This window comes from Herbaspirillum sp. SJZ106, from assembly GCF_006715495.1.
Classification (GTDB): Bacteria; Pseudomonadota; Gammaproteobacteria; order Burkholderiales; family Burkholderiaceae_D; genus Herbaspirillum.
On sequence record NZ_VFNI01000004.1, the window covers coordinates 466,131 to 523,801 of the forward strand.

Sequence of the window (57,671 nt, forward strand, 5' to 3'; positions counted from 1 at the left end):
CCGTCTTCGGGGGAGAAAAAGCCCATGCCAGTGCAGTTTGTCCAAATCAATAAAGAATTTGTCTATTTTTATGTAGATGGACGACGCACGCAAGCCTAATAATATTCCCCGTCACTCAATCTTCCGGGTTCATTCCACGCATGTCCGCATTCACTCTTTCGCAACGGCTACTACCGCTGGCTCCCGGTCGGGGTCCGCGCGCGTCCGTTGGCGCCATGACCCACCCTGATTTCCCCTGACCCCGACCGTCGTCAGCTTGTTGCAGGCTAGGGGAATCGGGTGTCAACGATCCCCCTGGAGTTTTTCATGCTGACCGATCCTTCCCAGAAATACCGTCCCGTCTCCCCGGTCGATCTCGCCGACCGCCAATGGCCCTCACGCGTCCTGACGCAAGCCCCGGTCTGGTTGTCCACCGACTTGCGCGACGGCAACCAGGCGCTGTTCGAGCCGATGAACCGCGAGCGCAAGCTGCGCTTGTTCCATGAACTGGTGCGCATCGGTTTCAAGGAAATCGAAGTCGGTTTTCCCGCCGCCTCGCGCACCGATTTCGAGATCGTGCGCCACCTCATCGACGCCGGTCAGATCCCCGAAGATGTCACGCCCATGGTCATGACGCAATTGCGCGATGACCTGATTACCGAAACCGTGCGCAGCGTGGCCGGCGCGCGGCGCGTGATCGTGCATTTTTATAACGCCATCGCGCCGGCCTGGCGCGAGATCGTCTTCGGCATGAGCGTGCCGCAGATCATCGAGATGGTTGAACGCCATATCGCGCTCTTTAAACGGCTGACGGCGGCGCACCCGGAAACCGAGTGGATCTTGCAATACTCGCCCGAGACTTTCTGCATGGCCGAGCTGGAGGTCTCGCTGGCGGTGTGCAATGCCGCCATTCGCGCCTGGGATGCCGGGCCGCGGCGGCCGATGATCATCAACCTGCCGACCACGGTCGAAGTCTCCACGCCCAACGTTTTCGCCGACCAGATCGAATGGATGGACCGGCGGCTGGAGCGGCGCGAGCACATCGTGCTGTCAGTGCATCCGCATAACGACCGGGGCACCGGCGTGGCCTGCGCCGAGCAAGCCATGCTGGCCGGCGCGCAGCGTGTCGAAGGCTGCCTGTTCGGCAATGGCGAGCGCAGCGGCAACGTCGATGTGGTGACGCTGGCGCTGAACCTGTACACCCAGGGCATCGCGCCGGGGCTGGATTTCTCCGACATCGCGGCGGTCGCGCGCGTGGCCGAGGAGTGTACCGCCTTGCCCATTCATCCGCGCCACCCGTATGTGGGCGACCTCGTCTTCACGGCATTTTCCGGTTCGCACCAGGATGCCATCGCCAAGGGCTTCGCCGCGCAAAAGGCGAATACCCCTTGGCGCGTGCCTTACCTGCCGATCGACCCGAAAGACCTGGGCCGGACTTACGACAGCATCGTGCGCGTCAACAGCCAGTCGGGCAAGGGCGGCATTGCGTATCTGCTGCAACGCGACCACGGCATCGTCATGCCGCGCCGCATGCAGGTGGAGTTCAGCGCCATTGTCCAGGCGCTGGCCGACGCCAGCGAAACGGAACTGAGCAGCGAGCAAATCTGGGACGCGTTCGAGCGCACCTACCTGGCCCCGGTGCGGGAGCGGCCGGGCGTCATTTATCGCAGCCACCGCCTGTTCGAGCACGCCGACGGGCAAGGCATCGCGCTGGAACTGGCGCATGCGGATGGCAGCCTCAAGACCTGCCAGGGAACCGGCAACGGCCCGATCGCCGCGACGGTGGCGGCGCTGGGCCTGCCGCTGCGCATCGACAGTTATGAAGAGCGCAGCCTGGGCGCAGGCTCCGATGCCATGGCGCTGGCCATCGTAGAGGCGGCCATGCCCGGTGTGCCCGGTTCGCGCTTTGGCGTGGGCCGGCATGCGAACATCGTTACCGCGTCGATTCTGGCGGTATTGAGCGCAGCGGCCCGGTTCGCTGCGCAGGCGAGCGCAGATGAGCCAGCCATGGCGCAATGAAAAAACGGCGGCTCCCGAAAGAGCCGCCGTTTTCGCGTATGCCGCAACAGGGCAGCGTATTACTTGTTCACCAGCCTGGCCGGCAGGGCCAGGGTCAACAGGCCGCCGACCACCAGCGAGGCCGCCAGCACATACATGCCGGCATTGGTGCTCTGGGTGGTGTCCTTGAGCCAGCCCACCAGGAACGGGCTGACGAAACCGGCCAGGTTGCCCAGCGAGTTGATCAGCGCGATGCCGGCCGCCGCCGCGGTGCCCGACAGGAAGGCCGTCGGCAGGCTCCAGAACAGCGGCAGGGTGGTCAGGATGCCGACGCTGGCCAGCGTCAGCGAAGCCATCGCCATCGCGGTGTTGTGGTCGTACACGGTCGAGGCCAGCAGGCCCACGCAGCCCAGGAAGGCCGGGATCGCGACGTGCCAGCGGCGCTCGCGGCGGGCATCGGCGCTGCGGCCGATCAGCACCATGGCGACGGCGGCGAAGGCGTAGGGAATCGCCGTCAGCAAGCCGACATTGAGCGGATCGGTGACGCCGGTGGTCTTGATGATGGTCGGCAGCCAGAAGCTCACGCCATACAGACCCATGACGAAGCAGAAGTAGATCAGCGCGCCCAGCCAGACACGGCCGTTGGCGAACATCTCCGACAGCGAGAGATGTTCTTTCTGGCTGTCTTCCTTGCGGATGTTGGTTTCCAGCAGGGTCTTTTCCTGCTCGTTGAGCCAATGCGCGTCGCGGATGCGGTCTTTCATGTAGACAATGACCAGCACGCCCAGGACCAGCGAAGGAATGGCTTCCAGGATGAACATCCATTGCCAGCCGGTATGGCCCCAGATGCCCGGCATGGAATGCATGATCCAGCCCGACAGCGGGCCGCCGATCACGCCCGACAAGGCGATGCCGGTCATGAACAGCGCGGTGATCTTGCCGCGCCGCTCGGCCGGATACCAGTAGGTCAGGTACAGGATCACGCCGGGGAAGAAGCCGGCTTCGGCCACGCCCAGCAGGAAGCGCATGATGTAGAACATGGTCGGCGTGGTGACATACGCCATCGCGCCCGAGATGATGCCCCAGGTGATCATGATGCGGGCGATCCACAGGCGGGCGCCCACCTTGTGCAGGATCATGTTGCTGGGGACTTCGAAGATGAAATAGCCGATGAAGAAGATGCCGGCGCCCAGGCCGTAGACGGTTTCGCTGAACTTGAGGTCGGACAGCATCTGCAGCTTGGCGAAGCCGACGTTGACGCGGTCCAGATAAGAGGCCACATAGCACAGGAACAGCAGCGGCAGCAGCCGCCAGGTGACTTTGGCATAGGTGGCATCTTCAAAGGTGCTGCCGGACGAGGCGCTCAGGCCTGCGTTGTAGGTCATGTCTCACTCCAAAAGGTGTGCGCGGAATATTTATAGTTGTCTGTCTGCGCCATCCAGCCACATCCGGCCATATGACTTGCGCAGCATCGCTTGGGTCAGCGGGTGCCCAGCATTGTAGTGGCGGCGGTGCGGTTGTCAATATAGATCGCCAGGTAGCCGCGATATAGAGAGATGATGCGCCAGAGCCTGATAATAATTAATATATTATTATCAGGATGCGTTGCCAATCGTTCGATGTTTTCTGAGCGGCAGCGGCGAGATGAGGGGGCTCGGATCGCTTGAATTCAAAAATGTACGAAGACACATACGAGTCAAATACAAGAGTTCGGAGATCCTTTGCGTCAGATCGTCAAAAAATACAAAGATGGGGCATTCTTTCGGCGGCAAGCATTTACGGGGAAATGACGCTGCCGCAAATAGTCGGCTTTTTCCTGTAGCGCTCAAATCCCGTTCGATTCTTTTGGAAAAGGGGCACGGCCAGTGCCTGGTCATCGGCGCCGGCCGATAAGTAGTCGCGCCGCCGATCCGGAATCGAACGCACAGGCCCAAAAACATTAACTGATGAAATATCAAAAAGACGGAGGCATACATTGATAACCCTATTAGGGCTGCTCACAATTTTCTCTGTTGTGATCTTCTTGCTGACGGGGAAAGGGGCGCCGATCATCGGCTTGATTCTTTTCCCGTTGCTGGGCGCCATATTGGCGGGTTTCGGCCCGGCCGAACTCGGGGTCTTTTTCACCCAGGGCCTGAGCAAAGTGATCCAGGTTGCGGCGATGTTCATCTTCGCGATCACTTTTTTCGGAATCATGCAGGACGTCGGCCTGTTCAGGCCGCTCATCAAATGGATGCTGACCATCACCAAGGGCAACGTGATCGCGGTGACGGTGGGCACGGCATTATTGGGCATGCTGGCGCATCTCGATGGCGCCGGTGCAACGACATTCTTGTTAACGATCCCGGCGCTGTTGCCGCTGTACAAAAAACTGAGGATGAGCCCCTATCTCATGTTGATGGTGCTGGCCCTTGGGGCCGGCATACTCAATATGCTGCCGTGGGCCGGGCCATTGGGGCGGGCGGCAGCGGTAACGGGAATCGATGTCAGTATGTTATGGCGCCCGATAATCGCCGTGCAGCTTACGGGCGTGGTTCTCCTGGTATTGCTGGCGGTTGTCCTGGGAATCAGGGAGAAACGCCGTATTTCGGCCCAGGGGCTGTCTGCCGGCCATGCAGGCAGCGAGCATATCGAGGAGCATGACCGGCTTTCCAGCGCGGAAGAAGCGCTGTTGCGTCCTAAACTCCTTTGGCTCAATGCCTTGATCTTCTTGAGCGTATTGGGTGCGCTGGTGGTAGGGATTTTGCCGTCCGCGTATATATTCATGATCGGGTTGTCGGTGGCGCTGCTGGTCAATTACCCATCGCTTCCCATGCAAATGGAGCGTTTCAAGGCGCATGCCCCCAATGCGTTGATGATGGGCGCCATTATTCTTGCCGCCGGCTCGTTCCTTGGCATGATGGATGGCACCGGCATGCTGAAATCGATTGCGGCCGATCTGGTGACGATCTTGCCAGCCAGCATGGTTCCCCATCTGCATATCATCCTCGGCATCTTCGGTCTTCCGATGGAGTTGGTGCTCAGTACCGATGCCTATTATTTCGGCTTGCTTCCGATTGTCATGCAGATTGTTTCCATGCACGGGGTTGAACCGGCCGTCACCGTCTATGCGTTAGTGATCGGCAATGTGGTCGGAACCTTCATCAGTCCATTCTCTCCCGCGCTTTGGTTAGCCCTCGGGTTGGCCAATCTGGAAATGGGCAAACATATCCGCTATTCGCTGTTTTGGATGTGGGGGCTCTCGCTCTGCCTGCTCGGCGTCGCCGTACTGCTTGGGGTGATTCCCCTGTAGCCTTATCGCGCGTCTAGTCCTCAATGGCTGGACAGGCTTTATCGCAACAAAACAAAACGCCCGATACACCGTATCGGGCGTTTTTTCGCTTGCGGTGCAGAGATGCCCTTCGATTGTCGAAGGGCGCGGGCAGGCGCTTACACGCAACGGCCGCCGTCGACTTCCACGCACACGCCGGTGACGAACGCTGCCTCGTCCGAGCCCAGGTAGAGGCAGGCATTGGCGATGTCCTGCGGGGTCGAGAAACGGCCCATCGGGATCGTGGCCACGAACTTCTTGCGGTTTTCCGGGGTGTCGGGCACGCCCATGAACTCCGACAGCAGGCCGGTGGCCGAGATCACCGGGTTGACGCAATTCACGCGGATGTTGTCCGGCCCCAGTTCGGCGGCCATCGACTTGCTGGTGGTAATGACCGCACCCTTGCTGCCGTTGTACCAAGTCAGGCCCGGGCGCGGACGGATGCCGGCGGTAGAAGCGATGTTGATGAACACGCCGCCGCCGACCTTGCGGAAATGCGGCACGAAGGTCTTGGCCGACAGGAAGATGCTCTTGACGTTGACCGCGTAGACGCGGTCGAACTCGGCTTCCTCCACTTCCAGCATGGGCCGGTTGCGGTGCGTGGTGCCGGCATTGTTGACCATGATGTGCATGGCGCCGTAGTGCTCCAGCGCGGCGGCCAGCAGGCGGTCCATGTCGGCCGCCTTCGACACGTCGGCCTTGACGAAGACGGCGCGCCCGCCGGCTTGCCTGATTTCCTCCACCACGCGCAGGCCGCCGGCCTCGCCGATGTCGGCCACCACCACCGATGCGCCTTCGCGGGCGTAAGCCTTGGCGATGCCTTCGCCGAATCCCGAACCGCCGCCGGTCACGATGGCCACTTTGTCTTGCAAACGCATGTTGTCTCCTTGTGGGTGATTCTGTTCAATGATGAGTGATTGGCGCATCAGCCGCGGCATCAACCGTGGCGGATCGCGATGGTTTTCAGGACGGTGAAGCCGTACAGGGCTTCGAAACCTTTCTCGCGCCCGTGGCCGCTGGCCTTGACGCCGCCGAAGGGCAGCTCGACGCCGCCGCCGGCGCCGTAGTTGTTGATGAATACCTGGCCGCTGCGGATGGCGCGCGCCATGCGCAACTGGCGCGCGCCGTCATTGGTCCAGACGCTGGCCACCAGGCCGTAGTCGGTGCCGTTGGCCAGGCGGATCGCCTCGACTTCGTCGTCGAAAGGCATCGCGGCCAATACCGGCCCGAACACTTCCTCCTGCGCCAGGCGGTGCTGCGGCGGCACGTCGCGCAACAGCGTGGGCGCCTGGTAGAAGCCGGAAGCGGGCGACTTGGAATCGATGCTGCCCTGGGCGACGATGGCGATCTTGTCGCTGCGGGCGTCGGACAGGAAGCCGGCCACGCGTTCCTGCTGCGTCTTGCGGATCAGCGGGCCGCAATCCAGGTCCATCTGCGAGGAACCCACGCGCAATTTGGAAAACAGCTGGCCCAGGCGATCCAGCACTTTTTCATAAGCGCCGCGCTGCACCAGCAAGCGGCTGCCGGCGGAACAGGTCTGTCCGGCATTTTGCACGATGGCGTTGACCACCACCGGCAGCATGGCGTCGATATCGGCGTCGTCGAACACCACCTGCGGCGACTTGCCGCCCAGTTCCAGCGTCACCGGCGTATGGTGCTCGGCGGCGGCGCGCACCACCACCTTGCCGATGCTGGGCGAACCGGTGAAGGAAACGTGGTCGATGTCGGGATGCTTGACCAGCAGGTCGCCGGCCTCATGGCCATAGCCGGTGACGATGTTGAGCGCGCCTTCGGGGAAACCGACCTCGGCCGCCAGCTCGGCCACGCGCAGGATGGACAGGCAGGCGTCTTCGGCCGGCTTGACCACGCAGGTGTTGCCCGCGGCCAGCGCGCCGCCCACGCAGCGGCCGAAGATCTGCATCGGATAGTTCCAGGGCACGATATGCGCGGTCACGCCATGCGGTTCGCGCAGCGTCAGCACGGTGTAGCCGGCCTGGTAGGGGATGGTGTCGCCATGCAGCTTGTCGGCCGCGCCGGCGTAGAACTCGAAGTAGCGCACGATGGCGGCCGCATCGGCGCGCGCCTGCTTCATCGGCTTGCCGCAGTCGCGGCCTTCCAGCTGGGCCAGTTCTTCCTGGTGTTCCTGCAGCCTGATCGACAATTTCATCAGCAGGCGGCCGCGTTCGGCGGCCGACAGCTTGCCCCAGGCACCTTCGTAGGCGCGGCGCGCGGCCTTGACGGCGCGTTCGACGTCGGTCTCGTTGCCGCGCGCGATGGCCTCGAAGGCCTGGCCATCGGAGGGATCGATGACCGGAATGCTTTCGCCGGAAGCGGGAGCGACCCAGCGGTTGTCGATGAAGTGCTGTTTCATGGGCGATGCGTCCTTTCGGTTGAGTCCTGGGCAGGTGCTGAGGCAAGGCGAAACGGCAGGGCGGGCCGGCGCGATATGCTGGATATGCGCGAACCCGATGGGACGTGGTCTCCTGTCGTTCTGTGGCGTCCGCTGCAAGGCTTGGTGATGCTGGGCGATGGCGGCGCGGTTTATGGGTGCTCAATCTAAGGCAGCCCTTAAAAGCTGTCAATTTATTTTACTTATTTAATGCGCGCCAGCTTTGGCAAAAACTATCTGCATCCGCGGCAAATCCGCTACCATGCCCCTCGTGCGACAGATGAAGAAGCCGTTTCATTGTGAAACGGTTTCCAAGCGGGGAGGGACGATATGTCGAAGTCCAGCCAGCCGCGCCGCCCCGATGCGGCCAGCGGCGAGGTATCGGCCAAAGTTGTCAATTTGAAGAACGTGGCGCGCGGCGCCGGCGGTTCGCCGGAAATCCTGACGCTGGCCGCGGCCGGCCTGGGGCCGGTGCGTCCGGAGCGTTTTGCCGAACGCATCTACGAGACGCTGTTCCACGCCATCGTCGAAGGCCGTATCGCGGTCGGCAGCAAGCTGCCGGCGGAAAATGACCTGGCCACGCTGTTTGACGTGTCGCGGCCGGTGGTGCGGCAGGCGCTGGACCGCCTGCGCGAAGACCAGCTGGTCGAGTCGATCCGCGGTTCCGGCACCTACGTGAAGGAAAAGCCGGGCCTGGCGACGACGCCGCAGGATGCCGAGCCCGAGACCCGCATCGGCCACATCATGAACGGCCTGGAGCTGCGCCTGGTGATCGAGCCGGAATGCGCCTACATGGCTGCGCTGCGCCGCAATGCGCAGGACCTGGAGAAGATGGAGCGCCTGCTGGAAGGCTTCGAACAGGCCAATGCCGTGGGCGGTATCGCCCATCATTTCGATTTCGCTTTCCATGAGGCGATCGCCATGGCCACCGCCAATGTGCGTTTCGTGCAGGTGATGAAGACGCTGGAATACGATGTCAGCCACGCCGTCAACATGCTGCGCCACCTGATGCATATCCCGCCATGGAAGCGTTCGCAGGATGCGATGGACGAGCACCGCCATATCTTCAACCTGATCCGCGAGCAGGATGCCGAAGGGGCGCGGCGCGCCATGCGGGGCCATATCGAGAACGCCCGCACGCGCATGTTCAACAGCCGGCCGGGGATGTAGCGCCAGAGACTGCATTGGCCCATGTTGTCAAACAAATTGACAAATGATGCGCCGGCCGGCACAAGACAATCAATCACGAACCACTGGAATCTGCCCGAATGGAATTGCGTCAACTGCGGTATTTCGTCGCCATCGTCGACCACGGCTCCCTCTCACGCGCCGCGCGCGTGCTGCATATCGCGCAGCCGGCCCTGACCCAGCAGATCCGCCAGCTGGAAGACGAGATGGAGGCGCAATTGCTGCACCGCTCGGCCCAGGGGGTGATCGCCACCGACGCCGGCAAGGTGTTTTATGAACATGCGCTGGCGATCCTGAAGCAGATCCAGGACGCCAAGCAGGCCGTGGCGCAATCGACCGACAAGCCCTCCGGCACGGTGGCGCTGGGAATTCCGCAAAGCGTTTCCAACGCGCTGGCGCTGCCGCTGCTCAATGCAGTGCGCTCCACCTATCCCGAGATCACGTTGCAGCTGACCGAGGAGCTGACCGGCAACCTGATCACCCAGTTGAAGTCCGGCCGCATCAACCTGGCGGTGCTGTTCGACGACGGCCAGCTGTCTTCCTTCGCCACCACCCCGATGATCGAGGAAGAGATGATGTACATCACCCGCGCCAAGTCGCGTTATGGCGTTTCCGGGCGCCGCGGGGTGCAACTGGCCAAGGCGATCGAGGCGCCGCTGATCCTGCCGGGGCTGGCGCATGGCGTGCGGCCGCGCATCGAGAACCTGGTGCGCTCCAGGGGCATGGCGCTGGAGAACGTGATCGAGATCAATTCGGTGGCGATCCTGAAATCGGCCATCCTGGCCGATATCGGCGCCACCATCCTGCCGGTGGCGCCGCTGCTGGCGGACATCGAGCGCGGGGAAATGGTCGCGCATTCCATCGCCGGGGAAAAGATTTCGCGCACGCTGGCCTTGTGCGCCTCCAAGAACATCCCCCTGACCAATGCCGCCGCCGCGGTCGAGCAACTGGTGCTCGATGTGACCGACGAATTGTGCCGCTCCGGCAAATGGGGGCATACCGAGCTGCTCAAACGGGAATAAGCGCCGGCGTCGGGGCGGCCCAAAGCCTCATCGCTGCTTGTCCGGGTTTTTCCTCAACATCTCTTAAATCGCCTGCAAATCGCATCAACAGGCGTACATCGATCCCGCAACGGGCGTCAATGCTGGCTGCAACCGGCAAGCTCATCTTCATGCTTTCCTTCATCTCCTACAGCCAATGCCTACATGGCCTGATGGACTCTTCTGATAGTGGTTGCCGTGGATGCTTTTTACACTGCTGACGTGGACAGACGGTTTGCCCCATCGGCGATATCCGGCAACCGGCCTGACATCGCTGTGAGACAGGATTGCATCTCCGGCTGCCCTCTGTTTACCTCCCACTTCACTTTTGACTATTCCAGACAAAGGAGTCAGACATGGCAAATGTACAAAACCCCGGCAGCAGCCGCGGCTTTGCAGCGATGGATCCGAACAAGCAGCGCCAGATCGCCAGCATGGGCGGCAAGGCGGCCCATGCCAAAGGCGCCGCCCATGAGTTCACCTCGGCCGAGGCGCGCGAAGCGGGCCGCAAGGGCGGACTGAACAGCCATGGCCGCAAGAATGGCGCCAATGCCGCTTCCGCTGCCGCCAATTCAGGCGATGCCGGCGACGGCATGGCTGTTGCGATGCCGCAGATGGCCCAAAGTGCGTCGCAATCGCTTCAGCCGCAACAATCGGACATCAACCCGCCCCAGCAAGGCTGAGGGCGGCCCGCCGACGGCAAGCGAAAGAAAAGGCGCTGCGGCGCCTTTTCTTTTTTCCGTTTCTCTTTTGGGGCGCCGACCGTCCTAGTGCCGCGCCAGGTCATCGATCAACGGCACCAGCGCCAGCAAGAACAATGAGGCCGCCAGCGGGATGGTCGCCAGGAAGCCCACTGCCTTGAAACCCATCGCGCCCACCACACCGCCCAGGAAGAACATCAACAGCAAGGATGACAGCAACAGCAGCTTGCGGCGCGCCGGCGGTATCGGGTCGTCCGGCAACTGTTCGCCCGGTATCCCGGGAGCCATCGTCCAGTAGCACATCTTGCCGATCTCGATGCCGATGTCGGTCACCAGCCCGGTGACGTGGGTGGTGCGGATTTCGGCGCGGGAGATCTTGGTGATCATCGCATTCTGCAAACCCATCACATAGCACAGCAGCGCCACCGTGGCCGGTACGAACAGCAGCCGGTGCCCCTCCAGGTTGCTGCCCATGATGCCGAAGCACAGCAGCAATGCGGCCTCCAGTATCAGCGGCATGGCGTATTCGCTGTTGGTGCGGTGGCGGCGCCCCCAGTTGATCATCACGGCCGAAGACGCCGCGCCGGCAGTGAAGGCGAGCAGGGCGCTGGCGCCGGTTACCAGCAATATGGCCTGGCCCAGCACCAGGTCGTCGGCCAATGCCGAGACGATGCCCGACATGTGCGAGGTGTATTGGCCCACAGCCAGGAAGCCGCCGGCATTGATGGCGCCGGCGACGAACGCCAGCGAACGGCCGAGATGGCGGTTTGATAAGTCGGTACGCGCTGGACTGGTAAGCTGGCGCAGGTAATTGATCGGCATGATGGATTCAGGGTTATCGGATCGGAAGAACTGCGCCGTGGGTCTAATGCTGTTCAGTTAAGCCTTCCATCTGCAACTCGTCATCCCGACGAAGGCCGGGATCCAGTGTCTTTCGTTGTGCCTCAATGGCCGTTGAACGACGCTGGACCCTGACCTCCGTCAGGGCGACGGAGAAATTTCGGCTTAACTGAACGGCATTAGCGCCGTGGGCGAGCATTTTCCATGCCATTGCCAGTGCCCTGGCGTTAATGATTTTCTTGGCGCCGCAGATCCTCATTGGGATAAGAATACTTCCCATTGGGCTGGCGTGGCAGACATCCCGCAACAAGCAGGCCTGAATCATGGCCTCGGCGTTGCCGGCCCGCGACGCGGGGAGTCGGGAATCGGTGCCGGCCTTTTCACAGGGCGGGCCCGACAGGCAAAAAAATGGCCGCCTGGGGGAGGCGGCCTGAGGGGAGGGATATAAGACGCCGGAGATCGGGGGAATCTCCGATGAATTTCTGCTTATGAAACGACTCGTGGGAATAAACCGATTGGGGAAGGACGTTTCCATGACCAGACGGAGGGGGACGTTCCAGCCAGGAAGTTGATGTCCATCGGTTTCGAGTGCGTTGGAATGGATAGTAGCGTCGCGTCGCAAAAAAACAGATCGGACAGTATCCGATTGCTGTGTCAGAAAAACACCTATAAGGAAGGATCGGCCTCTCCAATGCGTCGACGACGAGCGGCAACTCAACAGCTTTTTGGCGCTGCCTCTATTTTTTAAAAAGAACTCAATGCCAACTCAATGCCTAGAGTTAGCTTATCCAGTCATTTCCGCTTGTCGAGAATGAGAGCTATCAGGCGGTGTCGAAAATTTAGATCACGAGCTGCGTACAAACTTGCCTCAAGCCAAAGAATAGTATTTTCTTGGTCCAGATGTTGATGCAGATATACCAAATTCAGTATGCTTTTGGGATCTTCGTCATTCAAGTCTGCCATGGATAGATTCAGTGAGACTATTTGATCTAAGTATTCGTTGCGGCGAAGCAGCTCTATAAATAGATCTTTCTTACTTGCAAAGTTTGAATAGAACGCGCCGCGCGTATAGCCAGCCTGCTCTGTGATGTTATCTATGCTGCTCCCGCTATAGCCCTTTTTAGAAATGCAAATTTTGGCGGCATCTAGTAAACGGGTTCGTGTCTGCTCTTGCATTTGAGCTCTTGTTATTCGTTTGGACTCCATTCTTGATGATCTTGCCGGTAAATTAGACCTGAAATTTTAAAAAAAACACCCCGCCAGGACGGGAGATCAAGGCAGGGTGAAATGTTTGCAGACGAGGGGGAACTCGTCGCAAACACAGCAATTGACTGGTCTGCGCCAGCGAAATCAGCAGGCGGAGCGAGGTTCAGGCTCCCTCGGAACTGGCAGGTGGTTGCCAACCGCCGCCCAGCGCCTTGAAAGTCAGCACGGCCGCGCGCGCAGCTTCGGCGCGAGCCTGGATTTGCGCGTCGGTAGAACGCAGCACGCTTTCGTCTGCCTGCAGCACATCGATCCGGCTCGCGGTGCCCCTGCGGTAGGCGGCAAACGTGGAGGCGCGCGACTGGCTCAGCGATTGCACGGCTTGCGACAGGAAGGTGGCCTGCTGCTCTCTGCGGGTCAGGGCGGAGAGGGCATTCTCCACGTCTTCTGTCGCCTTCAGCGCTGCCAGGCGATAGGCAGCCAACATTTCGGCCTCTTGTCCTTTTGCCTGTTCGATCTGCGCATTGATGCGGCCGAAGTCGAACAGGCGCCAGCGCAAGCCCAGCGCGCCGCTGGCTTGGCTGGCCCCGGAGCTGAAGAGATTGGCGCTGGAGACCGAGGTGGCGCTGCCGATCAGGCCTGACAGCGACAGCTTGGGGTAATACTCGGCGACGGCTAAGCCGATTCGGGCATTGGCGGAGGCCAGCCGACGCTCGGCGGCAATGACGTCTGGTCTGCGTCGCAGCAACTGCGCGGGAGCGCCGATATCGGTGAACTGCGGTAGTTGCGGAATGGCCTGAGCTTCTTTCAGCTCGGCGGTATAAGTGCCGGGGGGCGAAGCCAACATCACGTCCATGGCATTCATCGCGACCTCCAGCGCGGTGCTCAAGACCGGGATGGCGGCATTGAACTGGGCCAGACTGCCTTCCATCTGCTTTACCTGCATTTCCGCCAGCAGGCCGCGCTCCAGCAGCCGCCTGTTCAGGTTCAGCAGCTCCTGCTGGTTCTGCACCTGCTCGCGCGCGTTGCGCAGACGCTCCTGCAGTCCGCGGATGCTGATATAGGTGTCGGCCACCTGTGCCGCAACGGCCAGCTGCACGGCAGCTAAACCAGCTTCGGAGGCCTGGTATTCGGCCAGGGCAGCCTCTCTTCCGCGGCGCAGGCCACCGAAGATGTCCAATTCCCAGCTGGCGTTCAGGTCCGTGGCATAAGCATGGCCGTCACGGTCGAAGCCGGGGCGGGAATTGAGGACTTGTCCCAGCGGCGTCTCGACGGACTGGTAAGCCCGCGCGGCCTGGCCGCTCACGCTGGCCGAGGGTAGCAGGGCGGCGTTGGCCGCCCCCACGGCGGCCTGTGCCTGTTGCAGGCGCGCCCTGGCCTGCGCCAGATCGAGGTTTTGCTGCAGGGCCAGCGCCACCAGGCGGGTCAATTGCGGATCGTGGAAGCCGGTCCACCATTGGCTCAGGTCTGCTGCTGTGGTCGGCGCACTGCTGGAGCGGCTCTGCAACAGTGCCTGCCCCTGGTATTGGTTCGGTATCGTCGTGGCGGGGCGGACATAATCCGGGCCGACAGAGCAGGCTGACATCATGCCTGCGGCCAGCAGTGCCAAAAGAGGGCGTCTGAGCAACATGGTCCAGTATCCATAAAAGTTATTTATTGTGACCATAATACTATTTGGTCACAATTTGTTCAATCACGAATCTTGGCGTAAGCTGTCACCCATGAACAAGCCCAGCACCTACCCGGTTTCTGCCCGGGGTCCCGCGGATCATGAAGTCCGGGATCAAATCGTTACCGCAGCTACCGATCACTTCAGCCGCTATGGCTACGAAAAGACCACCGTGTCCGATCTAGCCAAAGCCATCGGTTTCTCCAAGGCCTATATCTACAAGTTCTTCGCGTCCAAGCAGGCCATCGGCGAAATGATCTGCGCCAATTGCCTGCGTGAAATAGAAGACGAGGTTTGTCGCGCCGTGGCCGAGGCCGAGCACCCGGCCGACAAGCTTCGTCGTCTCTTCAAAGCTAGTACGGAAGCCAGTTTGCGGCTGTTCTTCCGCGACCGGAAACTCTACGAAATCGCCGCCTCGGCCGCCACCGAGCGCTGGCAGGCCGTGATCGCCTATGAAGAGCGCACCAAGAAACTGCTTGTCGATGTCTTGCAGGAAGGGCGCAAATCGGGAGACTTCGAGCGCAAGACGCCTCTCGATGAGGCGGCGATGGCCACTTATCTGGTGATGCGTCCGTACATGAATCCGTTGTTATTGCAATACAGTTTCGATTCCACCGAGCAGGCCCCGGCCCTCTTGTCGAGCCTGGTGCTGCGCAGTCTGGCCCCATGAAACGCTAATCAAAACGATTGTGACCATTGACTAAATTGGTCACTTGAAACAAAATAAGAGCCCTGATCATTTACTGGAAGGGCTCCCATGCTTCGGCGCCGACTCGCAATTTCACTCGTCCTGTGCACACTGCCACTGGCGCTGGCCGCGTGCGCTGATAAGAAAACCAATGATCCGCGCACGGAAGTGCCCCGGGTACGCATCGCCGTAGTCGGAGAGGCCTCGCTGCCTGCGCGGGAGTTCACAGGAGTCGTCGCCGCGCGCGTACAGAGCGATCTTGGCTTCCGTGTTCCCGGCAAGGTGGTCGAGCGGCTGGTGGATGCCGGCCAAGCGGTCAAGCGCGGGCAGCTCCTCATGCGCATCGATCCGGTCGACCTGAACCTGGGCGCCAGCGCGCAACGCGAAGCCGTAGCGGCCGCGCGCGCCCGGGCCCGGCAAGCGGCCGACGACGAAGCGCGCTATCGCGACTTGCGCGGCACCGGTGCGATTTCCGAATCTTCCTATGACCAGATAAAAGCCGCCGCCGATGCCGCCAAGGCACAGCTCATTGCCGCCGAGGCACAGGCCGATGTAGCCCGTAACGCCAGTCGCTATGCTGAGCTCGTGGCCGACAGCGATGGCATCGTGATGGAGACCGTGGCCGAACCCGGCCAGGTCGTCAGTGCCGGCCAGGTGGTGGTGCGCCTTGCCCGCAACGGTAGCCGGGAAGCGCTGATCCAGCTCCCCGAGACGATGCGACCGAAGCTGGGCTCGATCGCTTCGGCTACGCTCTTCGGGGCCGAACAGGTCACGATGAGCGCGCATCTGCGGCAACTCTCGAACACTGCGGACCGCATGACGCGTACCTTCGAGGCGCGCTATCTGCTCGATGCCGGGCAGGCCAGCTTGCCGCTGGGGGCGACGGTGACGGTGCGCATTCCTGAGAGCGAAGAACAGCAGGCCGGCATGCAGGTACCGATCGGCGCGCTGTTCGATCAGGGCCAGGGCGCCGGTGTGTGGGTGGTGCAGGGCGAGCCCGGAAAGGCCTCCTGGCGGCCGGTCTCGGTGCTTCGTCTCAATGAGGACAGCGCCAGCGTCTCCGGTTCGCTCAAGCGGGGCGACCGCATCGTGGCCCTCGGTGCGCACCTGCTGCGCGAAGGCCAAGCGGTGCGGATTGCCGCTGCCACTACCGAGGGAGCACGTCCGTGAGCGAAGGCCGATTCAACCTTTCGGTGCTGGCGGTACGCGAGCGCTCCATCACCCTGTTTCTGATCCTGCTCATTTCGGTCGCCGGCATCATGGCGTTCTTCAAGCTGGGGCGGGCAGAGGATCCCTCCTTCACCATCAAGGTCATGACCGTCGTCACAGCATGGCCCGGCGCCACCGCCCAGGAGATGCAGGACCAGGTCGCCGAGAAGATCGAGAAGCGGATGCAGGAGCTGAGCTGGTACGATCGTACCGAAACCTACACGCGCCCCGGTCTCGCCTTCACCACCGTGACGCTGAAGGACAAGACGCCGCCCTCCGCAGTCCAGGAGGAGTTCTACCAGGCGCGCAAGAAGGTCGGCGACGAGATCCGCAACCTGCCGGCCGGCGTGATGGGGCCGTTCGTGAATGACGAATACGCCGACGTCACCTTTGCCCTTTATGCGCTCAAGGCGAAGGGCGAGCCGCAGCGGCTGCTGGTGCGCGATGCGGAGCAACTGCGCCAGCGCCTGCTGCATGTACCGGGCGTGAAGAAGGTCAACATCGTCGGAGAGCGGTCCGAGCGCATCTATGTCGAATTTTCCCATGAACGGCTCGCCACGCTGGGCGTCACTCCCCAGGATATCTTCGCTGCCCTGGGCGCCCAGAACGCCCTGACACCCGCCGGTTCGATTGAAACCAGCGGCCCCGAAGTCTTTGTCCGCCTGGACGGCGCCTTCGATCAGCTCGACAAGATCCGCAACACTCCCGTCATATCACAGGGCCGCACGCTGAAGCTTTCGGACATCGCCGTGGTCAAGCGGGGTTACGAAGATCCTGCGACGTTCCTGGTGCGTAACGGCGGCGAGCCGGCGCTGCTGCTTGGCGTGGTCATGAGCGATGGCTGGAATGGTCTGGAACTGGGCCGCGCGCTGGACACTGAGGTCGGCCAGATCAATGCGGAGCAGGCGCTGGGAATGAGCCTGACAAAGGTCATGGACCAGGCTATCAACATCAGCTCGGCCGTCGATGAATTCATGATCAAGTTCTTCGCCGCCGTGCTGGTGGTGATGCTGGTCAGCTTCCTGAGCATGGGCTGGCGGGTCGGGCTGGTGGTGGCTGCGGCCGTGCCGCTGACGCTGGCGGTGGTGTTCGTGGTGATGCTGGCCACCGGCAAGAACTTCGACCGAATCACATTGGGCTCTTTGATTCTGGCACTGGGATTGTTGGTGGACGATGCCATCATCGCCATCGAGATGATGGTGGTGAAGATGGAAGAGGGATACAGCCGGATTGCCGCATCTGCATACGCCTGGAGCCATACCGCCGCGCCGATGCTGTCGGGCACGCTGGTCACAGCCGTGGGTTTCATGCCTAATGGCTTCGCGCGCTCAACTGCAGGCGAATACACCAGCAACATGTTCTGGATCGTCGGCATTGCACTGATCGCCTCGTGGATCGTGGCAGTGGTCTTCACTCCCTACCTGGGCGTGAAAATGCTTCCGGATTTCAAGAAGGTCGAGGGTGGCCATGAGGCCATCTACGATACGCCGCGATATAACCGCTTCCGCCAGTTGCTGGCCCGGGTGATCGCGCGCAAGTGGATCGTCGCGGCATCGGTCGTGGCAATGTTCGTCCTCTCCATACTTGGAATGGGCATGGTCAAGAAGCAGTTCTTCCCGATTTCTGATCGTCCGGAAGTGCTGGTCGAAGTGCAGATGCCCTATGGCACCTCCATCACCCAGACAAGCGCAGCCACCGCCAAGGTGGAAGCCTGGCTCGCCCGCCAGGCCGAATCAAAGATCGTGACTGCCTATATCGGCCAGGGCGCACCGCGCTTCTACTTGGCCATGAGCCCAGAATTGCCCGATCCTTCATTTGCCAAGATCGTGGTTCTCACCGATAACCAGAACGAACGCGAGGATCTCAAGCTGCGCCTGCGTCAGGCTGTGGCCGATGGACTCGCCTCGGAAGCGCGGGTTCGCGTCACCAATTTGGTGTTCGGTCCGTATTCGCCTTTCCCGGTCGCCTACCGCGTCTCTGGCCCGGACCCCATGGTCTTGCGTGGGATTGCCGAGCAAGTGCATCAGGTCATGGATGCCAGCCCGATGATGCGGACCGTGAACACTGACTGGGGCGTGCGTGTCCCGACCCTGCATTTCACCTTGCAGCAGGACCGCCTGCAAGCCGTCGGACTCAGTTCCAGTTCGGCGGCGCAGCAGTTGCAGTTCCTGCTCAATGGCGTGCCCGTCACGGCAGTACGCGAAGACATCCGCAGCGTTCAGGTGACTGCGCGCTCAGCGGGGGCGACCCGAATGGATCCGGCCAGGATCGGCAATTTCACCTTGACCGGCAGTAACGGTCAGCGCATTCCGCTTTCCCAGGTGGGCAAAGTCGAGGTGCGCATGGAAGAACCGATCATGCGCCGCCGCGACCGCGTCCCGACCATCACCGTTCGCGGCGATATCGCGGACGGCCTGCAGCCGCCCGATGTCTCCACGGCAATCACCAAGCAACTGCAAACCATCATCGAGAAGCTCCCCAGTGGTTACCGTATCGTCGAAGCAGGCTCCATCGAGGAGTCAGACAAGGCAACTGTCGCGATGCTGCCGATTTTCCCGATCATGATTGCGGTGACGCTGCTGATCATCATTTTGCAAGTACGTTCGATGGCAGCCATGGTGATGGTGTTTCTCACCAGCCCGCTGGGATTGATCGGGGTCGTTCCCACGCTGCTGATATTTGGTCAGCCGTTCGGCATCAATACGCTGGTCGGGTTGATTGCACTGTCGGGCATCCTCATGCGCAACACGCTTATCCTGATCGGTCAGATCCATCATAACGAACAGGCTGGCCTCGATCCCTTCCGTGCAGTGGTGGAAGCCACGGTGCAGCGGGCGCGTCCAGTCATCCTGACGGCCCTGGCCGCGATCTTTGCATTCATTCCGCTGACGCATTCAGTATTCTGGGGAACGCTGGCTTATACCCTGATCGGCGGCACCTTCGCGGGAACAGTCCTCACGCTGGTCTTCCTGCCGGCCATGTATTCGATCTGGTTCAAGATCCGGCCAGTCACTGTGCAGCGCTAAAGACGGTACTTCACTCAACCATATCAATCGAAAGATCAGCATGTCGAACGCAAAAGTTGTCCTTGTCACTGGCGTGTCTTCTGGTATCGGCCGCGCTGCGGCGTGCGAATTCGTCGCGCTTGGTTGCCAGGTATTCGGTACTGTCCGCAATCTGACATCTGCGCACGCCATCCCTGGCGTCACGCTAATCGAAATGGACATTCGTAACGAGGCTGCCATTGAGCAGGGTGTGGTACAGCTTGTCAGCCAAGCTGGCCGGATCGATGTACTAGTGAACAGCGCTGGCCTAACGCTACTTGGCGCGGCGGAAGAGACTTCGATGGTGGAGGCCCAGCAGCTCTTCGATACCAATCTCTTCGGCGTCCTGCGCATGGTCAAGGCAGTACTTCCCTACATGCGCAGCCAGCGTTCCGGCCGCATCGTCAATATCAGTTCGGTGCTGGGATTCTTGCCGGCGCCATACATGGCGCTTTACTCGGCATCCAAGCATGCGGTAGAAGGCTTCTCAGAGACGCTGGATCATGAGGTGCGCCAGTTTGGTATCCGCGTCAGCCTGGTGGAGCCATCCTTTACCAAGACCAATCTCGATGCGAATGCACCTCAGACGGCGGAGCGGATTGCCGAGTACGGCAAGGAGTTCCAGATGGTCTCCCAAGCCATCCGGAAGAATGTGCAACAGGCTCCCGATCCCATCGGTGTGGCGCGCACGATCACCGCAGCCGCACTGGGTGCGTGGCGGATGAGGCATACGCCCAAGGGCGAGGCCTCGCTGTTGGCCAAGTTGCGCCGTTTCATGCCTGCAGGGCCGGTCGAGAAAGGTTTGCGAAAGACATTCGGTCTTGCTTGATCTATCGATTTCCAGAGGGACCTGGCTCGTTGCCAGGTTCATTCTGCTATCTGATCTTCTAGCTGGCTGGGAATAGCGTCGAAATTCTGACGGGATGGCGCCGCAAACGGCCCCGGGGACGCAGGCGCGCGCCAGCGTCCCCGGGCTTCACTGCGCATCACTGGCGTCACTGGTAAGTGGTCGCGATCTTCTGCGGCAGCGGCACGTTGAGCCATTTCTTGACGATGGCATTGAGTTCGCCGCTCTTCTTGGCGGCGGTGATGGTCCCGTTGACCTTGGCCAGCAGGGCCGGTTCGCCCTTGTTCAGGCCGACGCTGCAGCTCGATTCATGGATGATGTACTTGAGCACCGGCTTGTTGTTGGGCGCCTTCTCGCCCAGCGCATAGGCGACGAAGTCGCCGGTGCCCACCAGTTGCACCTGGCCCGAGACGTAGGCCGAGATCATGGCATTGTTGTCTTCATAGCGCTTGATGGTGGCGCTCTTGGGCGCGGTCTCGGTCAACTGGATGTCCTGGAAGGTGCCGCGAGCCACGCCCACGGTCTTGCCTGCCAGGTCGGCGGCGTTGGCGACCTGGACGGCAGCCACGCCGAACACGCTGTTGTTGTAGGGCGCATAGGCTTGCGAGAAGTCGATCACCTTTTCGCGCTCGGCGCTCTTGCCCAGGGTGGAAATGACCAGGTCGGCCTTGTGCGTCTGCAGGTAGGCGATGCGGTTGGCGCTGGCCACCGGCACCAGTTGCACTTTGACCCCCATCTTTTGTGCGATCAGCCTGGCGACGTCGATGTCCAGGCCCTGCAATTGCAGGTCGGCGTTGACCGAGCCGAACGGCGCAAAGTCCTGCGGCACGCCGATGCGCACCACGCCGGCTTTCTGGATGTCGGCCAGGGCGTCGGCGCGGGCCTGTGCGGCGGTTGCGGACAACAGTCCGAAGGCGATTGCCAGCACCGGTTTGAGGGATTTCATTACGTTGGTCTCCTTGAAGTTATGCATGCCGGGCAGGCTGCGCGGGCTTGCCCCATGGGTCCTGTGTCCGGAAGCGGATGGCCGCCGCGTTGGGCTGCATTGGCCGCAGCGGCCGCGGACGATAATACGCCTTATTCGGGCGTCGGGCACGCCGCGCGCATGCGCTTGCCGGGATGCATTTTTGCGATGGCGCATCGCAAAAAACAGGCGGATTCGGTATCCTAGGGCCAGTCCTATCGGGACGGTTGCGGATGATGGCAGTCGTCTTGAGATGATATTTCCATCCTGACAATCAACGAAGGCGATCAAAGAATGTCGACCTATATCGAGCCCCATACATTTCGTGAACTGCAGGATTCGGAAGTATTGCCCGCGCCGTCCGGCGTGCGGCTCAATATCATGCAGATGTGCCAGCAAGAGGACATATCGCTGCCCGAACTGGTAGCGCAAGTGCAGGGCGACCCGGTGCTGGCCGGGCGCCTGATCCAGATCGCCAACATCCCCAATGTCAACAAAGGGCGCATGGTGGCGTCGGTCAACATCGAACTGCTGCTGCTGATCGGCCTGCACGCCGTGCGCCAGATGGCGCTGGCGATTTCGCTGACGGAGTCGGCGCGCCGCGGCGATTGCAAGGAATTCGACTACGACGCCTTCTGGAGCCGTTCCACGGCGATGGCATGCGCCGGCCAGGCGCTGGGCGAAATGCTGCAGGTGGCGCCGCCGGCGGAGATGTTCACCAACGGCCTGTTGGCCGGCATCGGCCGTCTCGGCCTGGCCTCGGCGCGTCCCAAACGCTATGGCGAAGTGCTGCATGCCAAGCCGCAAGGGCAGCAATTGCTGGAACAGGAGCGGGCGGCTTTCGGCTTCGACCACCTCGACCTGGCGGCGGCGATGATGGAGGACTGGCATTTCCCCAAGCTGTTTTGCACCGCCGTCCTGCATCATGAAAATCCCGGGGCCTCGGGGTTGGATGAAGGCGATCGCCAGCAAATGCTGGCGCGCGTACTGGAACTGGCCGGCTGCGTGGCCGATGTCTGCGTGTCCGACGCCGCGACCCGCAGCCGCTTGCTGCCCCGGCTGCTGCAGCTGGCCGCAGGCTTCTCGCTGCCGCTGTCGAGCGTGGAATACATCTGCTCAAGGGTTTCGTGGGATTGGAGCGACTGGGGCAAGCTGCTCAAGATTCCAACCCAGGTGCTTCCCGAGATCGGCGCCGAGATCGCCGCAGCGGCGCAACCGCCGGCCTGACTCCTGTGGACATCGGCTCGCAAATGGCGGCATGCCGTTCGCGACTTGTCGGAAGATTCGTTGGAAATTGGCACAATTCCCGATTTTGTATTTGAAGCGTCAGCCTTGGGTGCTAGTATGGCGCCGGCCTGGAGGTGGATGCCGGCCGCCGTTCGCCGCAGCTTGCGATACCGGCGCCACTCGTCATCCCGGATGGTCGGCTCGCATTGAATGGCGGCCGCCGCTTGCGCTCCCGCGCATGTCACATCGTCCACTTCCGGCCCGGAATGCGGTCAGCCAGATGCCTGCGGCATCGTGTCCCATCCCTCCAAGAAACCGCGGCGCTTGCCGTCATCAATAACCAAAATAGCGTAGCGGGGAAATGCCATCGGCACCCCGCCTGTCTTGCCGGCTGCAGCGCGTGCGTTGCGGGGGAGCCGGGGGCATCCTGCCATGGATCGCCCGTTACGCTCATTGCTTTATGAACAGGTGGTTTATGAAAAAAATCCTGTGCGCCTCCTGGCTGCTCTGCGTAACGATGAATCAGGCCTTTGCCGCCCACCCGCTGGTCACCGACGACGCCGGCGTGCAAGGCGAGGGCCGCCACCAGATCGAGGTCAACACCGACTGGAGCCGCCAGGCAGGCGACGCCGGCCATGTCGGCGCGTTCACCTATACCTATGGCGTGACCGACAAGCTGGACTTGTTCGCCAACCTGCCGCTGACCTTCCAATCGCCCGGCGGCACCGGAGTGGGCGACTACTCGCTCGGCGCCAAGTGGCGCTACTACGACCGGGACGGCCTGGCGCTGGCGTTCAAGCCGGAACTGTTCCTGCCCAGCGGCAATGAGGAAAAAAGCCTGGGCAACGGCAAGAGCGGCCTGGGACTGACCGCAATCGCGTCCTACGAGCTTGGCCCCTGGACCCTGCACGGCAATGCCGGCCTGAATTACAACCGCTATCAACTCGACAGCGACGATCACGACAAGCGCAAGCTGGTATGGCGCACTTCGGCAGCGGTCTGGTATGCGCTCGACGAACAGTGGCGGCTGGTGGCCGACACCGGCGTCGCGCAGAACGCCGAACGCGCCCGGCGCACCTGGCCGGCGTATGGCCTGGTGGGCCTGATCTGGTCGCCCAACGATACGGTCGACCTCGACATCGGCGCCAAATTCGGCCTGAACAAGGCGGAAGTCACGCGCCAGTTCGGCCTCGGCGTGACCCTGCATTTCTGATCGCCGCCGGCCGGCTGTGCGGTGCAACATGCGATCGTCTGGAAAGCGCCGCCAAATCTGCTATCTTTGACCCTGGCACAGGGCCAAGCTTAAGGAGACGACATATGGATCTGGTAGAAAAATTCGATGCCAAAGGCAAGACCGGCGCGCCTTACCACGTAGAGGTGTACCAAATCCAGCTGGACGAAGCGGGCACCTCCGCCGCAGCCGGCCAGCGCACCTACCAGCTGACCGACGGACGGGCGCTGGATCCTTTGTCGAATGAGAAGTTCAGGATCGTTCAAACGGGAGAGAAGATCTACCGCGTCTGACCCCTTACTACTGGAACTGCTGGAAATGGAAAAAGCCGGCGCCGCGAGGCGGCCGGCTTTTTCTTTGGCGGCGTCCGGGACGAGCGGGGATCAAGCTGGCGCATGTCCTGCGCCAGCCCGGCGGCGGCTCAAGTCGATCAAGGCATCGCCCAGCGACTCGGGCCGTCCTTCGAACAGGCGCTGCAGGTACTGCGGATCGGCCAGGTAGCGGCATAGCGCATCGCGTTCGCCGAAATCAGTGGCCATCCTCACCGCCGCCAGGATGTAATCGTCCAGCGTGGCGGCGATCGTCCAGCCGGGCAAGCCGACGCGGCGGAACAGGCCTTCGTCGATATGCTCGAACACCTCCGGCCCGGTCTTGCATACACCCGGCAAGCCGACCGTGAAGGCATCGATGATGCCGTTGGTATTGCCGAAGGGGAATGGCGAGAGGAACATGTCGCACTGGTTGAAGATGGACAGGTATTCCTGGTAAGGCTGGTGCGGATACACGCTGGCGCCGGGCACATAACGCAGGATCAGCCGTTGCAGCTGCGGGTACAGCAGGCCTTGCGCCTGGCCGATCAGGAAGTGGAAACGCACCTGTTTCGGCGCTTGCCCGCCGGGCGGCTGCAGCGCCAGTTCGGCGATCTTCTGGCACGCCATCAGGAAGCGCGGATTGAGCTTCATCGTGGTGGCGGCGATGGCGATGTTGACGTAAGGCTTGTCGGTGCGCTCCAGCCTGGGCAGGTTGACGGGAATCGCCGAGGGGCGGTAGGGCTGGCCGTCGGCCGGCAGGCGCAGCAGCTTTTCGCTGAAGCAGGCCGGGTCGCCGACGAAGTCGTCTTCCACGCTGATGTAGTCGATGCGCCTGGAGTGCGTGGTCGCCGGGTGGCCCAGGGCGGCCACCTGCAAGGGCGCCACGCGCAGGTTGGCGGCGAACATGGTGATCGGGAACATGCCCACGCTGGGCATGTACAGCACCCGCGGCCGGCGTTCGGCAGCCAGCGCGCGCAACTGGGCCAGGCAGGACAGCATGTCGCCGGGTTTCTCGAAGGCGACGAATTCATCGAACACCGCGCGCCCCAGCGCGTCGGTATTGGCCTCATAGCCGATGGCCACCACATGGAAGTGGCGGCGCGCCGCTTCCAGCGTCTTGGAATGGGTGCGGTAGATCGAATGGCCGCCGGAAAACCACTCCAGCAACACCAGCAGTACCGGCTTCCCGGCAGCGCCGGTCGATGCGCCGGCATTGTCACCTTCGTCGAAGTTGTCGATATCGCCGATGCCGGCCTCGCGCAGCTTCTTTTCGATCAGCACGTTGATGGCGCCCTTGATGCGGTGGCGCTGCGGCAGGTCGGCGTAGCTGCAATGCATGTAGACATCGTGCAGCACGGCGATGGGCAGGCCGTCCAGGCTGTCCAGTTCCTGCAGGCGCTCGGGCAGCCAGCCGAGCAGGGCTTCGCGCTTGGAATGCGCCGCCGGCGTGCCGAGAAAGCGCGGCGACAGCAGCGCCATGAACAAGGCCGCGGCCAGCGGCTTGTTCTGGCGCCACAGCATGTCCGCATCCAGCGGCAGTTCCGACTCCGGCGAATACAGGATGCAGAATTTCACCAGGTCCAGCGGCTTGACCTGGAAGTCCTTGGCATCCGGCCCGCCCAGGTTGAGCGAGCGCAGGATGTGGTCGCAATTGATGAAAGGGCTGGCGCCGAACAGCGAGGACAGCCAGCGCTGGAAATTGATCAACTGCCCGAAACCGTCCGGGCTGATATGGAAGCTGGGGTCCGAGAACAGCGCCGAGATCGCGCTCGTGATCCGCGTGAGCACATGCTGCTCCAGCGCCGCGGCCGGCACCGCCGGCGAGACCGACAACGAGAAATTGCTGGCCAGCTTGCCGTAGTTGCGATCGATCAGCACCAGCAGGCGCACCAGCTCACGCGCGGCCGGTTCCTGCTGGCGCGAGTAGCAGAGGTATTCGAATTTTTCCAGCGAAAAAACGTCATCGGTGTTGGCCGTCATCGGATCATCCAAAGAATAAAAAAGGACGCACCCGGCATTGTGCCGCCGAAGTGCGTCCGCCGCCAGCGCCACAGCCAGGCGTCAAATCTTCCTTTTGTCTTTTATTGGCCCAGCTTGTAGAACGCCTGGTCCAGTTTCTGCGAGGCCGCGGCCAGCTTGTCGCGCTGGCCCTTCAGCCACAGTTCGTCCTGCGCCAGGCGCGCGCGCTCGGCGCCCAGCATGCGCTCGACTTCGGCGCGTTGCGGGCCGCCCAGGCCGCGGCTGGACTCGATCATGTTCTGCGCCGTCAGCGCCTGGCGGAAACGCTCTTGCGTCAACGGGAACTGCGCATGGTCGAAATCGAAGGCCTTGAGCGCATCGCCGTAGATCTTCTGCACCTGGTCGAACGGGATGTCGGCCGGCTTGATCTTGTTGGTGCGGCCATAGGTCACGAGATCCGAGGCGAAGTGGTGGCCGACGCGGAACGGCACATCCGAATCGCGCTGCAGGATGTCGGCCAGCTCGGTGGTGGTCGAGTAATCGGCATCCACCTCGGCCAGCGCGCGCGCCTTGTCGATCACCAGGTTGCTCATCAGGTCGGCCAGCTTGCCGAAGGAGTTGGCGGTCAGGTCCAGCGTCTTTTCCACCTGGTCGCGCTTGTAGTCGGGCATGCCGGGCGTGACGTTATGCGCTTCGACCTGGAAGGTCATGGCGCCGCCGACCACTTCGCTGGCCTGCAGGCGCAGCACGTTCAGGCCGTAAGGGTTGCGTTTCTGCGGCATGATGCTGGAGGTGCCGGTCAGGCGGCCTTCGCGGATCATGATCCAGGGGTAAGGGTTGTGGTACTGGGTATGCATGTCCTGCACCAGGATGCCCATGGTCAGCGCGGCATTGCTGCAGATGCCGACCAGTTCCACGCCCATGTCCAGCGCGCCCAGCTGGGCGGCGTCATAAGAGTTTTCGACCGGGCCGTCGAAACCCAGCAGCTCGGCCAGCCGGTTGCGGTCGACCGGGAAACTGGAAGTACCCAGCGCGGCCGATCCCAACGGGTTCAGGTTCAGCCGCGCATAGGCTTCCTTGACGCGCGTGGCATCGCGCCCGAAAGCGGCCGCGAAGGCCAGCAGGTAGTGCGCGTAAGTGGTCGGCTGCGCCTGCACGCCGTTGGTGTAGGCGGGCACGATGGTATCCAGGTTGTCCGCGGCCAGCTTGAGGAACACCGCCTTGGACTTGTTCATCTGCTCCATCAGGTTCAGCACGCGCTCGCGCTGCATCAGGCGCCGCGTGGTGGACAGGATGTCCTGGCGGCTGCGGCCGGAATGCATGCGCGAACCGTCCGGGCCGGCGTAGGCCAGGATCAGCGGCTCATATTGCAGGTAGTCGGCGGGACGCTTGGCGCCGGGCTGGTCGCCATCCCTGATCACCTGGTCGACGGCCTTGACGATCTTCTTGCCCAGCGCCGGCGGCACGATCTTGTTCTCGATCGTCATCACCGTCGAGGCCTTGTTCATTTCTCCCAGAAAGTAAAAGTAATCGTGCGGGCCGCCGCTGGCCTTGTCGGCGGCCAGGGCCGGCACCAGCGCCAGGGCGGCGAGGCTCAGTACAGCCAGCTGGCGCAGCTTGCCAGGGGTACGGGTCTGGATTGGGCGCAAATCATTGGTTTTCATTGTCTTGGCTCTCTGTGGGTGACTCGGAAGGGGAAAGGTTGTTGCCGGAGCGCTGGCCGGCGTCTGACGGATTGAGTTGCGCCAGGTCGATGCTGACCCGGTCGCCCTCGTTGCCGATCGGCGTCATGCGCATGGCCGCGGGCGGCGGGGCGATCCAGCCGTTGTTGAGCTGGTTGCTCTGCAGGAAGCCGGTGGCCGATGCGGTGCCGGTATCGGTCAGGATGTTGCTGGCGATGCCGTCCAGGTTGCGCACTACGACGCCTTTGCCGATGGCGGCGATGGTGGTGATGTCGCCCGACTGGCCTATCGGCTTGCCATTGGCGGCACGGGCAGTAATGGACAGGATGCCATCGGTCACGCGCAGCGTGTTGGTGCCGCCGCTGAAACGCAGGCCATAGGCGCCATTGCTGGCGGCGCTGATGTTCATGTTGCCGCTGCCGCCGGTGGCGATGGTATTGAAGCCGTTGCTGCCGGAGCCGACGAAGGAGATGCCTTCGCCCGAGCCGTTGCCGGTTCCCGACAAGCTGATATTGCCGCTGCCCGACAGGATGGACACGCCATTGGCCGCCGCAGACGAAGCCGAGCGGATCAGGATGCCTGCGACGGAAGAGCCGGCGCCGCTGGTTCCGGTCAGCGCGATGTCGCCACTTACCGTGGCGATGGTGTTGGCGCTGGCGTTGCCGGACGGATAGAGGCTGATGCCGCCGCCATAGGCCGAGCTGCCGTTGAGCGCCACCGAACCGCTGCCGGTGGCGCGGATCGTGTTGACGCCGGTCTGCATGCCGATGCCGTTGCCATAGCCGCTGCTGCCGGTGATGGAAAGTTTGCCGTTCTCCACGCTGACGGTAGCGTTGCCGTTGCCATAGAAGGCCACGCCATTGCCCTGGTCGGCGGCGTTGCCGATGAGCGTGACGTTGCCGCTGCCGGTGGTGCCGATCACGTTGGTGACGGCCAGGATGGCGATGCCGTGGTCCAGTTCGGGAACATTGGGCGAATGAAAATTGCCGTTGAGCGTGATGTTGCCGCCCTGCGAGGTGATGCGGTTGGCCGAGGCGGTGCCGTTGCCGCCCAAGGCAATTGCATCCGAGGTGCCGACCGAATCGCCGGTCAGCGTGATATTGCCCGATACGGTGGCAACGTTCACCCCGAGCGAGCCGCCGGTCGAATTGAAGAAGATGCCGTAGCCGCCGAAGCTGTTGGTGCTGTTGCCGTTGATGACGATGTCGCCACTGGTGGTGGCCAGGTTGATGGAGGCGTTGGCGCCGGAAGGGGCGATATCCACGCCGCGCCCCGAGGCGCTGGTGCCGTCCAGGCGCAACTGGCCGCTGCCGGCGCCGAGGTTGATGGCGGCATATTGGCCGCCGGCATCCAGCGAGAGGGCCTTGAAGGAGCCGCTGGTCGTGTTGACCTGCGTATTGCTGGACGTCAGCGTGACGTTGCCGGCGGTGCTGAGGACGTTGATCTGCGCGCCCGGCGCCGAGGCGGTGCCGTTGCCGGAAGCGATCAGCGCCAGGGACGGCGTGGTGCCGCCGGCACTGTTGCCGGTGATGGCGATGTTGCCGTCGGTGGCCAGGCTGATCGACGATGCCGCGCCGCTCGAATTGAGCAGGGTGCCATAGCTGCCGCCGCTATTGCCGGTGACGGAAATATTGCCGCCGGCAGAACGGATGCTGATATTGGAGCTGGCGCCGGAAGAGGCGATATCGACCCCGCGGCTGACGCTGCTGTTGCCGGTGATGGCGATATTGCCGCCGGCGGTGGCCGCCAGCGCCACCGCGCCGTTGCCCGATGCGGCCAGATAGACCCCGCGGCCGCTGCCGGAAAAGCCGTTGCCGTTGCCCTGGATGGTCAGGTTGCCGCTGCCCACGCTGATGTTTTGCGAAGAGGCGACGGCCGTGGAGCAGACCAGTACGCCATAGCCGGAAGTGGCATTGCCGCTGATGCTCACGTTGCCCGAGCCGGTGACGGCGATCGTGTTGCCGGTGCTGAAGATGCGGGTGGCGTTGCCGCTGCCCAGGTTGGTGCTGTCGATGCTGATCGAGCCGGCGCCGCTGGTGACGATCTTGCCGCCGCCGGTCAGCACAAAGGCTTCGCCCGTGCCGCTGGCGCTGGCCTGCAAGGCGACGATGGTGATGTTGCCGCCGCCGGCATCGAGGGTGCTGCCGGAGATTTGGGTGGCGTTGGCGGTGGCGCCGGCCGCCAGCGACGATGAGGTCGCCCCCCGGATGGTCATGCTGCCGCCGTTGGTGCTGATGTTGCTGCCGTTGGTGATGGCTACGCCGGCGCCATTGGAGACATTGGTGCTGGCATAGGAGCTGCCGGGCGAGACCGCGCCGCTGATGGTCAGGTTGCCGCCGTTGGTGGCGATGCTGGCGTTGTTGAGCGATACCGAACCGTTGCCGCTGTTGTTGAAGTTGGAATACAGCGAGACGTTGAGCGACTTGCCATCCGCGTTGGCGATACTGGTATTGGTCATCACGATGTTGCGGTGCGCCTGCAGCGTCAGCGTGGCATTGCCGACCGCCTTCACGTTATCCAGCACGTTGATGTCGCCGGACGTGCCGCCGGCCGACGTGGTGCAGACCAGGATATTGGCGCCTTCGCTCAGCGAGGCGTTGAGCGTGGCCGAACTCAGGTTGGAACTGGCCGAACCGGATGAGGTGAACGGGCTGGTGCCGGTGGCGCCGCCGGCATTGGCGGCGCTGGTGATATTGATGTTGTACGGGTCCAGCAGCCAGGTGCCGCCCTGGCCGGACGCCGCCGACAGGTTCACCGCGCCGAATACGTCGAGGTAGTGGCCCGAGGTTTCCACCAGCCCGCCGGCGCCGGTGCTGCCGCCCCCGGCCACGCTGATGTCGCCGTAGAAGCGGGTGCTGCCGGTCGACCACAGGATGACCTTGCCGCCGTTGCCCGAGGCGTGCGCGCTGGCGTCGATGGAGGCGTTGGCGTCCATGTAGGTGGAGGTGGCCTGGAACACGCCGTTGCCGCCCTGGTAATCGCCGCCGGCCAGCACGGTGCCGCCGCCGGCGTTGCCGGAGGCGTCGATGCGGCTGCCGTCGAACATGCCGACGTATTGGCCGAGCAGCTTCACCGTGCCGCCGGTCTGGCCGGCATCGCGCCCGGAGACATCGATCGCGCCGCCGTTGGCGACCACGCCGCTGTTGCCGCCGTCCAGCACCACCACGCCGTTGCGCTGCTGCAGGCTGGTGGCTTCGATGATGCCGCTGTTGTTGACCACTTCGGCCATCAGGGCATTGCCGGCGTGCGCCGTCATCAGCACGGTGCCGCCGCGGGCCTGCAACAGGCCGGCGTTGGATACGCTGGCGTTGACGGTGGCGTTATTGACCTCCATGTTGATCAGGCCGTCGCCATTGAAGTCGAGCGTGATCTTTTCGCCCGCGCCCAGCACCACCGAGCCGAGCCGTGCGGCGATGGCGCCTTCGTTGCGCACCTGCGCGCCCAGCAGCGCCACATAGCCGCCGTCGGCGGCCGTGATGCTGCCGAGGTTGACCACCGCGCCGCTGCCGCCATCCAGCTCGAACACATTCTTGCCGGCCATGAAGTTGGCGTCGGAGATGTTGAGCGCGCTGGCCACCAGCCCGCCCACATTGACCGAAGCGCCGGCCCCGAACAGCACGCCGGACGGATTGACCAGGTAGACCTGCCCGTTGGCGTTGAGTGCGCCCATGATCTGCGAGGCATCGCTGGACAGCACGCGGTTGAGCGCCACCGACGACGAAGCGGGCTGCTTGAAGTTGACGGTGGCGGCGCTGCCGATGTTGAAGGTATTCCAGTTGGTCACCATGCGGTCGCTGTTTTGCGTCACCGTCATGGTATTGCCCGCGGTCGCGATGGCGCCGCTGCCGGCGACGATCTGGCCATTGCCGGGCAGGGCCCCGGCATCGAGCGCCTGGGCCGACAGCGGGGCCAGGCCGAAGCAGGCGCACAGCGCCGCATGCGCGATCGGGGACAGGGCCGGCAGGCGCGGGGCCGCACGGCGCGCGCGGTGGAACGTGGAAGAAGTGTTCATCGCGTCTCCTCAAAAGGTGTAATTGATGCCCAGGCCGATGGCGCGGATGGTGGTGCCCACGCCCGAGGACAGGCCGCTGGCGCCGAGCACGCCCGCCACCGCATAGTTGTAGTTGGCCAGCGCGTTGTTCCGGAGCACCGTATACTGCCCGAAGATGCGGGTCTGCCGGCTCCAGGCGTAGGAGAAGCCGTAGGCCTGCTGGCTGGCACCCATGCCGTCGGTGGAGCACTTCACGTTGTTGCCCGAGATCATGCTGCATTCGCCGGGCAGGGCGCGCCCGGCGTTGGCCAGCAGCGTCCAGGCCCCGATCTTGTGCGACAGGCCCAGCATGTAGGCGCGGCGGCGATAGTTGGACAGGTCGGTCGAGGTGGTGCTGGTGTTGATGACGCCGTATTCGGAGTAGGAGAGGTCGTCTGCGATCAGCGATACCTTGGTGGCGCCGAAGTCGTAGCCCAGGCCGTAGCGCAGGCTGAAGTCGGAAGACGAGGTGCCGGCGGTGACCGCGGTATTGCTGCCTACGCCGCGCGCATTGCGGCCCAGGCTGGCGATGCCGAAGTAATTGATGTGCTGTTCGGCGGCGACGATGGCGGTGAGCCCGCCATATTCCCAGCTCAGGCTGCCGCTGTACATGTAGCCGGTATTGACGTCGGCAGCGGCTTTCATGCTGTTGTCCGAGAAAGCCAGCTTGGCTTGCAAGCCATTCCACTTGGGCGTCCAGTAGGCAAACATGCCGGCCTGGCGGCGGTTGAAGGCGGCGTCGTCGTTGTTGGACGAGGAGGCGGTGCCGACCGGCCCCGAGTTCTTGGTGATGCTGGTGACAAAGCCCGGCGAACCGATCAGGTTGTAGTGCGCGGCGCTGGTGCGGCCCTGGAAAGGATCGAGCGAGGTCATGCTCTCCTTCATCGGGGTATCCCAGTTGCCGTACATCAGGGTACCGTAGGCCGGATTGTTGAGCGCTACCCCGGTATTGCGCATGTCTTGCGAGTGGCTCCAGTCGGGCACCGACGGATCGCTGCGGTTGGTGTAGTTCAGGGACAGGCCCAGTTCCAGCTGCCACAGGAATTTCCATTGCTGGTACAACTCGATGCCGCTATGCGCGCCGATGTAGGAGACATTGTCGCGCGCGCGCCAGAAGCTGTTCATGTTGCGGCCGTTGGGCGTGGCCAGCCTGCTCTGGTCGGCTGGCGCCTGCGGCGTGGCGCCGTAGCGGTTCACGTATTCGGGGATCAGGCCCAGCGAGCCGTACAGGACGAATGCGGTTTCCGGCTCTTCGAAATCCTCGCCCTTGCTTCTCAGGTCGCTGGCCAGTCCGGCGAAAGCCTGCGGCGATCCCGATACCGAGACCCATACGCGGCGCGCATTGCGCTGCTCGGTGGCCGGGTCGACGCCGGGCGACACCGCGAAGGCGGCATTCATCACGATGTCCTTGTGGTACAGGTTCAGGCCCACGCCATAGCCCGAGCGCGAGAGGCGGTTGGGGCTGTTGTCCCACGGCGTCTTGTTGACGGTGACGCGACCGGCGTCGCCGAACAGCACGCCTTCGGCCACCGCGCCGCCGATCATGCCCAGCCGCTTGCGCAGTTCCAGCCGGGCCAGCACGCCTTGGTCGCCGGCCGCTTCGCCCACCGGATAGGCGCGCACGCCGTTGGGGCCGCCCAGGCTCATCTTTTCCGAGGCATCCAGGTTCTTGTCGGCCCATTGCGCCGACACCGAACCCAGCAGCGCATAGCCGTTGCCCAGTTGCTGCAGGCGCGAGAAGCCGAGGTTGACCTTCTTGTAGTTGCCGGCCGCCCTGGAGGTGATGGCATCCAGCGCGGCGTCGTTGGGCGTTTCCTTGTCCAGCGTACCGCGCCCGGCGCGGATGCTCCACAGGTTGCCGCCGCCGCCCAGGAAATTGTCGCGCCAGTCGCCCGCAAGGCTGGCGCTCCAGAAATTGGAAGACTTGTCGACCACGGTGGCCGAGGTGATGTCCTGGAAGTGGCGGTATTCGGCCGCCAGCCCGAGGTTGATGTTGGCGTTGCGGCTGCGCAGCAGCGAGCTGTTGAGGAAGAAGGTCGAGACCTTGGCCGAACCGCTGGCTTGCGCATCCTTGAGGTTCTTGCCGACGTTGTATTGCAGCTCGGCGAAATTGGCGCCGATGGAAACGCCGGTGGCGCCGATCGGCATCGCATAGCCCAGGCCGGCGATGCGCAGCCCTTCAAACGAGTTCTGGGTATTCAACGTAAAGCTCTCTCCCAGGCCCAGGGCATCGTTCAGGCCGAGCGTGGCGGACAGCCGGTTGGCGCCGGTGTAGTAGTTGCCGTAGTTGTCGAAGGCGGCGCGCGCGGTCCAGGCGGTGGTCTCGGAGAGCATCAATACGATGTCGGCCGCGCCGGCCTGGGCGGAAGGGCGCAAGACTGCGCGCACCGACACGCCATTGATGTCGGACAGGCGCAGCAGCACGCGCTCCAGATCGGCTTCGCGGATCACGCTGCCGGGCGTCAAGGCATCGATGAAGTGCTGCAGGGTGTCGCGTCCCAGCCGCGTGTGCGGGTCGGTTTGCGCGCTGACGGCGCCGATCACGCCTTCGCGCACGCCGATCTGGACCATGCCGCCGGCAATTTCCTGCGCCGGCAGGTAGGCGCGCGCCACCGGATAACCCTCGGCGCGGTACAGCGCGGTAATGCGGGCGGCAGCTTCGCGCAGGCCGCGAAAGTCCAGTTCCTGGCCGACCAGGCCGGCCAGTTCGGTCTGCAACCGGGCGTCGGGCAGCGACTGGTTGCCGGAGAGCCTGAATCCGGCCACATGCACGCGCACATCGCCGGCCGGCGCCTGGGTTTCATCGCCCGGTTCGCTTTCCTTTTCGATGCGCACGCGCGATTGCGGCATGGCTGGAGCGCGTTCCACCGGCGACAGCTGGGGGCGGTTGGCTTCGAACATGCTGCCGGCGGAAGGCGGGGCGCTTTGCGCCAGCCCCGCCGTCGGCATCAACTGGATGATGGGAGCCGCCGCCATCAGCGTGAACATGCGCCGCGCCAGCAAATGCCGGGCGGATCCGGAAAAGCGGATCTTTTTCATGGTGTCTCGATTTATAGTTGCCTCAACCGGTCTGGTTTTTATTGGACGTGGACCGGTCCCTCCTCGTGGAGCGCTGTTGCGCTCCGGCCTTGCCTGCTATTGCCGGACGCTGCTTTGGCGTCCGGTCGGTTGTGCCATCACTGCTGCGGGAAAATCCTGCGCACCGTGTCTTCCGAGCGGAACAGCTTGTCAGCCTCGTGGGCCGCGCCCTTGACCTGGAATTCGGGATGCTTCACCGGGATCTGCCATTGGTCCGACAGGAAGCGCTCGTAGCGCACGAAATTAAGCTGGCGCTCGACCCGTGTCGCCCCCTGCATCGCGGCGCCGCAGGCCTTGTCGAGATAGCGATGGTTGGGGTTGTCGTCGCGCGCGCCGACCATGTAGGTGATGTTGCGGCCTGCATAGCGGCGGAACAGTTGTTCGCCGTCCAGGTTCTGGCGCTTGAGGTAGTCCGGCGCATTCCCGATGCCGTAGCGGTAATTGTCATAGCCCGGGCAGATGATCGATTTCGGCAGGGAAAATCCGTCGCCGTCGGGCCGGCTGGCCTCGAAATAAAGGTAGGACGAGGGGCTGGAGATCACATAGCGCACCGCGATCCCGGCTTGCTGCAGCGGACCGTCGAGTTCGTTCACCGCTGCATAGCGCTGCATCAGCTGGGCGCCGGCGGAGTGGCCGATCATCACGATCTCCTTGAGGTCGGGAAAGCGCTGGCGGTCGGCCAGGTAATGCACGATGTCGTCCAGGGCCTGGAAGGAGGTCACGCCATCGACCCCGCGCTCGGAGGCTTCGCCTTGCATCCAGGTGCTGCCGCTCCACAGCGGCATGGCCGATGAGGAGCCCCGGTCGGCCTGGACCATGAAATTGGGCGCGACCAGCAGGGTGTCGGCAGCGCTGAATTGCGCCGTTTTCAGCAGGTGCAGCCCGATCTGGAAGTAGTCGTCCGCATTGCGCTTGACGCCATGCACGAACACCACCGCCCGGGCCACATGGGCCGGCAACTGCTGCAGGTTATGGTTGGCGTAGACGGCGAAGGAATAGGGCTGGCCGGCGCCGATCCGGATGACCTGGGGGGCGCCGTCGATAGCGTCCGTCCCGGCGGCGCGGGCATGCAGCATCGGCAGCATGAGGGCGAGGATGGCAAAGACCAGGGCGGCGATGCCGGGCGCGAAACAGGCGAAATTTTCCAGCCGGCGCGCCAGCTTGCTGCGCACTTTCACCGTGTATTCAGGCCCGTCAGGTCGGTCAAGCCGTTTAATCCATTTAAGCCATTTAAGCGCCAGTGTCTTGCCTTTACCGGAGTGTGTTTGTGCCGCCATATTCCTGAGCCTGCCGTCGTCGGTTGCGTGAGATGGGCAGGATGTGGGCGGCAGGAAGGCGTGCTACTGGGCGTCTCCCTCCGCATGCAGGCATCCTGCTGCGAATTGTTGTTGTCGTTGCGACGGATTATAGGAGCGCGTTTTCGCTATGTAAAATATCTTGGATGCCATAGCAGGATACTTTAAAAGTATTAAAAAATGCCGGGAATTATTCTAGAATCTTTCGAGAAAAATCTCTTAACCTAATGAATTAAAATGATTTTTAATGAATTACTGCGCTGTTAAAACATGCCGGCAAGTCGGCAAGTGGGAGCAGGGAAGAATGGGGAAAGAATGAAAAAAGAGCCGCAATTTGCATTGCGGCTCTTTTCATTTGCACTGGCGCTGCGCATCGTCACGTCACATCACGTTACACGAGGCGCGCCACGCATTCACATCGGTGTGGAATCAGATCGCTTCCAGCGCCTTGTTGAATGTTTCGCTCGGACGCATGACGGCGAAGGTCTTGGCGCGATCCGGCATGTAGTAGCCGCCGATGTCGACCTGCTTGCCTTGCACGCCGTTGAGTTCGGCCACGATCTTCTGCTCGTTCTCGGCCAGCACCTTGGCCAGCGGCGCGAAGTGCTTGGCCAGCTCGGCGTCGTCCTTCTGCGCGGCCAGTTCCTGAGCCCAGTACAGGGACAGGTAGAAGTGGCTGCCGCGGTTGTCCAGCTCGCCGGTCTTGGGCGAAGGCGACTTGTTGTTGTCCAGCAGCTTGCCGGTGGCGGCGTCCAGCGTCTTGGCCAGGATCTTGGCGCGGGCGTTGCCAGTCTTGATGCCGACATCTTCGATGGACACGGCCAGCGCCAGGAATTCACCCAGCGAGTCCCAGCGCAGGTGGTTTTCGCCGACCAGTTGCTGCACGTGCTTGGGGGCCGAGCCGCCGGCGCCGGTTTCGAACATGCCGCCGCCGGCCATCAGCGGGACGATCGACAGCATCTTGGCCGAGGTGCCCAGTTCCATGATCGGGAACAGGTCGGTCAGGTAGTCGCGCAGGATGTTGCCGGTCACCGAGATGGTGTCCATGCCGCGGATCACGCGTTCCAGGGTGTAACGCATGGCGCGCACTTGCGACATGATCTGGATGTCCAGGCCGTTGGTGTCGTGTTCCTTCAGGTAGGTGCGCACCTTCTTGATCAGTTCGGCTTCGTGCGGGCGGTACGGGTCCAGCCAGAACACGGCCGGCATGCCCGACAGGCGCGCGCGGGTGACCGCCAGCTTGACCCAGTCGCGCACCGCAGCGTCCTTGACCTGGCACATGCGCCAGATATCGCCGGCTTCGACGTTTTCTTCCAGCAGCACTTCGCCGTCCAGGGTGACGATGCGCGCCACGCCGTCCTGGGCGATTTCGAAGGTCTTGTCGTGCGAACCGTATTCCTCGGCCTTCTGGGCCATCAGGCCGACGTTGGGCACGGTGCCCATGGTGGTCGGGTCGAAGGCGCCGTTGGTCTTGCAGAAGTTGATGATTTCCTGGTAGATGCGGGCGAAGGTCGACTCAGGCAGCAGGGCCTTGGTGTCTTCGGTCTTGCCTTCGGCGTTCCACATCTTGCCGCCGGCGCGGATCATGGCCGGCATGGAGGCGTCGACGATCACGTCGTTGGGGGCGTGCAGGTTGGTGATGCCCTTGGCGGAGTCGACCATGGCCAGGCGCGGGCGCTTGGCTTCGTCGGCCTTCAGGTCGGCCAGCACTTCGGCCTTCTTGGCTTCAGGCAAGGTGTTGATCTTCTCGTAGACGCCCGACATGCCGTTGTTCGGGTTCACGCCGATCTCGGCAAACAGCTTGGCGTGCTTTTCGAAGGTGTTCTTGTAGTAGGTGCGCACCGCGTGGCCGAACACGATCGGGTGCGAGACCTTCATCATGGTCGCCTTGACGTGCACCGACAGCAGCAGGTCGGTCTCGAAGGCGTCCTGCATCTGCTCTTCGTAGTACTTGCACAGCGCCTTCTTGCTCATGAACATGCTGTCGATGATCTCGCCGGCCTGCAGCGAAACCTTCGGTTTCAGGACGATGGTTTCGCCGGACTTGGTGACCAGGTCCATCTTGACGTCCACCGCGCGGTCCATGGTCATGCTCTTTTCGCCGGCGTAGAAGTCGCCGCCGTGCATGTGCGCCACGTGGGTGCGCGAAGCCATGCTCCACTTGGACATCGAATGCGGATGCTTGCGGGCGTAGTTCTTGACGGCGTTGGGCGCGCGGCGGTCGGAATTGCCTTCGCGCAGGACCGGGTTCACGGCGCTGCCGGAAACCTTGGCGTAACGCTTCTGGATCGCCTTTTCTTCGTCGGTGGTCGGGTTTTCCGGATAGTCGGGGAGTTTGTAGCCGCGGCCCTGCAGTTCGCGGATGGCGGCCTGCAGCTGCAGGATAGAGGCGCTGATGTTGGGCAGCTTGATGATGTTGGCTTCCGGCTTCTGGGTCAGTGCGCCCAGTTCGCCCAGCGTATCGGGCACTTTCTGCTCATCGGTCAGGAACTCGGAGAATTCCGCCAGGATACGCGCTGCCACCGAGATGTCGCTCTCGACGACGTCAATACCGGCTTGCGCAGTGAACTTCTTGACGATAGGCAGAAGCGAGTGGGTCGCCAGATAGGGGGCCTCGTCGGTCAGCGTATAGATGATGGTCGGGTTACCTGTAGTCACGATGATGTCCTTGCTGTTGGTGTGTTGATGTGCTGTGCTGCATGTGCCGTCCCGTCGTCGGCAGGCGGATGCATCGTGTGCTTGTGGCTGAGGCATCCGCATGCCCTTGGCTGGATCGGCAATCTCCTGCCGGCGAACCGTCGTTTCCATCGGGAAACGGTTTCCCCCGGCAGCGTCTCGTCTTTCCCTCAGATGCCGCGGCAAAAAACAGACGGTAGTTTACTCCTAAGCGAGCCGAAATGCTTCAACTCTTATATAAGACTTGCAGAATTTTTGTATGGATGTCGAGGCGAATGTTGTCGCAATGTCATCAAGGCCAAAAAAAGGGCCGCAGATGCGGCCCGATTCAATCTTCAATAGTGACTTGCAGGGTTGGCTCAGGCCGGCACCGCTTTGCCCGGCGCCTGCTTGCCCTGGTTGCGGTAGAGGACGAAGGTGGCGATCAGGCCGCACACGGCCGCCGCGCTCATCCAGATGCCGGGAGCGGCCTTGTCGCCGGTGTACTGGATCAGGCCGGTGGCGATGGCCGGGGTGAAACCGCCGAACAAGGCCGTGGCCAGGCTATAGGCCAGCGAGAAGCCGACCGTGCGCACCTCGACCGGCATCACTTCGGTCAGCGCCACCACCATCGCGCCGTTGTAGCTGGCGTAGAGGAAGGACAGCCACAGCTCGACGATCAGCATCTTGCCGAAGGTGGCGTCATGCACCAGCCAGTTCACGGCCGGGTAGGCGGTCAGGATGGTCAGCACGGTAAAGGCCACCAGGATGGGACGGCGACCGATGCGATCCGACAGGGCGCCCATGATCGGCAGCCAGATGAAGTTGGACAGGCCCACGCACAAAGTCACGATCAGGCTGGCCTCGGTCGACAGCTTCAGCACGCTCTTGCCGAAGGTCGGCGTATATACCGTGATCAGGTAGAACGAGACGGTGGTCATCGAGACCAGCATCATGCCGGCGATCACCAGTTTCCAGTTCTCAAGCATCGAACGGAAGATCTGGCCGGTGGTGGGACGGTGCTTGCGGCGCAGGAACTCTTCGGTTTCCTGCAGCGAACGGCGGATCACGAACAGCACCGGCACGATCAGGCAGCCGATGAAGAAGGGAATGCGCCAGCCCCATTCGCCCACTTGCGCCGGCGTCAGGGTGGTCGACAGCAGGTAGCCGATGGCGGCGGCCACGATGATGGCGACCTGCTGGCTGCCGGACTGCCAGCTGACATAGAAGCCCTTGTTGCCCGGAGTGGCCATCTCGGCCAGGTAAACCGACACCCCGCCCAGTTCCACGCCGGCGGAGAAGCCCTGCAGCAGGCGCCCGATCAGCACCAGAATTGGCGCCAGCGCGCCGATGGCGGCGTAACCGGGGACGAAGGCGATCAGCATGGTGCCCAGCGCCATGAGCGCCAGTGTCACGATCAAGCCCTGGCGGCGGCCGACGCGGTCGACGTAGGCGCCCAGGATGATGGCGCCCAGCGGACGCATCAGGAAACCGGCGCCGAAGGTCATGAAGGTCAGCATCAGCGAGGCGAACTCGTTATCGCTGGGGAAAAACGCTTTCGAGATGTGGGTCGCGTAGAAGCCGAACAGGAAGAAATCGAACATTTCCATGAAATTGCCGCTGGTCACGCGCAGCACCGTGGAAAGCTTCGAGTGCGAAGATGTGGATGTACTCATGATGTGTGCCTCAATTGTGTGTTTGGCGGACCGTGTATCCGGTCTTGTGCCTGTCTCGGCCGGTGTGGAACCGGTTGTAGTCAGGATCTTTTTAGGTATGTCAGCTATTGCGCCGCCGATTCTATCCCCGAAAACCGGCGCGTGGATGGTACGGCCGGGGCTGCCATGCAGATTTCGGTTTTTTCGATGGCTGGATGAAAGGTTCGGGGGCGGAAAAGGGCCAGGAAAGGGCCTGATGCTGTTCAGTTAAGCCTTCCATCTGCAACTCGTCATCCCGGCGAAGGCCGGGATCCAGTGTCTTTCGTTGTGCCTCAATGGCCGTTGAATGACAAATGACGCGACGCTGGACCCTGACCTTTGTCAGGGCGACGGGGAAATTTCGGCTTAACTGGACGGCATGACGGGAAAGGGCCGCTTTCCGCCACCATCCACACAACAAGGCCGGGTTGCGTCAAGGCACGCTTGCCGCATCTGTGATGCAATGGGGCATCTGTTGACGAACGGAAAGCGCGTGACAGCTTGCCCGCATCGTTTCAGAATCCAATGCCCATGTGAGCCATGTGATGAAAGCCCCGCCATGAAGACCGCCGTATTCAGCGCCCGCCGCTACGACCAGACCCTGCTGACCCGCGCCAACGCCGCCGGGCGGCACCAGTTGCTGTTCCTGCAAGACCGCCTGAGCCCGCAGACCGCGGCGCTGGCTGCGGGCTGCGACGCTGTCAGCGTCTTCGTCAACGACGACGTCGGCGCCGAAGTGCTGGCGCAGCTGGGCCGCCAGGGCACGCGTTTGGTGACCACGCGCTCGACCGGCTTCAACCACATCGATGCCCGGGCCGCGTCCAGCCTGGGCATTGCGGTGGCGCGCGTGGCCGATTACTCGCCGCATTCGGTGGCTGAATTCGCGGTCGGCCTGTTGCTGGCGGTCAACCGCAAGATCGCGCGCGCCAGCATGCGCACGCGGGAAGGTAATTTCGAACTGGACGGGCTGATGGGGTTCGACCTGCACGGCAAGACCGTGGGCGTGATCGGCACCGGCAAGATCGGCGTCATCTTCGCGCGCATCATGGCCGGTTTCGGCTGCACGGTGCTGGGCAGCGACGTGCACCGCAATCCCGAGTTCGAGGCGCTGGGCGGGCGCTATGTCGACGTCGCCGGACTGTTCGCCGCCAGCGACGCGGTCTCGCTGCATTGCCCGCTGACCGAGGACACGCACTACCTCGTCGACGCGCAATCGCTGGCCGCGGCCAAGCCCGGCTGCATCCTGGTCAACACCAGTCGCGGCGGCCTGGTCGATACCGAAGCGGCGATCGCTGCCCTCAAGAGCGGACGCCTGCGCGGGCTGGCGATCGACGTGTATGAACAGGAAGCCAATCTGTTCTTCCAGGACCTGTCCGCCACCGTGATCACCGACGACGTGATCCAGCGCCTGGTGTCTTTTCCCAATGTCATCGTCACCGGCCACCAGGCCTTCTTTACCGAAGAAGCCATCGGCCAGATCATGGACACCACCATCGGCAACCTCAGCGATTTCGAAGACGGCCTGGATCTGGGGGCGCGTCGCGTCACCGGTTGAGTCACCGGTTGAGTCACAGGCTGAAGGCGCCATGCAAAACGCCCGGCGCATGGCCGGGCGTCGGTATGGCGAAGTGAGGCCAGGCGCGCCGCGTCAGCTCGCGGGCTGGCAATCCTCGGCCGATGCGGGACGTATCGATGCGTCTTGCTCATCCTCACGGCGATAGGCCAGCTGATACAGCATCGGCAAGACCAGCAGGGTCAGCATGGTGGACGACAGGATGCCGCCGATCACCACCGTCGCCAACGGCCGCTGCACCTCGGCGCCGGTGCCGGTGGCCAGCGCCATCGGTGGCGGCCAGCTCATGCCTTGCGGCCGACAGCGTGGGGTTATTGTCGTGCGCCAGGCGCTGGGCATCGGCCAGCGTCAGCGGCGGTTGGCTGGCCGGGCAGGCGGCGCCGGCCAGTACCGCATTGGCGTGCGCCAGGATGGGCGCGGCCTGCAATAGCAGGGCCGTGGCCAGTCCCGGCACGAGGGCGTGCTTGAACATCGAATTCTCCAGGATCAAGGGAAGGATTCGGCGTGCGGACAAGCTCTTGCCGCCGACGGCATTGCCATCGGGCGCAAGTCTTCAGGGAAGAGGGAAAGGGAGGCTCAGAGCCGGGCCGCAACGCCGCGCAGATGCGCGGCCAGCCAGTCGGGCTCTTCGGGATGGTCCGGGATGTGGGAGGAAAACGCGATGGTGAAACCGGCTGGCACCGGCGATGCCGCGCGTAGCAAGCGCCGGGCGGCGGCGGCCGGATAACCCAGGCTGCCGGCCTGCATTTCGCAGCTGCTGCAAAAACCTGCCGCATCCTTGGCGCCGGCGTTCTTGCCGGCTTGCACGGTATCGTCCAGGCCGTCCGCCTGCGGCTGCAGCTGGTGGTGGCCGGCATGCCGCGCCAGCGTCGCCGCATGTTCGTTGTACGGCCCGACCGCCGCCCAGCACAGCTGGATCAGCGTAATCGAAAGCAACAGGGCCGTAAGCAGCTTTTTCATGCGGGCGAAGGAAGGGGGGCAGCGGGAGAAAACGAAGACCGCAGCGATTCTACCTGCGATTGTGCGGCGCTTCAATTTTCCCTGCGCGAGCGGGCGCCGGCATGGGGTATTCAAACCGGATCTAGAACCGCATCCTGAGGCCGGTCGTGGCAGATACGTAGTAGCTGCCCTTGAAATCGCTGTCGGCGGTCACTTCTCCGTAGATGCTGTAACGCTTGCCCCACGCATAGTTTCCGCCGACGCCCAGCCCGCCCCAGGTGCGTCCTTGACGCGTCTCGAGCGGCGTCCCCGCCACGATCACCCGAGTGCCATCGAGCAGCTCGCGCTTGAGATTGATCAAGCCATAGAAATTGAGCTGACGCAGTTCTCCGGCCGCGTCCGCTTCACCGCGCTGGTAATCGAAGGCGAGGCCAAGCCGTCCCTGCAGGCTTTCACCCTTGTCGCTGTCGACCTGCGCATTGAACCGGTCCTTGAAGCCGAAACTGGTCGAGGCATAGCTTAGCTGCGCCTGCGGGATGACAGAGAATCCATCCTTGAGCGGAAGCGCGATGCCGGCTTCGATGCTCGCGGCATAGCCGCGCCCGGGCTGACCATTGACCAAGGAGCCGGCGAGCCTGGAGCCCAGATCGCTGCTGGACCAGGTGGCCTGGAGCTGCGTATCGACATACGCGCCTTGCTGGCCGTACCAGGTGAGGGTAGTGCCCACGCCATAGTATTTGGTGTCGATGCTGCCGTCGCCGTAGATCGAGGCTACCCGGGTGTCGGCGGTGCCGTAGCGGGCGGTCAAGCCACCCACCACGCGCGCGCCGTCTTTTTCGCCGGACAAGATGCGATCCACGCCGAACTGGGCCTGCCAGCTATCGATGTCTTGATGGCTGACGCTGGTGGATACCGATGGTTCAAGATGGCTTGTCTTGCCTTCGATGCGCCCCCAGACGCCATCCCGGTCGCGGTCCGTTGGATCATAGCGCCGATTGCCGACGCGCTGGCGCAAAGTCGGGACGCTGCTCAAGCCCAGCAGCGTCGTCGCATACGCCTCATAGACAGGGACACCGGGTTGGTAGAGCGGGCCGTTATCGGCAATACCGCCGGCAATGCCGGCTGCCAGCAGCGATGAGCGCAGATACCAATCGCCGTCGGCCGCATCTTTCTGCAGCACGTAACCATATGCGCCGGCGACCAAGGCGGATTGACCGTTGATGACGTAGTTTCCATTGGCCAGGTTGAATTGGCCGTTTGAGGCGCCGTTGACTCGCACCACCTGAATCCCTTGTTGCGTCTGGGCGCCCAGGCCACCGACATTGATTACCGTGACTGGCGTTGCACCCGCGGTGCTTCCGGTGATTACCAGGCGATCGGTCGGGGAACTGTCATCGCCCAGTTGGGTTTTGATCTCAAGGCCGCCGCCCGCAGGCATGTAGTTGCCGGCGATAGTCAGTGTTCCGAAGCTGTTGCTGTGGCCAGGAGCGATCACGCCGCTGTTGGTGGTCGGTCCGACTTGGCCTATACCTGTGAGCCGGCCGGCGGATGCGATATTGGTCGGGCCGCCAAGCACGCCATCAACCTGCAGCGTCCCAGCCTGGACCTCGGTGTTGCCTGTGAAGCTCGCGCTGTTGCCCGTGAGGGTCAGTGTTCCAAGGCCTAATTTGTTAAAAGTGGAGGTCCCGGTAAAGACAGTACCGATATCAATATTGTGCGTGTTGGTATCGAACCAGGCGCCTTCGGCGCCCACGGTCAGTGCGCTGAAGCCATTGAGGAAATTGGTTTCATTTCGTGTCGCACGCAGAATACCGCCATTGAGATTGAGAACGGCGGCGGCGCCGGCTCCCTTGATCACCGAGCCGGTTTCCAGAATGCCGCGCCCACTCGCATCGCCGAGCAGATTCAGCGTTCCGCTGGAGGTACCCATGCGGGCGACATAGGTGTCGCTGCCGACCTGGATCAGGCCGCCTTTGTCGATGGTTACTGTGCCCAAGCCTTCGTAACCGACAGAAAGGAAGTCGCGGATCGTCCATGTCGAGAGGTTGCCGGTGCTGCTTGAAATATTGACGATGCCCGTACTGCCGGCGACGTAACCGACATAGCCGGCTGCATTGCCGCCGCCTGGCAGACTGGTCGTTACCGCGGCGCCATCGAGAATGTTCAATGTGCCACTGCTAGTACCCGAGAAACCTAGATAGATATTATTCCCGGCGGCCCAGGTCGAGGCTCTGCCGCTGCCATCACGGCCTGTAACGGTAACGGTGCCGGTACCTGGGCCAGAGCCGTTGTCAACACCAATCAATCCCTGGTCGCTACGTACCAGGCCGCCATCATTGATCAGCAGGATACCCGTGCCGGAGCCGCCGACTACAATCGGAGAGGAACTGGTCCAGGTAGAGGGATTACCAAGGGCATCGCCACCAGTGACAGTCACCGTACCGGTACCGCCATCCATCCCGATCATGCCGAATCCGTTGCTCACGGTACCGCCGCCGGTAAGCGTCAGCGTGCCGGCGGCGCCATCTCCGACAATGAGGTCACCGCCGACAACCCAGTCCGGCGTCACAGTGGGGCCAGGAGTCACGGCGCCGGTGCTGCTCACCGATTGCGCATACGCTGGCGGTATGTCCGCAGTCGCGGCGACCAGCGTGACGATCGCGGTGGTCAAAAACAAGGGCCGGCGGAAACCGGCGGCATGGGCGCCGTCCTTTACCGTGCCAGGCGTCATGGTATCCCCCCTTTTTTATTTATCCGTTCAACGCGCGCATTGCCAGCGCGGCTGCGCCGTCCAAGAGTGATGCATACGCTTGCGTCAAACGATAGTCGGCTGGGATTTATTGTAAATAGTTAATAATTAACGTCAATCTTTATCAAGAAATGGCTGCCGTCCTTCTGACAGCGCGATCAAGATTGCCGAAGATGCCAATGAGACATCTTCCTTTTCAATCGCCGGTATCCAATGACGATTCCGGTCAGCGACAAGCAGAAGCCGCCAAGGCTCAGGACGATCAGCGTCGCCTCCCGCAGCCAGCCGGCGGCGAGCATGAAGCGCAGGTCCCAGCTGTGCAGGAAGCTGAACAACCAGCGGTCGATACGCTGGGCGCGGTCGGCGCTCAGTGCGACCTGTCCGCTGGCGACATCGATGTAGACCCGGGTGGCGCCAACGTCGCCGAAACTGAGCTTGAGCACCGGCAACTTGCGCTCCGAGCCGCCCATCATGGCTTCCGGATCGCGGCGGTAGTAGTAGGCATCGTAGACATGCATCAACCCGGCGCCCGAGACTGGCGCCGGCAGTAGCACGGAGGCAGCCTGCTCCAGTCTCGCCAGAGGCCATTGGCGCATTACCGACAGCCTTGCGCGCTCGGCCGTGACAATGCGAGTACGGTCGTTGGCGTCCCGCGCCAGCACGAACGGTTCGCCGGCCAGATTCTTCCATTCCAGCTCCACCGCATGGAAATCGTCCTGTTCCAATGCGAGCAGCAGGTCGCGCGGACTTGCATCGAGATGGCGCTCGCCCGGCGATGCCCCGGCATATCCGGCCAGATCGGGGCGCTGGGAGGGGGAAAAGGCGTTCAGCGGGTTCATCGACATCAGGCCGCTGAAGATCCAGGTCAGCGTGATCGCGGCGAAGCCCAGGCCGAGAATGTGATGCCAGCGCATCCACCCCGGCAAGAAGGGCGAGTGCGAACCGGATTTGTAGGGACGGGCAAAGCGCCAGCGCCATAGGCCGACCACAATGCCGCTGCAGGCGACCAGTACGCAGCCGGCCGACAATACGATGACCGTCCAGGTCCAGAGCGGGTCGCTGGAGCGGTTCTTGAACAGGTACAGCCAGTGCAGCCAGGCGCCGGCGAAATTCCACAGCCGCTGCAGGCGCGGCGCCTGCATGACGACCTCGCCCGTATGCGAGGAGACGTACAACAGCGTTCCGGCGGGATCGTCCATCTGCACCATATGGAGCGGACGATGGGCGTTGAGGCCGCCGGAGTGCGTCCATCGATCCTCGTTGACCGTGCCGAGATAATCCGATCCGGCTGCCGGCATGAACAAGCCGGCGGCGCGGCGGGCGGACTGCGCATCGAAACTGTCCAGGCGCTGGCCGCTGACCGCATCCACGCTGGAAAGCGTTCCGTCGCGCAGGTACAGGATGTAGCGCGCCTGTCCGGAAGCGGCATTGAGCACCAGCCGCGAGACATCGCGACCGGCCAGCGCCTGCGATGGCCGCAGGGTGTCCGCGCCGGTCAGCGGCGGCAGCGCCTTGAGCCGGTCCCAAGGCGTGAGCTTGGGATAGCCGACAAACAGCATCACCACGCCGCTGGCGAACCACAGCGCCATCAGCAGGCAGCCGGCGACGCCGCACCAGCGGTGCGTCAGATAGGTCCAGCGTCGCAGGTGTGACGAGATCGCGCTCATCGCATTCAGAAACGATGATTCATCGTCAACTGCACTTCACGTCCGGGACCGTACAACCACTGGGTATTCGTGTAGTACGCGGTGGTGAAGTAGTGCTTGTCGAACACGTTGTTGGCGCGCAGCGTGAGCGTGGTGGCTTGGGTGGCCTGCCACTGCAGGGCCAGGTCGGTGCTGGTGTAGGCCGGCAGCTTCAACGTGTTGGCATTGTCGGCATAGCGCTGCCCCACGTATTGCAAGCCGCCGCTGGCGGTCCAGGCGGGAATGAAGTTCCAGCTCAGCCAGACGTTGGCCAGGCGCTCGGGCACATTGGGCGGGACATTGCCGCTGCGCGAGACCGCGGCGCCGCCCACCGACTCGGCGAAGTCGTCGAAGCGCGCCCGCAGCACGGTGGCGTTGGCGTCCAGCTTCCAGTTTTCCGCGAACGCCAGCGCCAGGCTGGCCTCGATGCCGCGCGAGGATTGCTGGCCGACTTGTACGCTCAGGCTGGGATTGGACGGATCGCGGGTCAGCAGATTGTTCTTGCGGATGTCGTAGACCGCCAGCGTCCATTCGCCGCGCTTGTCCCAGAACACCTGTTTGACGCCGGCTTCGATCTGCCGGCCGGTGGATAAACTGAATTTGCTGTTGGCCTGGGTCATGAACAACATGCTGCTCACAGGGGCGGCCGCCTTCGAATACTGCCCATAAATACTCAGATCGGGCGTAATGGCGTAAACCGAGCCCAGGCGCCAGCCGAGATTGGAAAAGCTCTGGTCGAAGCCGCCGGTGCCGTTAACCAGATCGGCGCGTGAGATATCGGAATGGTCATAGCGCAGGCCGGCCAGCACGGTCAGCTTGTCGGTCAGGTCCAGCTTGTCTTCGGAAAACACCGAGTACTGGGACGCCCGGGTGCGAAAGCGCGGGAGGAACGCGGGTACGCCGACGCCGCTGGCATAGGCGCCGGGATCGAAACTGTAGGGATTGACCGGACTGAAGCTGCCGGCATAGGTGTTGTTGGTGTGCGTGAACGAAGCGGAGTTGATGTCGAAGCCGACCGACACCTGGTTCTTCAGGCCGAACACATGGCCTTTGAACGTGGCATCGGTAGTATTGCCGGTCTGCGATTGGTCGTGGCGGATTTCGGTCGCATCGCCGCGGTCGACCAGGCCGGTCGATGCGTTGTAGACATAGCGCTCGGCATTGCGCCAGTAGCGGTTGCTGTTGATCTGGTACAGCCGCGTGCGGATGGTGGTGTCCGGGTTCGGCGTCCATTGCGCCTCCAGCTGGGCCCAGCGATCCTTGTAGTCGATGGTGCCGTCGCCGACGTTGTAATTGCGCTCACGTATGGCGTCGAGAGGCTGGCCGTTGACCAGCGGCGTACCGAAGTAGGCCATGGGCCGCTGATGCCCCTGGGCATAGCTGAACTGCACGAAGAAATCCGGATTGACGTCCAGGCGCAGCGCCCCGGAGAAGCTCAGGTTGTTGGAGTTGCCGCGGTCTACCCAGCCGTCCGAGCGGTCGCCGCTGATGTCGAAGCGATAGGAGAGCATGTCGTTGATTGCGCCGCCGCTGCCCAATCCCAGTCGCTGCGTGTTGTGGGTGCCGACGGTGGCTTGCACCTCGTTTTCGATCTTGCCGCGGGTGGGCTTTTTCGGCACCACGTTGACCACGCCGCCGATGGCGCCATCGCCGTAGATCACCGAGGCCGGGCCGCGCAGCACCTCGATGCGATCGATGCTCCAGGTGTCGAACGGATAGGTGACGCCCACGCCGCCGTACTGACGCACGCCGTCATACAGGCGCATGACCGACGTGGCGTCGGTAAAGCCGCGCGCCGACAGTGCGCTGCCGCTGTTGCCGGGATGTCCCATGCTGCTGTAGCCGGGGGCGCGGGTGATGGCATCGGTGATGCTGGCGTCGCCGCGTTCTTCCAGCTGTTTGCGCGTGATGACGCTGACGCTGGCCGGTGTTTGCATCGACGTCAGATCCAGGTTGGAACCGACTGCGACCGGATTTTGCAATTGCGCCGGGCTTTGGGCGGATACCGTGATTTCCGGCAATGCGGCGTCGGCATCCTGTGCCTGGGCGGTGCCTGCCAGGCACAGCAAAGGCAGCGCGCAGGGAGCGCAGGCCAGGGTGCGGCGCAGCTGAAGATGGAGGAGGGCGAGGGTTCGTTGTTTTTGTATGGCGTTCATGTCGATGTCAAAGCAGGGGAGGCCGTCTTCGGGCAGGCCGATGGACGGCACGGAGGCCGGGCGCGATGTGCGGTATCGGCATCGGCGTTCATATGGCGTATGACGCATGGCGGCGTGACCGGGGAAATGGCACAAATGGCACGCCGGAAACGCATGCTCAGGACATGCTGGCGGGCGGTCCGCGGGAGTGCCGGCTCAGCCAAGGTGGCGGCGAGCGATGAGTGAAGCTGCTTGGTGATTGCACGCGCAATGGGCGTGCGGATGGCTGCGGCAGGTCGAAGCGCGCGGGTATTGCATGAGCGATGTCCTGCTTGCTGCAGAAGGCGCAGTGCGTGACATGGGCGTTCGCATCGTTCTTTCCGGGCGAGCCTTGGTCGGCAAGGGCTGCCGCCCCGGAGACCGAGCAGATGTCGATCCACGCCTGCATGCCCGGCGCGGCGCCGGCGCGCGCATGCATCGTCCCGGACCACAGCATTGCCAGGATGGAGGCAATGGTGATCCAGGCGATAAGGCGCAGCTTCGGCAAGGACATTTGCATGGCCGCAGATTCTAACGCCGGCGGCAGCGGAGTCGTGGAATCCGGCTTGACCGGAAAATCGAAGAAATTCGAGCCAAAACCCTTGCTGCCAAAGGTTTTGCAAGGATTTACAAGTTCCGAGGGAGGGCGCCTGATGCGACAATTTGCCGCGGCCCGGGGATGGTCACGGGCAGGTTAAGCCTCCCGGCGGCCCTTTGCCAGGCGCAGGCCTGATGGCATCAGAGGAGTTGGCGTGTCTGGGCGAGGGGCGATGAACGCTGCCCATCCAAAATGTCGGGAAGAATGGTCTCGATACAGTCGGCCAACGCCTCAACTCTTTCGCCCACGGTTCTTCCCAGCGGAGTCAAGGAATATTCCACGTGGGGCGGGACAGTCTCATAAGACTTCCGATGAACCAAGCCGTGTGCTTCCAGGCGCTTCAAGGTTTGCGACAACATTTTTTCGCTTACGCCACCGACCATTCTGCGCAGCTCGCTGAAACGTCGAACGTCGCCCATCAGAACGATGAGTAGCAATGTGCCCCAAGGACTTGTGACGTCTTTGAGTACCTCGCGACAAGGGCAATCGGTTGATGTGAGCCCCCCGCGTCGGACTTGCGCGGAAAAAGACTCAGAGGCGATCGGTTTGGGTTGCATTGCCATCTCGACACTAACCTTTCGGTGCGTACTTACGGAATGTAAGGTAATGAATTATTGTAAGTGCCCTACGCAACCACACCAAGGAATTTGCCATGATAGTTGTTACAGGAGCCACAGGGCAGCTCGGTCGTCTGGTCATTGAAAACCTTTTACGCACAGAACCCGCATCAAGCATCATCGCAGCAGTTCGCAACCCAACGAAGGCGACCGATTTATCGGATCGCGGCGTCCAAGTCCGCCAGGCTGATTACACGCAGCCAGCATCGCTTAGGACAGCGCTTGCCGGCGCGGATAAGCTATTACTCATATCTTCGAACGAACTTGCGCCCGGACAGCGCGCCTCTCACCACCAGGCTGTAATCGACGCGGCGATTGATTGTGAAATCAAGCTGATCGGATACACGAGCGTACTGCACGCCAATACATCCCCGCTGGGATTGGCGGCCGATCACGTCCAAACCGAGGCGATGCTTAAAGCATCAGCCATCCCATTCGTTGTCTTGCGCAATGGCTGGTACACCGAAAATTACACGATTTCAATTCCAACGGCGCTGGCGCACGGCGCGTTGATGGGCAGTGCCGGCGACGGACGAATTGCATCGGCTGCGCGGGCTGACTATGCTGCCGCAGCTGCGCTGGCGATGACGCTTCCCGATCAGGCCGGACGGGTCTATGAACTGGCGGGGGACACGGCCTATACCTTGTCGGAGTTCGCGGCCGAAGTCTCGCGCCAGTCAGGCAAGACAGTCAATTACATCAACCTGCCGCGTGCCGAATACAAATCGGCGCTTGCCGGCTTTGGCCTGCCAGAATCAATCGCGGATCTGCTTGCAGATTCTGACAGCGGCGCTTCGCAAGGCGGCCTTTTCGACGATACGCGCCAGCTCAGTAGATTGATCGGACGACCAACAACACCGATGGCAGAGACGATTGCCGCGGAACTGACGCATAAATAACTGCTGGCATCACTGCTGGCACATTGTCGCCAAGTCAACGCCTTGCCCACCAGCGTGATGCGCCGCATTGCGCTGATCTGTTGGTTGCACTCAGCCTCTGCCGCGTCGCGGCTTGGCTGATTGCCACTTGATTGATTTAGCTGACGGTATCGACGATCGGTTGTTTGTTTCTTACAGGAAGTTTCAATGGGTATTCGATTTCTCAAGATCGCGGCGATCTATCTCTTCGTCGGCGCGTTACTTGGCGGCTATATGGGGGCCACCGAAAACTTTGCCTTGGCCCCAGTCCATGCACATCTCGCCTTGCTAGGCTGGGCTTCGCTCGCGCTTGCAGGGTTGATCTATCACCTTTACCCGGCGGCGGCGCTGACGCCGCTCGCGCGAATTCATTTCTGGCTGCACAACATCGGCCTGCCATTCTTCATGCTCGCTCTCGGCTTGGTGCTTACCGGTCATACGGCGGCAGTTCCAATCGTATCCATCTCTGCCGCTAGCGTCATTATTGGCCTGGCAGCGTTCACCGCGAACGTTTTGATGAATGTGAAAGCCAATAACCAAGAAGAAGCAGGGCGGCGAACGCCGCTTTGAATCGCCTCGGAATTTGAGGGGGCTCCAACTCTTGAGAATCAAGATTTTTGATCCTCGCGGCGTGTCGCTACCCGTGTCGACCAGAGCAGAATGTGAAAGTCCAATTCTAAAAACCGCAGCGTCTTTATGTCTCCCATGAAATAAAGACGGCGTGCTTAAGGACTTTCAGCTTGATGTGCCATTCCCGGCCTTATCCCTGCCTTATCCCGGCATGGCCTCATGTAGGCATACCCCTTCCAATTGATAATGGTTCTTGTTACTATTAAAGCGTAATTAAAACTCAAAACTCTAATCTAAGTTACGGCGTACGCATTTTTAAGAAATAACCGCCAAACAGACAGCCATAGCCTCGCTCCGGCCTTGCCGCGCCCGACGGTCTTTAGCCATCCAAACAATCCGACCACGCTCCGTGCCGCCCCTATCGTGTCGCGCAGGATAGGTAGCTGAGTAAAAGCCTCGCCGCTTCACTCCCGCTACTCCTGGGTACAACCAGGCGCGCCCAGAGGGCGCACACGCGTGTGTTTGCAAAGGGAGAAGCGCTATGTCCGAGCATACCGAGCCTATGGAGTTGAGCCTTCAGTTTATGGCTTGCCGTGCGCAGCTGCGCGATGCAGCCGCACGCATTTTGGGATGTCGCCAGCGTGCAGAAGATGTGGTGCAGGACGCCTGGTTCAAGATCGCCGAATTGCCTGAGGATTTCTCCGTTCGCCATCCGAAGGCCTTCCTGCTCCAGGTCGTACGCAACCTGGCGATCGATCGCCAGCGCCGCATGGCGATCGAGTCCTTCATGTTCGCCGAGGAAGAGGAGGGCATGGACGTCATCTGCCATCAGGCAACGCCTGAGGGCACAAGCATTTCGCGCCAGGCCCTCGTGAGCGTGGCCCGCGCCTTGTCGACTCTGCCCGAGCGCACGCTGCGGGCCTTCGAACTGCATCGCCTGGATGGCTATACCCAGCGTGAAGTGGCTGAACGCCTAGGCGTTTCCACCACCCTGGTCAACTTCATGATCCGGGATGCGATGCAATGCTGTCGCAAGCAAGTCGCCTGAGGTGCCAAGGCATCCGTGCCGGTCCCAATCCAAGAAACTATAAATTTATGCCGTCGTGGTTCGTCAGAATAAACAAGAGTGATTCGCATTTGCATGTTGCAATGTGAATAATTCGCAAACCTGGTGAACGGCCTGAGCACGTTCGCCGCGAATCAAGAAAGATGAGGCGAACGATGAGCTTTGATCGTGAAGACGGCGTATTCCGCGTGCTGGTCAATGAGGAAGAGCAGTATTCCCTGTGGCCCGACTACAAGAGCATCCCCGGCGGCTGGCGTGATACCGGCGTGAGTGGCAGCAAGCAGACCTGCCTGCAGCATATCGAAACGGTGTGGACCGACATGCGTCCGCGCAGCTTGCGCGAATTCATGCAAGGCCAGGGTCAGGCATGATCACGCTGTTCTGCCTGCCGTGCGCCGGCGGCAGTGCCAGCATGTACTTTCCCTGGCAGGCCGCGTTGCAAGGCGTGGCGCGACTGCAGGCCATCGAGCTGCCCGGCCGTGGCCGTCGCGTCCGCGAGGCGCTGCTGCAAGACTATGGCGTGCTGGTGAATCGGCTGGCCGATGAGCTGGCCGGTGCCGCAGCGCCATCCTCCGGCTATGTGCTGTTCGGCCACAGCATGGGCGGCCTGCTGGCGCAGGGATTGGCGCGGGCGCTTCCGCAGCGCGGCTGGCCCGCGCCCCGTGCGCTGATGATATCGGCCTGCGCCGCGCCGCTGGCGCGTGAGTGGATCGCCCCGGATGACTCCGATGCCGCCCTCATCGCGGCCATGCGCCGCCAGGGCGGCACCCGCGACGAAGTCTTCGACTGCCCCGAACTGCTGGAGCTGGCGCTGCCGGTGCTGCGCGCCGATTACCGCGTATGCGCCAGTTTCCAGGCGCAGCGTCCGGCCGGTGAAATGGCTGCCTTGCTCGACCTGCCCGTGCATGTCTATGGCGGCGTCAGCGACCCGGTGGGCGCCGCGCCGCTGCAGGCCTGGCAGCGCGAAACCCACGGCCCCGTCACGCTGGACTGGTTCGATGGCGGCCATTTCTATCTGCAAGCCCGGCAGGACGAGCTGCTGGCCCGCCTGCGGCGCCATCTTCAGGCGCATGCCAATAATTCCACCCCCGACGCCGATCATGCCGCAGCGCTTGCCCACGCCTGACGGCATTCCCGCGCAGATCGAACTGTGGCAGGTCGCCTTCGACCTGGACCATGGCGATGACGCAGGGGATGAGCTTGTGCTGAGCGCGCAGGAGCAGGCCCATGCGCGCCGCTACCGCCGCAGCGACGATGCCCGGCGCTTTCGCTGCATGCGTGCGTTGCTGCGCCGCCTGCTGGGCGAACGCCTGGGCTGCACTGCGCAAGCGGTGCCGCTGGTGCGCAACGCCCATGGCAAGCCGCAGCTGGACGGGCCTGGCGGCCTGTCCTTCAATGTCTCGCATGCCGGCGGCATCGGGCTGATCGCCATCGCGCCCGGTCTGGCGCTGGGCATCGATGTCGAATGCAGCATCGCTGCCGGGCCCGAAGAGTTGCTCGGCATGGCCAGGCAGGTGCTGAGTCCGCATGAATGGGCGGCATTGCCAGCCCCATTGGACGGGCCGCAGTTCTTGCGCCACTGGGTCGCCAAGGAAGCCGTGCTCAAGGCGCTGGGCCTGGGTATCGGCGAGCACCTGCAATCCATCGACATCGACCTGGAGACGCACCCGCGCTACCAGGTCTTCCACCAGCAGCCGCATTGGCCCGCGCCCGCGCGGCTGCATGCAAGCGCCTTGTCCACCTGGCCCGGCCACGCTGCCGCGCTGGCCTGGATCGACGCCTGATTCCGGAGAATCGCCTTGATCACCGCTACTACCGCCACCATCGATACCCCCTCCCTGGCGCCGCTGGTCTTCAGCCGCCATCCCCGTCCCGACGCCGGCAGGGACGCCTTGCCGGTGCTGCTGCAGCCGCTGCACCCCGGCCAGACGCTGGCCCAGGCCGGGGACGCGCTCTGCGGCCAGATCGAGGCGCATCTGCGCAGCGTCGGCGGAGTCTTGTTGCGCGGTTTCGAGGTGCCCAGCGTGGCCGACTTCCAGCAGTTCGCCGCCAGCTTCGGCGATCCGCTGCTGCGCTACGAATTCGCCTCCACACCGCGTTCCTCGGTGGCCAATGGCATCTATACCTCCACCGAATATCCGGCCCACCAGCACATCCCGCTGCATAACGAGCAGGCCTACACGCGTGAATGGCCGATGCGCATCTGGTTCCATTGCGTGACCGCCTCGCCGGCAGGGGGCGAAACCCCGATCGCCGACAGCCGCGCGATCTATCGCAGGATGCCCGCGGCCATTCGCGAACGCTTCGCCCAGGGTCTGCTCTACGTGCGCCACTACAGCCACGACTTCGACCTGCCATGGCAGGACGTCTTCGGCATGGAGACGCGCGCCGAAGTGGAAGCCTTCTGCCGCCGCCAGCATATCGAGTGGCAATGGCTGGACGACGATGGCCTGCGTACGCGCCAGCGTTGCCAGGGCGTGGAGCGCCACCCGGTCACCGGCGAGATGGTCTGGTTCAACCAGGCGCACCTGTTCCATGCCTCCAACCTGGCGCCGGAAGTGCGCGCATCGCTGATCGACCTGGTCGGAGAAGAGCAGTTGCCGCGCAACGTCTGCTGGGCCGATGGCAGCGCCATCGACGACGCCATCCTCGACCAGGTGCGGGAAGTGCTGGCCGCCGAAACAGTGATGTTCCCGTGGCAGCCGGGCGACGTCCTCATGCTCGACAACATGCTGGCGGCCCACGCCAGAACGCCGTTCTCCGGCCCGCGCAAGGTGGTGGTGGCGATGTCGCGCTCCCATACCAATCTCGACTGCTCTTTCCCCTCGATTACCACGCCATGACGATTACCGCAGATTCCCCCGACCGCGCCGCTCACATCGTCGCCCGCCTGTTCCAGCTGGCGCAGACGCGCCCGCATGACCTGGCGCTGACCACGGTCAACGCCGAAGGCGAGCGCGCCTTCACCTACGCCGAGCTGGCCGACGCCGTGCGCACGCTGGCCGCGCGCCTGCAACAGCGCCATGCACCGGGCGCGCGCGTCTTGCTGCTGCTGGACAACGACCATCACTACGTCATCGCCTTCTTCGCCTGCCTGGCCGCGGGCCTGATCGCGGTGCCGCTGCACCGCCCGGAATCGATGCGCCAGCAGCACCTGCAGCGCCTGGCCGGGATCGCCGACGACGCCGGCGCCACCTGCTGGCTGGTCACCGCCGCCGTGCGCGACGCCTTGCAGGCCGCGGCTGCGCCGCTGGCAGGGCAGGCCACGATGCTGGCCGTCGATGCGCCGCAGGCCGGGGAGGGCGTCTTCCGTGAACACGCGATTGCTCCCGCCGACGTCGCCTTCCTGCAATACACCTCTGGCTCCACCTCGCGCCCCAAGGGCGTGATGGTCACCCACGCCAACCTGATGGCTAACGAAGCCGCCATCGAGGAGCGCCTGGGCGTGCGCAGCGATGATGTGTTCGTCAGCTGGCTGCCGCTCTACCACGACATGGGCCTCATCGGCGGATTGCTGCAGCCGCTGTACCGCGGCATCCCGGTGGTGCTGATGTCGCCGGCCTTCTTCCTCGAACGTCCGATGCGCTGGCTGGAAGCCATTGCGCGCCATCGCGGCACCATCAGCGGCGGTCCCGATTTCGCCTATCGGCTGTGCGTGGACCGCATCCGCGGCGAGCGTGCGGCGGGGCTGGATCTGTCCTCGTGGCGGGTGGCGTTCTCGGGCGCCGAACCGGTGCGCCACGATACCCTGCAGGAGTTCATCGACAGCTTCGGCAAGATCGGCTTTGCCGCCGACGCCGTCTATCCCTGCTATGGCCTGGCCGAATCGACGCTGCTGGTCACCGGCGGCCAGCGCGGCCGGGGCATGCAGGTCACAGCGTTCGATGCCGAGGGCTTGCGCCAGGGACGTGCCGATGCCATTGAGGCCATTGATACCATTGATGTCATCGATGCGGCGCCGCAGGCGGTCCATCTGGTGGCCTGCGGCATCTCGCCTACCGGCCATGCCTTGCGCATTGCCGATCCGGCCACCGGCGCCGCGCTGGCCGACGGCCAGGTCGGCGAGATCTGGGCCGCGGGCCCCAGCATTGCCGCCGGTTACTGGCGCCGCCCGGACGACAGCGCCCACGCCTTCGTCGAACTGGACGGCCAGCGCTGGCTGCGCACCGGCGACCTGGGATTCTGCCGCGCGGGCGCCTTGTTCGTCACCGGCCGCAGCAAGGACATGATCATCGTCCGTGGCCAGAACGTATATCCGCAGGACATCGAGCGCGCCATCGAGAGCGAGGTCGAACTGGCCCGCAAGGGCCGCGTGGCGGCTTTCGCCATCCCGCGCCAATGGCATCCGCAGGGCGTGGAAGGCATCGGCGTGGCGCTGGAAATCTCGCGCGGCGTGCAAAAGATGGTCGCGCCGCAGCAACTGGTGGAAGCGCTGCAGGAATGCATCGTACAAACCTGCAACGAGGCCGCCAGCGTCATCGTGCTGCTCAATCCGGGGGCCTTGCCCAAGACCTCCAGCGGCAAGCTGCAACGCAGCGCCTGCCGCGATGGC

At 62.9% G+C, this 57,671-nt stretch carries 44 protein-coding genes and 1 pseudogene (2 of these 45 cut by a window edge); 21 read left to right on the plus strand and 24 right to left on the minus strand.

What is annotated here, in order from left to right:
* Positions 1-26, minus strand: the 5' end (the start) of a protein-coding gene (locus FB598_RS15255; RefSeq protein WP_141915128.1) for a helix-turn-helix transcriptional regulator. It extends 790 nt beyond the left edge of the window; only the first 26 of its 816 coding nucleotides appear in the window; its start codon is at positions 24-26; the stop codon falls past the left edge of the window.
* A gap of 280 nt (positions 27-306) precedes the next feature.
* Here FB598_RS15255 and FB598_RS15260 point away from each other — a divergent pair, with 280 nt between their 5' ends.
* Entirely contained in the window at positions 307-1,998 is a 1,692-nt protein-coding gene (locus tag FB598_RS15260; protein WP_141915125.1) for a 2-isopropylmalate synthase, read from the plus strand.
* Between the two features lie 59 nt (positions 1,999-2,057).
* Here the strand turns inward: FB598_RS15260 and FB598_RS15265 are convergent, their stop codons facing one another.
* A complete protein-coding gene (locus tag FB598_RS15265) occupies positions 2,058-3,362 on the minus strand; it encodes an MFS transporter (RefSeq protein ID WP_141915123.1) in 1,305 nt (434 codons plus the stop codon).
* Between the two features lie 590 nt (positions 3,363-3,952).
* Between FB598_RS15265 and FB598_RS15270 the strand changes: the two genes are divergently transcribed.
* Positions 3,953-5,269 carry a CitMHS family transporter gene (locus FB598_RS15270; protein WP_141915120.1) on the plus strand — a complete coding sequence of 439 codons (1,317 nt, stop codon included), beginning with the start codon at positions 3,953-3,955 and terminating at the stop codon, positions 5,267-5,269.
* 137 nt (positions 5,270-5,406) lie between these two features.
* Here FB598_RS15270 and FB598_RS15275 read toward each other — a convergent pair whose 3' ends face one another.
* Both FB598_RS15275 and FB598_RS15280 read right to left on the minus strand, forming a co-directional pair.
* Positions 5,407-6,165, minus strand: a complete 759-nt coding sequence (locus FB598_RS15275; protein WP_141915117.1) for an SDR family oxidoreductase — start codon at positions 6,163-6,165, stop codon at positions 5,407-5,409.
* 59 nt (positions 6,166-6,224) lie between these two features.
* Positions 6,225-7,658, minus strand: a complete 1,434-nt coding sequence (locus tag FB598_RS15280) for an aldehyde dehydrogenase family protein (RefSeq protein WP_141915114.1) — start codon at positions 7,656-7,658, stop codon at positions 6,225-6,227.
* A 348-nt stretch (positions 7,659-8,006) separates the two neighbouring features.
* Between FB598_RS15280 and FB598_RS15285 the strand changes: the two genes are divergently transcribed.
* Positions 8,007-8,846: a FadR/GntR family transcriptional regulator gene (locus FB598_RS15285; RefSeq protein ID WP_141915111.1), complete on the plus strand. Its 840-nt coding sequence runs from the start codon at positions 8,007-8,009 to the stop codon at positions 8,844-8,846.
* A gap of 98 nt (positions 8,847-8,944) precedes the next feature.
* The gene (locus FB598_RS15290) at positions 8,945-9,886 is read left to right on the plus strand and encodes a LysR substrate-binding domain-containing protein (RefSeq protein ID WP_050466812.1); all 942 of its coding nucleotides are present in this window, start codon (positions 8,945-8,947) and stop codon (positions 9,884-9,886) included.
* Here the strand turns inward: FB598_RS15290 and FB598_RS20775 are convergent.
* Positions 9,873-10,037, minus strand: a complete 165-nt coding sequence (locus FB598_RS20775; protein WP_183405868.1) for a hypothetical protein — start codon at positions 10,035-10,037, stop codon at positions 9,873-9,875. The two genes, FB598_RS15290 and FB598_RS20775, sit on opposite strands and share 14 nt — an antisense overlap.
* A gap of 223 nt (positions 10,038-10,260) precedes the next feature.
* Here FB598_RS20775 and FB598_RS15295 point away from each other — a divergent pair, with 223 nt between their 5' ends.
* The gene (locus FB598_RS15295) at positions 10,261-10,587 is read left to right on the plus strand and encodes a KGG domain-containing protein (RefSeq protein WP_141915108.1); all 327 of its coding nucleotides are present in this window, start codon (positions 10,261-10,263) and stop codon (positions 10,585-10,587) included.
* An 84-nt stretch (positions 10,588-10,671) separates the two neighbouring features.
* On the opposite strand, the gene FB598_RS15300 is transcribed toward FB598_RS15295, so the two are convergent.
* The 4 genes from FB598_RS15300 to FB598_RS15315 form a co-directional block, all read right to left on the minus strand.
* Positions 10,672-11,427 carry a YoaK family protein gene (locus FB598_RS15300; RefSeq protein ID WP_141915105.1) on the minus strand — a complete coding sequence of 252 codons (756 nt, stop codon included), beginning with the start codon at positions 11,425-11,427 and terminating at the stop codon, positions 10,672-10,674.
* Positions 11,428-11,470: 43 nt separating this feature from the next.
* On the minus strand, positions 11,471-11,770 hold the full coding sequence (locus FB598_RS15305; protein ID WP_141915103.1) for a hypothetical protein: 300 nt from the start codon (positions 11,768-11,770) through the stop codon (positions 11,471-11,473).
* 467 nt (positions 11,771-12,237) lie between these two features.
* Positions 12,238-12,621 carry a TetR/AcrR family transcriptional regulator gene (locus FB598_RS15310; RefSeq protein ID WP_183405869.1) on the minus strand — a complete coding sequence of 128 codons (384 nt, stop codon included), beginning with the start codon at positions 12,619-12,621 and terminating at the stop codon, positions 12,238-12,240.
* A gap of 193 nt (positions 12,622-12,814) precedes the next feature.
* Positions 12,815-14,278: an efflux transporter outer membrane subunit gene (locus tag FB598_RS15315; protein WP_141915099.1), complete on the minus strand. Its 1,464-nt coding sequence runs from the start codon at positions 14,276-14,278 to the stop codon at positions 12,815-12,817.
* Between the two features lie 91 nt (positions 14,279-14,369).
* Here FB598_RS15315 and FB598_RS15320 point away from each other — a divergent pair, with 91 nt between their 5' ends.
* The 4 genes from FB598_RS15320 to FB598_RS15335 all read left to right on the plus strand — a co-directional run bounded on the left by FB598_RS15320 (position 14,370) and on the right by FB598_RS15335 (position 20,087).
* Positions 14,370-14,987 (plus strand): TetR/AcrR family transcriptional regulator, encoded by a 618-nt coding sequence (locus FB598_RS15320; RefSeq protein ID WP_141915097.1) that lies wholly within the window; start codon positions 14,370-14,372, stop codon positions 14,985-14,987.
* Positions 14,988-15,074: 87 nt separating this feature from the next.
* Complete coding sequence (locus tag FB598_RS15325) at positions 15,075-16,175, plus strand: efflux RND transporter periplasmic adaptor subunit (RefSeq protein WP_141915095.1); 1,101 nt, start codon at positions 15,075-15,077, stop codon at positions 16,173-16,175.
* A complete protein-coding gene (locus tag FB598_RS15330) occupies positions 16,172-19,240 on the plus strand; it encodes an efflux RND transporter permease subunit (RefSeq protein WP_141915092.1) in 3,069 nt (1,022 codons plus the stop codon). Before FB598_RS15325 ends, FB598_RS15330 begins: the two co-directional genes overlap by 4 nt.
* Positions 19,241-19,280: 40 nt before the next feature.
* Positions 19,281-20,087: an oxidoreductase gene (locus FB598_RS15335; RefSeq protein WP_141915090.1), complete on the plus strand. Its 807-nt coding sequence runs from the start codon at positions 19,281-19,283 to the stop codon at positions 20,085-20,087.
* A gap of 166 nt (positions 20,088-20,253) precedes the next feature.
* On the opposite strand, the gene FB598_RS15340 is transcribed toward FB598_RS15335, so the two are convergent.
* On the minus strand, positions 20,254-21,051 hold the full coding sequence (locus FB598_RS15340) for a transporter substrate-binding domain-containing protein (protein ID WP_141915088.1): 798 nt from the start codon (positions 21,049-21,051) through the stop codon (positions 20,254-20,256).
* A 312-nt stretch (positions 21,052-21,363) separates the two neighbouring features.
* Between FB598_RS15340 and FB598_RS15345 the strand changes: the two genes are divergently transcribed.
* From FB598_RS15345 to FB598_RS15355, 3 genes are all read left to right on the plus strand, one after another.
* Complete coding sequence (locus FB598_RS15345) at positions 21,364-22,296, plus strand: HDOD domain-containing protein (RefSeq protein ID WP_141915086.1); 933 nt, start codon at positions 21,364-21,366, stop codon at positions 22,294-22,296.
* Between the two features lie 475 nt (positions 22,297-22,771).
* On the plus strand, positions 22,772-23,509 hold the full coding sequence (locus FB598_RS15350; protein ID WP_141915084.1) for a transporter: 738 nt from the start codon (positions 22,772-22,774) through the stop codon (positions 23,507-23,509).
* A 104-nt stretch (positions 23,510-23,613) separates the two neighbouring features.
* A complete protein-coding gene (locus tag FB598_RS15355; RefSeq protein WP_141915082.1) occupies positions 23,614-23,820 on the plus strand; it encodes a hypothetical protein in 207 nt (68 codons plus the stop codon).
* A 90-nt stretch (positions 23,821-23,910) separates the two neighbouring features.
* Here the strand turns inward: FB598_RS15355 and FB598_RS15360 are convergent, their stop codons facing one another.
* The 7 genes from FB598_RS15360 to FB598_RS15390 all read right to left on the minus strand — a co-directional run bounded on the left by FB598_RS15360 (position 23,911) and on the right by FB598_RS15390 (position 40,213).
* Positions 23,911-25,818 carry a peptide transporter gene (locus tag FB598_RS15360; protein ID WP_141915080.1) on the minus strand — a complete coding sequence of 636 codons (1,908 nt, stop codon included), beginning with the start codon at positions 25,816-25,818 and terminating at the stop codon, positions 23,911-23,913.
* Positions 25,819-25,919: 101 nt separating this feature from the next.
* Positions 25,920-27,461 carry an argininosuccinate lyase gene (locus tag FB598_RS15365; protein WP_141915078.1) on the minus strand — a complete coding sequence of 514 codons (1,542 nt, stop codon included), beginning with the start codon at positions 27,459-27,461 and terminating at the stop codon, positions 25,920-25,922.
* Positions 27,448-31,491 (minus strand): filamentous hemagglutinin N-terminal domain-containing protein, encoded by a 4,044-nt coding sequence (locus FB598_RS15370; RefSeq protein WP_141915075.1) that lies wholly within the window; start codon positions 31,489-31,491, stop codon positions 27,448-27,450. Before FB598_RS15370 ends, FB598_RS15365 begins: the two co-directional genes overlap by 14 nt.
* A gap of 9 nt (positions 31,492-31,500) precedes the next feature.
* Complete coding sequence (locus tag FB598_RS15375; RefSeq protein WP_141915072.1) at positions 31,501-34,548, minus strand: ShlB/FhaC/HecB family hemolysin secretion/activation protein; 3,048 nt, start codon at positions 34,546-34,548, stop codon at positions 31,501-31,503.
* 137 nt (positions 34,549-34,685) lie between these two features.
* Positions 34,686-35,765: an alpha/beta hydrolase gene (locus tag FB598_RS15380; protein ID WP_255515784.1), complete on the minus strand. Its 1,080-nt coding sequence runs from the start codon at positions 35,763-35,765 to the stop codon at positions 34,686-34,688.
* Positions 35,766-36,311: 546 nt separating this feature from the next.
* A complete protein-coding gene (locus FB598_RS15385; protein WP_141915070.1) occupies positions 36,312-38,540 on the minus strand; it encodes an NADP-dependent isocitrate dehydrogenase in 2,229 nt (742 codons plus the stop codon).
* A gap of 377 nt (positions 38,541-38,917) precedes the next feature.
* Entirely contained in the window at positions 38,918-40,213 is a 1,296-nt protein-coding gene (locus FB598_RS15390; protein WP_141915067.1) for an MFS transporter, read from the minus strand.
* A 577-nt stretch (positions 40,214-40,790) separates the two neighbouring features.
* Between FB598_RS15390 and FB598_RS15395 the strand changes: the two genes are divergently transcribed.
* Positions 40,791-41,786 (plus strand): 2-hydroxyacid dehydrogenase, encoded by a 996-nt coding sequence (locus FB598_RS15395; protein WP_141915064.1) that lies wholly within the window; start codon positions 40,791-40,793, stop codon positions 41,784-41,786.
* Between the two features lie 93 nt (positions 41,787-41,879).
* On the opposite strand, the pseudogene FB598_RS15400 reads toward FB598_RS15395, so the two are convergent.
* From FB598_RS15400 to FB598_RS15430, 7 genes and pseudogenes are all read right to left on the minus strand, one after another.
* Positions 41,880-42,077: pseudogene (locus FB598_RS15400) on the minus strand (efflux RND transporter permease subunit); the annotation flags it as partial.
* 303 nt (positions 42,078-42,380) lie between these two features.
* Positions 42,381-42,764 carry a hypothetical protein gene (locus FB598_RS15405; protein WP_141915061.1) on the minus strand — a complete coding sequence of 128 codons (384 nt, stop codon included), beginning with the start codon at positions 42,762-42,764 and terminating at the stop codon, positions 42,381-42,383.
* Positions 42,765-42,885: 121 nt separating this feature from the next.
* Positions 42,886-45,474 carry an autotransporter outer membrane beta-barrel domain-containing protein gene (locus FB598_RS15410; protein WP_141915059.1) on the minus strand — a complete coding sequence of 863 codons (2,589 nt, stop codon included), beginning with the start codon at positions 45,472-45,474 and terminating at the stop codon, positions 42,886-42,888.
* Between the two features lie 176 nt (positions 45,475-45,650).
* Positions 45,651-47,159, minus strand: coding sequence for a PepSY domain-containing protein (locus tag FB598_RS15415; protein ID WP_141915057.1), 1,509 nt, complete (start codon positions 47,157-47,159; stop codon positions 45,651-45,653).
* A 5-nt stretch (positions 47,160-47,164) separates the two neighbouring features.
* On the minus strand, positions 47,165-49,333 hold the full coding sequence (locus FB598_RS15420) for a TonB-dependent siderophore receptor (protein WP_141915055.1): 2,169 nt from the start codon (positions 49,331-49,333) through the stop codon (positions 47,165-47,167).
* A gap of 157 nt (positions 49,334-49,490) precedes the next feature.
* A complete protein-coding gene (locus FB598_RS15425) occupies positions 49,491-49,871 on the minus strand; it encodes a DUF2946 family protein (RefSeq protein ID WP_141915053.1) in 381 nt (126 codons plus the stop codon).
* 218 nt (positions 49,872-50,089) lie between these two features.
* Positions 50,090-50,512 carry a helix-turn-helix domain-containing protein gene (locus FB598_RS15430; protein WP_221292449.1) on the minus strand — a complete coding sequence of 141 codons (423 nt, stop codon included), beginning with the start codon at positions 50,510-50,512 and terminating at the stop codon, positions 50,090-50,092.
* Positions 50,513-50,601: 89 nt separating this feature from the next.
* Here FB598_RS15430 and FB598_RS15435 point away from each other — a divergent pair, with 89 nt between their 5' ends.
* From FB598_RS15435 to FB598_RS15470, 8 genes are all read left to right on the plus strand, one after another.
* On the plus strand, positions 50,602-51,465 hold the full coding sequence (locus FB598_RS15435; protein WP_141915049.1) for an SDR family oxidoreductase: 864 nt from the start codon (positions 50,602-50,604) through the stop codon (positions 51,463-51,465).
* A gap of 186 nt (positions 51,466-51,651) precedes the next feature.
* Positions 51,652-52,053, plus strand: a complete 402-nt coding sequence (locus FB598_RS15440; protein ID WP_141915047.1) for a cbb3-type cytochrome c oxidase subunit I — start codon at positions 51,652-51,654, stop codon at positions 52,051-52,053.
* A 541-nt stretch (positions 52,054-52,594) separates the two neighbouring features.
* Positions 52,595-53,101, plus strand: a complete 507-nt coding sequence (locus FB598_RS15445; RefSeq protein WP_141915045.1) for an RNA polymerase factor sigma-70 — start codon at positions 52,595-52,597, stop codon at positions 53,099-53,101.
* Positions 53,102-53,274: 173 nt separating this feature from the next.
* Complete coding sequence (locus FB598_RS15450) at positions 53,275-53,490, plus strand: MbtH family protein (protein ID WP_141915043.1); 216 nt, start codon at positions 53,275-53,277, stop codon at positions 53,488-53,490.
* Positions 53,487-54,245 carry a thioesterase II family protein gene (locus FB598_RS15455; protein WP_141915041.1) on the plus strand — a complete coding sequence of 253 codons (759 nt, stop codon included), beginning with the start codon at positions 53,487-53,489 and terminating at the stop codon, positions 54,243-54,245. The genes FB598_RS15450 and FB598_RS15455 overlap by 4 nt, the downstream gene beginning before the upstream one ends.
* A complete protein-coding gene (locus tag FB598_RS15460) occupies positions 54,220-54,903 on the plus strand; it encodes a 4'-phosphopantetheinyl transferase superfamily protein (protein ID WP_183405870.1) in 684 nt (227 codons plus the stop codon). Before FB598_RS15455 ends, FB598_RS15460 begins: the two co-directional genes overlap by 26 nt.
* A gap of 63 nt (positions 54,904-54,966) precedes the next feature.
* Positions 54,967-55,962: a TauD/TfdA family dioxygenase gene (locus FB598_RS15465; RefSeq protein WP_141916015.1), complete on the plus strand. Its 996-nt coding sequence runs from the start codon at positions 54,967-54,969 to the stop codon at positions 55,960-55,962.
* On the plus strand, positions 55,959-57,671 hold part of the coding region annotated (locus tag FB598_RS15470) for a non-ribosomal peptide synthetase (RefSeq protein ID WP_141915036.1) (this coding region is incomplete at its 3' end). The annotated region continues 7,013 nt past the right edge of the window; 1,713 of 8,726 annotated nt are visible. The genes FB598_RS15465 and FB598_RS15470, both read left to right, overlap by 4 nt.

Excerpts from the sequence above, each read along its gene's own strand:
- FB598_RS15300 (WP_141915105.1), bottom strand. The coding sequence starts at position 11,427 with ATGCCGATCAATTACCTGCGCCAGCTTACCAGTCCAGCGCGTACCGAC.
- FB598_RS15415 (WP_141915057.1), bottom strand. The coding sequence starts at position 47,159 with ATGAGCGCGATCTCGTCACACCTGCGACGCTGGACCTATCTGACGCAC.
- FB598_RS15455 (WP_141915041.1), top strand. The coding sequence starts at position 53,487 with ATGATCACGCTGTTCTGCCTGCCGTGCGCCGGCGGCAGTGCCAGCATG.
- FB598_RS15425 (WP_141915053.1), bottom strand. The coding sequence starts at position 49,871 with ATGCAAATGTCCTTGCCGAAGCTGCGCCTTATCGCCTGGATCACCATT.
- FB598_RS15410 (WP_141915059.1), bottom strand. The coding sequence starts at position 45,474 with ATGACGCCTGGCACGGTAAAGGACGGCGCCCATGCCGCCGGTTTCCGC.
- FB598_RS15445 (WP_141915045.1), top strand. The coding sequence starts at position 52,595 with ATGTCCGAGCATACCGAGCCTATGGAGTTGAGCCTTCAGTTTATGGCT.
- FB598_RS15260 (WP_141915125.1), top strand. The coding sequence starts at position 307 with ATGCTGACCGATCCTTCCCAGAAATACCGTCCCGTCTCCCCGGTCGAT.
- FB598_RS15340 (WP_141915088.1), bottom strand. The coding sequence starts at position 21,051 with ATGAAATCCCTCAAACCGGTGCTGGCAATCGCCTTCGGACTGTTGTCC.
- FB598_RS15305 (WP_141915103.1), bottom strand. The coding sequence starts at position 11,770 with ATGATTCAGGCCTGCTTGTTGCGGGATGTCTGCCACGCCAGCCCAATG.
- FB598_RS15430 (WP_221292449.1), bottom strand. The coding sequence starts at position 50,512 with ATGGCAATGCAACCCAAACCGATCGCCTCTGAGTCTTTTTCCGCGCAA.
- FB598_RS15325 (WP_141915095.1), top strand. The coding sequence starts at position 15,075 with ATGCTTCGGCGCCGACTCGCAATTTCACTCGTCCTGTGCACACTGCCA.
- FB598_RS15290 (WP_050466812.1), top strand. The coding sequence starts at position 8,945 with ATGGAATTGCGTCAACTGCGGTATTTCGTCGCCATCGTCGACCACGGC.
- FB598_RS15365 (WP_141915078.1), bottom strand. The coding sequence starts at position 27,461 with ATGAAAACCAATGATTTGCGCCCAATCCAGACCCGTACCCCTGGCAAG.
- FB598_RS15460 (WP_183405870.1), top strand. The coding sequence starts at position 54,220 with ATGCCGCAGCGCTTGCCCACGCCTGACGGCATTCCCGCGCAGATCGAA.
- FB598_RS15420 (WP_141915055.1), bottom strand. The coding sequence starts at position 49,333 with ATGAACGCCATACAAAAACAACGAACCCTCGCCCTCCTCCATCTTCAG.
- FB598_RS15295 (WP_141915108.1), top strand. The coding sequence starts at position 10,261 with ATGGCAAATGTACAAAACCCCGGCAGCAGCCGCGGCTTTGCAGCGATG.
- FB598_RS15405 (WP_141915061.1), bottom strand. The coding sequence starts at position 42,764 with ATGAAAAAGCTGCTTACGGCCCTGTTGCTTTCGATTACGCTGATCCAG.
- FB598_RS15335 (WP_141915090.1), top strand. The coding sequence starts at position 19,281 with ATGTCGAACGCAAAAGTTGTCCTTGTCACTGGCGTGTCTTCTGGTATC.
- FB598_RS15310 (WP_183405869.1), bottom strand. The coding sequence starts at position 12,621 with ATGCAAGAGCAGACACGAACCCGTTTACTAGATGCCGCCAAAATTTGC.
- FB598_RS15360 (WP_141915080.1), bottom strand. The coding sequence starts at position 25,818 with ATGACGGCCAACACCGATGACGTTTTTTCGCTGGAAAAATTCGAATAC.
- FB598_RS15285 (WP_141915111.1), top strand. The coding sequence starts at position 8,007 with ATGTCGAAGTCCAGCCAGCCGCGCCGCCCCGATGCGGCCAGCGGCGAG.
- FB598_RS15345 (WP_141915086.1), top strand. The coding sequence starts at position 21,364 with ATGTCGACCTATATCGAGCCCCATACATTTCGTGAACTGCAGGATTCG.
- FB598_RS15275 (WP_141915117.1), bottom strand. The coding sequence starts at position 6,165 with ATGCGTTTGCAAGACAAAGTGGCCATCGTGACCGGCGGCGGTTCGGGA.
- FB598_RS15355 (WP_141915082.1), top strand. The coding sequence starts at position 23,614 with ATGGATCTGGTAGAAAAATTCGATGCCAAAGGCAAGACCGGCGCGCCT.
- FB598_RS15280 (WP_141915114.1), bottom strand. The coding sequence starts at position 7,658 with ATGAAACAGCACTTCATCGACAACCGCTGGGTCGCTCCCGCTTCCGGC.
- FB598_RS15390 (WP_141915067.1), bottom strand. The coding sequence starts at position 40,213 with ATGAGTACATCCACATCTTCGCACTCGAAGCTTTCCACGGTGCTGCGC.
- FB598_RS15450 (WP_141915043.1), top strand. The coding sequence starts at position 53,275 with ATGAGCTTTGATCGTGAAGACGGCGTATTCCGCGTGCTGGTCAATGAG.
- FB598_RS15320 (WP_141915097.1), top strand. The coding sequence starts at position 14,370 with ATGAACAAGCCCAGCACCTACCCGGTTTCTGCCCGGGGTCCCGCGGAT.
- FB598_RS15395 (WP_141915064.1), top strand. The coding sequence starts at position 40,791 with ATGAAGACCGCCGTATTCAGCGCCCGCCGCTACGACCAGACCCTGCTG.
- FB598_RS15375 (WP_141915072.1), bottom strand. The coding sequence starts at position 34,548 with ATGAAAAAGATCCGCTTTTCCGGATCCGCCCGGCATTTGCTGGCGCGG.
- FB598_RS15315 (WP_141915099.1), bottom strand. The coding sequence starts at position 14,278 with ATGTTGCTCAGACGCCCTCTTTTGGCACTGCTGGCCGCAGGCATGATG.
- FB598_RS15265 (WP_141915123.1), bottom strand. The coding sequence starts at position 3,362 with ATGACCTACAACGCAGGCCTGAGCGCCTCGTCCGGCAGCACCTTTGAA.
- FB598_RS20775 (WP_183405868.1), bottom strand. The coding sequence starts at position 10,037 with ATGAAGATGAGCTTGCCGGTTGCAGCCAGCATTGACGCCCGTTGCGGG.
- FB598_RS15370 (WP_141915075.1), bottom strand. The coding sequence starts at position 31,491 with ATGAACACTTCTTCCACGTTCCACCGCGCGCGCCGTGCGGCCCCGCGC.
- FB598_RS15440 (WP_141915047.1), top strand. The coding sequence starts at position 51,652 with ATGGGTATTCGATTTCTCAAGATCGCGGCGATCTATCTCTTCGTCGGC.
- FB598_RS15435 (WP_141915049.1), top strand. The coding sequence starts at position 50,602 with ATGATAGTTGTTACAGGAGCCACAGGGCAGCTCGGTCGTCTGGTCATT.
- FB598_RS15350 (WP_141915084.1), top strand. The coding sequence starts at position 22,772 with ATGAAAAAAATCCTGTGCGCCTCCTGGCTGCTCTGCGTAACGATGAAT.